Raw genomic sequence first — 55577 nt, 5'->3', positions numbered from 1 at the left:
ATTACAGCTAACGGTCACGGTTCTAGACAATCTTGCCGAACCGACAAGTACGGTTTTCCGAGTAGGCACGTACCGAGAGAAAAAATACATTTTGGTTTTCAAACTGGCGATATCGCTAAAGCAGTTGTCACCACGGGTAAAAAGATTGGTACTTATGTAGGAAAAGTGGCTATTCGTTCAACTGGTAGTTTCAATATTTATATTAAAAATGGATTGATTCAAGGAATATCACATAAGTTTTGTAAACGCATTCACGCAAAGGATGGTTATTCGTATGCAGTATAAAAGATTTGTTAATTGCTCAACTGTCCCTCTCGCTGTTTGTGCTGACGCACAAAATTACTCAAGGGACATTTCACAATTAACCCTCCATTCCTCCCATCACCAAACTGAGTACAGTTTTGGTGGGGGTCTCCTGGAGGAGGTTTAAATGAAGGCAAATTCCTATATTTAAAAAGCAAGTATTTAGGGGGTTGAATCAACAAAAGTCTCAAATCCCCGACTTGTTCCTTAATCATCTCAATAATTGGTGAATTAATGCTATAATCGAGCTATTTAGTTTTTCTATATCTGTTGTGCTTTGTAAGTTGACTAAGTAAGGAGGTTAAAGGAAACTTATGTTATTAGAGATCCGTCTCTTTTGATATTGTCATCATCTCACTTAGAAAATGAATAGAAGGGTTAATTGAATTTCCTTTGGTCTTGACAAATTTTTCTTTGTTTCCCATTATTAGTAGACTTGATCATGTTTTATGGTTCTATTTTTTCTCTGTTTAGTTGTTATAAATTGCAGATTTTTTAGTAGGGAGAATAACCTGCTTTCTTTATGTCAGCAGTTGACAGTGGTGGGTATTTTTTATTGACATTGGCGACTAGAAGTGGCGGGCTATACAGACAAAACCCTGGATTTTTCCTTAGTCCAGGGTATGACTAAGCTTGTTTAAGTATTGACGCTGTTTGTCTAGTAGGGATTTATAATCGCTGATAGTTTTTCATAAATTTCTTGCTCTCAAGTCAAGGAGAATAATGGAAATAGTGTGACAAATTATCAAATTTTTGAGATATTTAAAGATATTAATTTGATATTCACTAATTCAATAAATATAAATCAGGAGAAAAGAACTGTGAAATTAGAGTGGTTGCTACCCGGTACTTTTGGAAGTATACTCATGCTATCGTCGCCGAGTTTAGCCACAACCCTGGAATCTTGGCGATTTGACCCCAATCAAAACCTGTTAGAAATTAATACAAGTGGTGGTGTCCAACCACAAGCACAGCTAATTTTTAGTCCCACTCGCTTAGTAATTGATTTACCGGGTGTGAAATTGGGACGTTCTCAGTTAACCCAACCTGGTAGAGGAGTGCGGGAAATTCGCATTGGCCAGTTTGACGAACAAACAACACGGATAGTTTTAGAATTGAGTCCTGGTTATACCCTAGACCCTAATCAGGTAAAATTTGTTCCTAAACGTGCTAATCGTTGGGCTGTACAATTACCGAAATTAGAAAGGGAGTCTCTATCACCCCAGGGGGAAAATCCTGAAAATACTACTAATAATAATTACAATCTAGCTAATATCGTCCCCCAATCTAAACCTGACTTTTCACCAATAGCGAGTAGTAGTGGGGGAAAAACTCAGTTGGAGAATTTACAAATTACTGGTGACGGCTTTTTTGTTCGCACTAATGGCGGTAGTCCTCAAACGAGAATCATCAGAAGCCGTGATAAAACTACTATATTTCTTGATATCCTGGATACAACTTTATCACCAAATTTAACTCCAGGAAATTTAGCAGTTAATAAATACGGTGTTTCCCGTATTGAATTTACTCAATTGCGAACGACACCAACATCTGTGCGTATGACCTTGAGGGTAGAGGAAAATAGCCCTGACTGGCGAGTAACTTCCAGTAGCAGTGGTTTAGTTCTGCTTCCTAGCAGGGGAGTTGTGAGTTTACCTGAAAATGAGAATCTGCCGCCAAGTATAAATAATAACGGCAATAACGGCTCGACTGCAACCATTGAATCTGTAGAAATTGTTAATAATGGCACACAATTACTCATTAAGTCCGACCAAGCTGTATCTGCTACCACTGGTTGGGATAGAAAATCTGGTTTATTTCGCATTACCATTCCCAACGCTAAGTTAGCCCCGGAGGTCAAAGGTCCAACTTTTGAGACAAATAGTCCCATTCTCAAACTCCGTCTTCAACCCCAACCGCCAAATACTGTGGTGATTTTTATTCAACCTGCATTAGGTATTAGCTTTGGCGCGATTAATCCAGCCGGAGACAACCTGTTGGCTTTAAAACTGCAAGGATCTCGTCTGATTAGACCACCTCTGAGCTTACCACCTTTATCACCACCAAGGCAAGAACTACCTGACTTAAATTCAAAACAGCCAGAAATCAGACCTCAGACCCCAGTTCCCAAAGGAAAATTAGTAGTTATAATTGACCCCGGACATGGTGGTAAAGATTCAGGTGCGGTTGGTATCGGGGGAGTGCAGGAAAAGAATGTTATTTTACCTATTGGGAAAAGGATTGCTGAAGTTTTGGAACAAAACGGTATTCAAGTGATTATGACTAGGGATTCTGACTATTTTGTGACTTTACCGGGAAGGGTAACTATGGCCCAACGAGCTAAAGCTGATGTATTTGTGAGTATCCACGCTAATTCAGCAGGTGCGAATCGTCCAGAAGTTAACGGGTTAGAAACCTATTATTATGACAGTGGTCTAACATTAGCTCGCATTGTCCATAGTAAAATTCTGCAAAGTCTCAATGTTAAAGATAGGAATGTACGGAAAGCTAGATTTTATGTGCTTCGCAAAAACTCCATGCCGTCAATTTTAGTAGAAACTGGTTTCGTAACTGGTAGAGAAGATGTTGCTAATCTCAATAGTCCAGCTTATCAAAATCAAATGGCAGATGCGATCGCCCAAGGGATTCTTCAGTATTTAAGATCCAGATAAATAGTAATTTGCAACACTCACCACCAGATATGATCACCAATGCCAGAAAAATTGTCAGAAAAATAAATTTGCTCAAAAAATCCCAAAAATAAAATTATATGCTAAAATACTACGCCATTAGCCGTGTCTTATGGTAAAGCAACAATCTTGGACTTGAGCAAAGTCAAAGTTGAGGCGGTGATAGTGTGAAGATTAGCCCCTAAATTGAGATATTGAATCATGATAAATGCAAATCAGGAGAAAGGATTGTGAAACTACATTGGTTAATACCCAGCACTTTTGGCGCGGTTTTCATGCTATCTTCGCCTGCTTTGGCTGGAAAATTGGAATCTTGGCGGTTTGATCCTAATCAAAATCGGCTGGAAATTAATACATCTACTGCTGTCCAACCCCAAGCCCAACTGATTTTTGACCCGACTCGCTTGGTAATTGACTTACCAGGGACAGAATTTGGTCGTCCACAATTAATACAAGAAATTGGTGGCCAAATTCGCGCTATCCGCATTGGGCAATTTGACGCACAAACAACGCGCTTAGTTGTAGAACTTGCCCCTGGTTACACCTTCAACTCTGCGCAAATCAAATTTGTTCCCACAAATGGTAAACGCTGGATAGTAGAATTACCGAATCCAGAAGTTATTTCTGGGCATACTAGAGAACCATCAACACGCTCATCCTTAGATCAATCATCTCAATTATCTCAATTATCTCAATTATCTCAAGCTACACGCTCTCCCAACAGTATTTACAACGTAGTCACAAAAAATCCCGTTACCCCGTCTAAACAGGTAACTCAAATCGAGAAATTACAAGTCACAGGAGATGGTTTTTTTGTGGGCGTAGGGGCAAACTCCCCGTGGTTGTCCGGTAATGCCCAATTGCAAGTCAATCCCAGTCTTGATAATCGCTCTGTTAATATTGATATCCTTGGTGCGGTTTTATCACCAAATATGGGACAAAGTGACCTATTAATTAACCGCTATGGTGTCCGGCGCATCCAATTTAGCCAATTACCAAGTAGTCCGTCTGCTGTTCGCATGACCTTGCAGTTAGATAACACTAGTCGCAATTGGCGAGCAATAGCTAGTGGTAATAGCGGTTTTATCGTCATACCAGATCGTGTGACTAAGTTATCTAATAACTATCAATCCTCTACACCATCAGTTAGTGACTCCCCTGCGACTATTCAATCTGTAGAAATAGGTGCAAATGGCAGACAATTACTAATTCGAGCCGACCAAGCTATATCTGCTACTAGCAACTGGGATAAAAGCTCAGGTCTATTTTGGATCACTATTCCTAATGCTAAGTTAGCTAATCAGGTCCAAGGTCCTACTTTTAATACCAATAGCCCTATTCTCAAAGTCCGTCTTCAACCCCAAGCTCCCAATACCGTAGTTGTTCTTGTTCAACCTGCGTCTGGTGTTAGCTTTGGCGTACTGAATCAAGTCCCCTCTAGTTTGTTAGCACTACCATTACAAAGTACTCTCCGCCCTCAAGTCCCTGAGATTACACCTCCTGTCGCGCCTACACCACCATTAAATACCCCGGATTTGATCACGGATTTATCCCAAACCGTTAAAACACCTTTTGGCCAGCCACCTCTACCAGTCCCTAAAGGAAAGGTTTTAGTAGTTATTGATCCGGGACATGGTGGTAAGGATTCTGGCGCTCCTGGACTCGGTGGGTTACTAGAAAAGGATGTTGTTTTACCTATTAGCACAAAATTGGCTAGAATCTTAGAGCAAAATGGTGTGCAGGTGGTACTGACTAGAGATGCTGACTTTTTTGTGGAACTCCAAGGACGGGTAGATATAGCCAAGCGTGTCAATGCTACTGTGTTCGTCAGTATTCACGCTAATTCCGTGGACAATCGCCCTGATGTCAATGGCTTAGAAGTCTACTATTATGACAGTGGTTATGGTTTGGCAGAAACTGTTCGTCAAACTATTCTCCAAAATATTAGTACCTTGAATAATCGAGGAACTCGTAAAGCTAGGTTTTATGTGCTGAGAAAAAATTCTATGCCTGCTATTTTAGTGGAAACAGGTTATATGACTGGTCGAGAAGATAATCCCCGTCTAGGATCATCAGACTATCAAACTCTTATGGCTGAGGGCATAGCTCGTGGTGTTCTCAATTATTTAAAACAACGCTAATCATTGCTAATCATTGCTAATCATTCATTATTAGTTGTTTATAGCATTTCCCATCCTCATTAGGTACAGGAATCAGGAAGTTCACTGCAGATAATTTTTTACTTCAGTGGACTAGGAAATGGTATATTTTTTTCTCTTTACCACTAACAACTAACCACTGGTCACTAACCACTAACCACAATCTAAATTAATATTTGCTGTGTATTCATCTTCTATTTTTGATAGTCATTTTCATGCTTTCTCCCGTCAAGAACCTCAACGCGCTCCTATTGGGGTATTTGATAGCGGTGTCGGTGGACTAACCGTACTGCGACAACTGTATCAGCAACTTCCCAATGAATCAATTATTTATGTGGGGGACACAGCCCGTCTTCCTTATGGTATTCGTTCTCAAACAGAAATTCTGCAATTTGTCCGGGAGATCCTGCGCTGGATGCAGCAGCAACGGGTTAAAATGGCAATTATGGCTTGTAACACCAGTTCGGCTCTGGCATTAGATATTGTCCGTCAAGAATTTGATTTCCCCATTTTAGGTGTGATTTTACCAGGTGCAAAGGCTGCTGTTGAGCAAGGGCAGCGCATTGGTGTTATTGCTACCCCAGCAACGGCTAAAAGCAATGCCTATCGGCAAGCTATTTTAGAAATTAAATCTCATGTCCAAGTTTGGCAAGTGAGTTGTCCAGAGTTTGTCCCTCTAATTGAGCAAAATCGCATCCATGACCCTTATACTACTGAAATAGCCAAAACTTATTTAGAACCTTTACTCCACCAAGAAATAGATACTTTAGTTTATGGTTGTACCCATTATCCTCATTTATCACCAGTTTTGCGATCGCTCCTCCCCACCCAGGTCAAACTAATTGACCCAGCAGTTCATGTTGTCGTCGCTTGCTCCCAAGAGCTAGATATGTTAGGTATTAAAAATACTCATCCACCCCTGCCTACCCGCTTCGCTGTCAGCGGTTGTCCGCAACAATTTACTCAGTCTGGTTTGCAGTGGTTGGGCTATACTCCGATGGTGGAACAGGTATGCTTTGCGGATGCCGTTGTCTCTTAAAGACGGGATTCCCTTTCCTCACAGGGTCAGAATAGGGAAGCACAAACAAAATTCGTCTATTGTTTCCCTACCCTGTGCTGGTTTCTTTCACCGACTATTCACTGCTTCGGTAACGTTCGCGGTTAATCCCCTCTGCTGCTTATAATTATCTCGTCCAATACTAGAATTAAATGAATCGCTTTGATGCACATCTTTTTTGCCTGTTCGCTTTGCCAATGCTAATAACAGGTATACACTGAATAAGTATCCAGCAGCTAAAATAAATATCATCATAGGCATATTTCCGTAAATCATTGTTCCACCATCTTTGATTGCTAAGGAATATAAAATTGCATACGAAACTAGCAAAACTCCAGTCAACCAAGTGTATTCTTGATGAATGTAGTTAGCTATACCAGAACAACCAGCAGAAAACCCGAATTTCTCTGGCCAATCCATTTATTTTCTTTAAAATCAACTTTCCCAGACCATACATCCGACAGCAGCCAAACTGCTAAGTAGCAATCTGTAACCGCGCTCATCAGCAGTTTACCTAGCCTGTGTTATTGACCTCACACCAATTTTAATAGATATACGCCGTTACTCAACGTGGGCTGAATACGTTGAGTTAGTTCCATGATTGGAAAAGCATAATTCAACTCAAAAGGTATGCTTGTCGCACAAAGTCTAAATAGGAATAACTTCCATCTTCTCTTGAGCGACGAGTTATTTTAGACTCACAACGCTATTGCGTAAAATCATCAGAAAATGGTTTTACTTAGGAAGTGAATAATCTCAAAAATTTAATATCTCTAGGTTTTAGCGTAACACAACCACCTTGAATTTGAAGCTAACTTCTAGACTAAATTTTAAATTTTTTTACTGTTGACAAGTAACTTAGATTAATCTATACTAAGTGTTATTTTATTAACATTGTATCTTCGATGATGACGATCTTTTTCGGGGAATTAGCACAAATCGAGCATTTTAAAATAACTTATTATTATAACATAATTCCAATCCGATATATAAATAACTTAATAGATATTAAAAATCAGATTACTGGAGGAAAACTTTGCGGTGACACTGGGTTATCTTAAAATTAAAGGATATGTAAACTTTCGTAAACTAAGCCAGAGTCCGCCCATCCATGACCCCAGCCACCTCCCTGTTTACCCCTGTGGAAGCAGACCTGCAAATACTAGCAAATAACCTTAAACAGCTAGTTGGAAATCGCCACCCCATTCTTTATGCCGCAGCCGAACATTTATTCGGTGCTGGGGGTAAGCGCATCAGACCCGCCATAGTGCTGCTTATATCGCGGGCGACTATGTTAAATACAGATATCACAGCGCGTCACAGACGATTGGCAGAGATTACAGAAATGATCCACACAGCTAGTTTGGTACATGATGATGTAGTAGATGAGTCAAACGTCCGGCGTGGCGTACCGACCGTACATAGTTTGTTTGGTAATCGCATTGCTGTGCTGGCGGGGGATTTTCTTTTTGCTCAATCCTCTTGGTATTTAGCGAACCTGAACAATTTAGATGTTGTCAAACTACTTTCAGAAGTAATTATGGATTTAGCGGCTGGGGAAATCCAGCAAGGGCTAAATCGTTTTGATGCTAGTCTTTCTACAGAAACTTACCTGCAAAAGAGCTATTACAAAACAGCGTCATTAATTGCCAACAGTTCTAAAGCGGCTGGACTAATTAGTGAAACATCCCTAGAAACTGCCGAACACTTGTACAGTTATGGTCGTCATCTAGGTCTTTCCTTCCAGATAGTAGATGATATTCTTGATTTCACCAGTTCAACAGACACCCTGGGTAAACCAGCCGGTTCTGATCTCAAAAGTGGCAACCTCACAGCGCCAGCTTTATATGCCTTGGAGGAAAAACCCGACTTAGAGGCCTTAATTGCCAGGGAGTTTGCCCAGAGTGGGGATTTAGAGCAGGCATTGGCGCTAATTCATGATAGTCGGGGTATTGAGCGAGCTAGAGAATTAGCTGCTCACCACGCCAAATTAGCCAATGAGCATATCAGCATTTTAGAGCCATCAGAATCACGCCAAGCCTTAATGGATTTAACTGACTATGTACTGAGTCGGCTCTACTAAAAAATTGAGGGAGATCTAAGATTTGGGATGTTGGGTGTTAAATCTCCACGCTTCCGAGTTGATTTCCCATCTTTTTTGAGTTTTTTCGGGTATTTAAGCAATCTGGGGAGGAACTTTTCTTGAGTGTCTAAATCTTTGTAGTTGTTGCCCAATTAGGGTTTCCAGTTCAGAGCGCCGCACTTCGACGGTATGGGTGATAATTCCTGGTGTTTCCAGGAAAACTATGCTGTGTAATGGTTTGAGGGCTACTAATTGGAACAAAAGGTGGGTAACATACATGGAGGCTGGCATCACTTGAGGGTCACGCCCAGCATCCGAGATCAGGGAAACATCCTGTATGGTAGGGAAAGCGTAAATAACTTGCTTTTCTATTCCTGGATTTGCGCGATTGCTCAACGTAGTTAAAACCCAATCCTGCTCAGAATTTTCGAGGATAAAGTATTGGTAGTGTTTTAACCTTTGGGCAATAGCGACTAATACAGGAGCGATTGATACCATAAGTTGTGGTGTCATACCATCCTGGGGTGCATTGTCTATCAGCAATTGAATTTGTGCTTCTAAATCCATCATGAATTGTTAATGACTTTTGGGTAATGGCTAAAAAATGAGGAAAGAATATCCCAGAAAATTGAGATTTACGAGTTCAATATTTTTTGGCGGCCACACCCTCAATATAAATTGGTTTGGGTTCAAGAAAAAAACCATGAAGCTAATATCCAAAGTCTAACAAGTCGTGTCCAAAATATGTTAGGGTCGTTTTGAGAACTGGGACTATGAATTCAGCCGCAATCGCAACTACTCAGGGGAAAATTTCTATCCGCGTGGAGGTCATCTTTCAATTCCTATTTAGGGAACTTCAACAGTCAACTAGGGCTTCGGAGCAAAATTGTCATGATGTATCCGTGAGAATTACTAACGAAGTCCTGCGGGTTTGTAATGAAAGTAAACGCATTCAAACTTCGGGGTCTGTAGAAAGTTCAGCCATGAGCCTAGCTAAACATCGCTTACAACAGTGTATCCGATACTATCAGTTAGGTTCAAGTCGTGGCAGGGTAGAACTCCACAGTACACTGAGTGCAATTGTTTACCGTTATATTAATCCCCCTCACAAGCAATTAAGCTATCAAGGGCGGTTGACTATCATTGAAGATTTCCTTCAGAGTTTTTATTTGGAGGCTTTAAATGCCTTTAGAAGGGAGAACCAACTAGGTCCGACCTATCGCCCCCAGACTCTATTGGAATTGGGAGAATACATGGCATTTACCGAGAGATATGGTAAACGTCGGATTCCCCTACCTGGAAGACAGCAACAATTAATTATTCTCCGGGCGCAAACTTTCTCAAAACAGCAACCTCCAGAAACAAGTGTAGATATAGAACAGGCTTCTGAAGGTGGTGGTGGTGAGTCTGATAGTTGTTGGGAAGAGCCGGCTATCCACCAATTGCGTTCGGCTATGGCTTCCCAGCCCGAACCGGAAGAAGATACCCTGCGGTCTGTTGTCATTACAGAATTAATCAATTATTTACAGGAAAAAGAACAATCTGACTGTGTTGATTACTTTACTCTTCGTCTTCAGGATTTATCAGCACCAGAAATTGAGTCAATTTTGGGTTTAACATCTCGGCAGCGTGATTACTTACAGCAACGGTTTAAATATCATTTAATTCGGTTTGCCCTTTTACATCGCTGGGAATTGGTACATGAGTGGTTAGAAGTTTCTTTACCCACTAATTTGGGTTTAACTCCGATTCAATGGGAAACTTATTTAGCCCAGCTAGATGATAAACAAAGGTCTATCTTAGATTTGAAGCAGCAAGGAAAACCTGATGAGCAAATATCTAAGACTGTAGGCTTGTCCATGGCACAATTACAGAAACGTTGGTTTAAGATATTAGAACAAGCTTGGGAAATTCGTAACTCCTTAGTTTCCGGATCTAGTGCATCTACCCATGAATGGTGACTTGTGAATCCTCATAAAATTATCAACTTCCTTGGGCATTGAAAAATCATAACTTCAATACCTACAGGTGTAGTTTGTGAGAATGTGACGAAACTGATGGGGTAGTCATTCGTCTCAAGACGGTAGCCTTTTAACGGTGAACTGAGCTTGACAAGAAAAGCCCCAAACCTTTCAATTGGGAGAAATTCCTACTGTGCAAGAACGTTTTCAAGCTATTCTTAAGCGTCGTTTACAAGACCAAATAGTAAAAAATCCCCCGTTGTTCCCCTGGGAAACACAATTGGGAGAATATCCTGACTGTGTAGAAGAACAATCTCTGGGATTAGTTCCCGTTTGGGGGTGGAGAGTCCACCAGTCTAAACTAAATTTGCCTATTCCCTTGCCTGATCAAGTTTTCTGGCAATTGTTAGCAAAATGTCAAGTTTTATTGACATCTTCCATACCTCTGGGAGCTAAATTAGTTCAGGTGGTAGAAAGTATGTTCCCCACGGATACCCAGTCAATTAATGATTTGGCTGCGTTAGTCCTGAGAAGCTCTTATCGTTCGGCAGATACCTTGACAGTGCCTAATATTGAGAGCGATTATTTTGATTTACTACCACGTCAGCAAATGGCGTTGTCGTTAATGGCAGCTAAACAACTGCTGGAAAATTTAACTTTGCCGATTTCATTGAATCAGCCTTTGGTAGAAAGACAATGGCTGACTACTGTGGGGACTCTGAATATTCGGGTAGAATTACGTAATTCAGGTAAATTTACGAGTTTAACGGTTCACGGTAAATTACCAACATCGGGGATTTTGCAACTTGAGGGTAATAATAGTCAAGAATTTGTAAAATCTGAGGCTTGCGAAATGCCAGTTATAGAATTGCAAATTGATGGAAGTCAGCCAACCTATACTTTAGCAGTGGAGTTACCAGAATTAGACCACCTGCCTTTATTCTTGGCTATTCAGGTGAAAATATAGCTAAATTGCCATATTTAGGAATTAGATAAGAGGGATGGCAACTGATGTATGATAATCTTGATTAATTTTCTGGTTTTAACCCTTCATTCTCTTTTGAAACATCAATATAAAATTAAGGACGTATTTAAAACCTATAAGCTTAAGTAGGACACTTATATTTTTAGAGATTCCACTGAGTGACAAACTTGTCTGCGGTGAAATTTCTGATTCCTGTTCCCAATGAGGATGGGAAATGCTATAATTTGATGTGCAGTTAAATAAATTAAAAATATATAGGAATCAAGCAGGGTTCCTGAATTAGTTGGCGTGGGGAGGAAACTCCTAACAGAGAAGAAGAGTAAAAGTGTGTACTGAGTATTGTATGGCTAGGACACGCAGGTTATCAAAAATCACATAGGATTTCTATATTACATAGAATATTTAACTAGGATCAGATATGAATGGCTATCTAACTCGCTAAAAATTCAGCTTCCTAGTAATTTAGCTATTATTGTTATTGTTGAGTATTAACTGACCAGAACTTAAGTAGGGTGCAAACTACATGGGACAAGGTTTTTTACAAATTGCTTTAACGCTATGTATTATAGTATTTATTACTCCAAAACTAGGAAAATACATAGCCAGTGTTTTCTTGGGAGAAAGGACAATCCTTGATCCTGTAATGAAGCCCATAGAGGCAATAATTTATATTTTAGGAGGTGTGAGTAAAAAAAATGACATGAAAGGTTGGCAGTATATCCGCGCATTACTATACAGTAACTTAGTCATGGGTGGTATAGTTTATGTCCTACTCTCTTGTCAGAAAGTTTTACCTTGGAATCCCAATGAACTGGGGGGGATAAGATGGGATTTATTATTACATACCACAATTTCCTTCCTGACCAACACCGACCAACAACATTACGCACCGGAAAATACCTTTAGTTATTTTAGTGAAACATCGGCTTTAGGCTTTTTGATGTTTACTTCAGCGGCTAGTGGATTGGTAGTGGGAATTGCTTTTATCCGGGGGTTAACGGGGAGAAAACTGGGGAATTTTTATGTTGATTTTACCCAGACTATCACTAGGATCTTACTACCTTTATCAATAATTGGGGCGATCGCTCTAATCATCACAGGTGTACCCCAAACCCTAGCCGGAACGCTGGAGGTAGAAACCTTGGAAGGAAGAATTCAGTATATAGCTAGAGGTCCAGTAGCCTCTTGGGAGATTATCAAAATGTTAGGGGAAAATGGCGGTGGCTTTTTTGCTGCTAATTCCGCTCACCCTTTTGAAAATCCCAATGGTGCTTCTAATTTGATAGAAATTATCGCTATGCTGGCCATTCCCACATCTTTAATTTATACCTACGGAGTATTTGCTAACAACCTGAAACAAAGTTGGTTATTATATTGGATGGTGTTTATAATCTTTGTTGTTCTTATTGGCGTTACAGCCACAGGAGAATTACAAGGAAACCCACTAATTAACAACGCTTTGAGATTAGAATTACCAAATTTAGAAGGTAAAGAAGTCAGATTTGATTGGGCGCAGAGCGCATTATGGGCAATTACAACCACTGCTACCATGTCCGGTGCTGTGAATGCAATGCACGATTCTCTTATGCCCAATGGGACATTTTCTAGCTTATTCAACCTATTTTTACAAATAATTTGGGGTGGACAGGGAATAGGAACTGCTTATCTCTTCATTTATCTAATTCTCACAGTTTTTCTGACTGGTTTAATGGTAGGGCGCACTCCAGAAATTTTTGGGCGCAAAATTGAAAAACGGGAAATTGTTCTTGCTAGTGTGGTGCTATTAATTCACCCCATAATGGTTTTAATTCCTAGTGCAGTGGCTTTAGCTTATCCTATATCTCTATCAGGCATTAGTAACCCTGGTTTTCATGGTATTTCCCAAGTGGTTTATGAATACGCTTCAGCCGCAGCTAATAATGGTTCTGGTTTAGAGGGATTAAATGACGGTACATTATGGTGGAATTTAAGTACAACTATCAGTATTTTTGCGGGACGTTATATACCAATTATTGCGTTGTTGCTATTAGCTGATAGTATGTCTGAAAAACAAGCAAGTCCAGAAAGCCGGGGAACTTTGAGAACTGATTCTTTATTATTTACCAGTATTACTGCTGGTGTCACTTTAATCCTAGGGATCTTAACATTTTTCCCGGTTTTAGCTTTAGGTCCCATCGCTGAAGGTTTTAAACTCGCTGCTGGTAGTTAATATAGATAAGACAATATAGCATTTCCCATCTCAGTTAGGTACAGGGATAAGAAATTAACCGCAGATAAATCTGTACTTCTGTGAACTAGGAAATGCTATAAGAAGATGAAGATAATTTTCCCTCTTTATTTCTTGTTTCTTGTTTCTTCTTCCTGACTCGGTGACTCCTAAAAAATTAGTTATATATGAATTCAAACGGAACTAATTCTAATTCTAAAGCCTCCCGTCCTCGTTATCGCCGTCAAAAACACAGAAAAACGCGGGTAACGAACAAAGGCCTTTATATTCGAGCAATTAGGGATGCCTTTATGAAATTGCATCCTCAATATGCTATCAAAAATCCGGTGATGTTTTTGGTATGGGTAGGAACAATTATCACCTTTTTTGTGACGATTTATCCCCAATTATTTGGACCGATAAACCAAAAAAACCCCTATTTATTTAACGGGCTGTTAACGGGAATTTTGCTGTTTACAATTCTATTTAGTAACTTTGCTGAAGCTGTAGCGGAGGGAAGAGGGAAAGCCCAAGCTGATACTTTACGTTCAACGCAGTCAGCTACTAACGCCAAAAAGATTGGTGTTGACGGGACAATTATAGAAGTTCCGGCCACCAGTTTAAACCGGGGGGATACTATCCACGTCGTATCAGGTGATATTATACCTGCGGACGGTGAAGTAATCATGGGTGTCGCGTCTGTGGATGAATCAGCGATTACTGGCGAATCTGCCCCTGTTCTCAAAGAATCAGGCTCGGATGTTGCTAGTTCTGTTACGGGAGGTACACGCATTATATCCGATGAACTAATTATTCGTGTCACGGCCGAAGCCGGTAAAGGCTTTATTGATCGGATGATTGCTTTAGTAGAAGGAGCAGAGCGTACTAAAACGCCTAATGAAATTGCTTTAACAGTATTATTAGCGGTTCTGAGCTTGGTATTTCTATTTGTAGTGGCAACTCTTCCCGCCTTTGCTTACTATGTGAATAGTCCTGTTAGTGTACCGGTTCTCATTGCTCTTTTAGTAGCACTTATACCCACAACTATCGGCGGTTTACTGAGTACCATTGGTATTGCGGGTATGGATAGGGTAGCTCAATTTAACGTCATTGCTACCTCTGGAAGAGCCATAGAAGCCTGTGGAGATATAAGTACCCTAGTTCTTGACAAAACTGGGACAATCACTCTGGGAAACCGTTTAGCAGAGGAGTTTATTCCTATCAATGGCCACTCAGTCATAGAAATTGCTAATGTATCTTTGGCAGCTAGTATCTTTGATGATACTCCAGAAGGTAAATCTATTGTCCGACTGGCAGAAAAGTTAGGTGCAAATTTTGATTTAGACCGCAACCAAGCCCAAGGGATAGAATTTTCGGCCAAAACCCGCATGAGTGGTACTAATTTACCTGGTGGTAGGGAAGTACGGAAAGGTTCAGTGGAAGCAATTAAAGGCTTTATCCTGTCGCGTCATGGACGGAATACCCCAGAATTGGATGTTGCTTATGAGCAAGTTTCTCGTCAAGGTGGTACACCTCTAGCTGTTTGTCTTGATCATGAAATTTACGGTGTTATCTATCTCAAAGATATTGTTAAACCGGGTATCCGTGAACGATTTGACCAACTCCGACGCATGGGGGTACGAACAATCATGCTCACGGGAGATAATCGTATTACTGCTTCTGTAATTGCTCAAGAAGCGGGAGTAGATGAATTTATCGCTGAAGCTACTCCAGAAGATAAAATAACTGTGATTCAACGGGAACAGGCTGAGGGTAAAATAGTAGCGATGACGGGAGATGGAACTAATGACGCTCCCGCTTTAGCACAGGCTAATGTAGGTGTGGCCATGAATACGGGAACACAAGCAGCCAAAGAAGCTGCTAATATGGTAGATTTAGATTCTGATCCTACCAAATTAATTGATATTGTTAGTATTGGTAAGCAATTGTTAATTACTCGTGGAGCATTGACAACCTTTTCTATTGCTAATGATATTGCTAAATATTTTGCGATTATTCCCGTACTTTTCACTGCTGCTAAACTAGAAAGTCTGAATATTATGAAGTTAACTAGTGTTAATTCGGCTATTCTGTCCGCATTAATTTACAATGCTTTAATTATTCCGGCTTTGATTCCCCTAGCATTAAAAGGTGTTCAATTTCGACCTTTGACAGCTAATCAACTTCTGCAACGAAATATTTTAATTTATGGATTAGGTGGGGTAATTGCGCCATTTATTGCGATTAAATTAATAGATATGATGATTACATTTGTCGGTTTAGCTTAAATTAAATTAAATTATTAAATTAAGCGGTTAATTATTCTTGAGATCTTACTAAGTAGGTGAACGGAAAAAAACCGACATAAGTAACGAAAAGTAAAGTTGCCCAAAACCTCTTCCCAGTTAAGAGTTAAGAGTTAAGAGTTCCCTTGTCATAACGACATCTGATGAAACTGATACAATTTATGAGATTATCCAGATTTAAATACCAATTACCCATGATTATTTTTCTGGTGATGTGTTTAAATTTATTGATTGCCCCAGTGGTTTATGCTAATAGTGGCGGTAGTTTAGATAAAGTTTCTGCTTGGGCAATTGGTATTTTAGGTTTTACTACTTTAATGTTAGTAGTTTATTTGTTTATAGTGATTTTTCAGCCAGAACGCTTTTAATAATTTACAAATTAAAACAAGTTTCAATAAAATTAAAAATGAAATTATGTCTATTTTTAGAGAAATTTTCAGAGCGGTCAGAATTACTCTGGTGATTTGGTTATTAACAGCAATGATATATCCCCTGTTTATATTGCTGGTAGGCCAGTCAATTTTTCCGTTTTCAGCTAATGGTAGTATCATATCAAATGTCAATGCTCAACCCATTGGTTCAACTTTGATTGGTCAAGGATTTACCTCAGACCGTTATTTTCATGGTCGTCCTAGTGCTGTCAGATATAGCCAAGGTAAAAAAGCTCAACCTGCGGGTATTTCTGGAGGTAGCAATTTTGCTCCTACTAATCCTCAACTCAAGGAACGCATTCTTAAACAAGCGGAAGAATTACAAAATGAAAATAAACAAGCTGTAGCTGATTTGATTTATACATCAGGCTCAGGTTTAGATCCCCATATTTCTCTGAAAGCAGCACGAGAACAGATGGAAAGAGTGGCACAGGCACGGGGGATAAAGGAAGATGATATCATCCCGTTAATTACTAAGTATATTGATGGTAGATTTTTGGGTATCTTCGGTGAACCAGGGGTGAATATTTTACGCTTAAATTATGCCCTGGATTTACAAGAGATCAATCGTGAACAAAATTAGTTGTTGGTCAGTGGTCAATTAGTCATTTTCTTTTGACATGGGTAATGGTATGAATTACACTACTATTGATATCCATAAAAGTATTTGAGTCAATGCACCCGACTCGCGTTATCGGTTTAATGAGTGGTACATCTGTAGATGGTATAGATACCGCTTTAGTGGAAATTTCTGGTAGGGATTTGGATCTCAAGGTGGAGTTAATAGCAGGGGAAACATATCCCTATCCCCCGCAACTCAGAGAACAAATTCTAGAACTTGGTGCTGGTGCTGCTGTATCAATGGCAGAATTAGCTACCATAGATGATGCTATCTCTCGGACTTTTGCTGAAGCTGCTCAATTTATCCAAGTTGGTCATCAAGCAGCTACTTTGATCGGTTCTCATGGTCAAACTGTTTACCATCGTCCCCGTCGGGGAGCAGGAGAACTGGGTTATAGTTTCCAACTGGGACGGGGATCACTAATTGCCCATCTAACTGGTATTACTACTGTCAGTAATTTCCGATCTGCTGATATTGCAGCTAGTGGCCATGGTGCGCCCCTTGTTCCTAGAGTTGATGCCTATTTACTGGGTGATTCACGGGAAGAACGTTGTATACAAAATATCGGTGGTATCAGTAATGTAACTTACCTACCAGCAGTCAGTGATAATTGGTTGTCCCAAATTCGGGGTTGGGATACAGGTCCAGGTAATAGTCTATTGGATTTGGCTGTACAACATTTTACCAATGGTGCTAAAACTTATGATGAAAATGGTGATTGGGCAGCTAGTGGTACACCATGTTATCCATTGGTAGAAAAATGGCTCAGTCATGAGTATTTTCACTTGCCACCGCCTAAATCTACTGGACGTGAGTTATTTGGTGTCGCTTATTTACATCAGTGTTTAGAAGATGCTCAAGGCTATCAGTTCAGTACATGGCCTGCGGATTTTTTGGCAACCATTACAGAACTGACGGCGGTTTCTATTGTTCACAATTATGACACTTTTCTACCAAGAAGGCCACATCAGGTGTTATTATGTGGTGGTGGTAGTCGTAATATTTACTTAAAACGGCGGCTAGAGTTGTTATTGGGGAAAGTTCCAGTTTCTACTACGGACAAGCTGGGCATAAGCGCGTCCTTTAAGGAGGCGATCGCTTTTGCGGTTTTAGCATATTGGCGCAGTATCGGTATTCCTGGTAACTTACCTTCTGTGACAGGAGCATCTCAAGAGGTGCTGTTAGGAGAAATTCACGGTAATTATTGCTAATTATCCCTAATTTAAGGATATATCCCCGGATTTTTCTCTAGGCCATGCTAGAACCTGAGTCTAGACCCCACTGTTGTTTAAGCAGTTCTTGATAAGTTGCTTCACGCACCATCATTTGTCTATAGAGCTTAACTAAAAAGTCTTGAGCTTGTTCGTGGCTCATCTGTTGGACTTGTGTAGCAAAGGAGCAAATGCTAAATTGCTGTTCCAAGGACAGTTCAATTGGTTGATTCATAATGAACTCCAAAACAAACAACGTATAAAAACGACATTGACAACAGAATTGAAGAGTTAAGAGTCAGTAGTAAAAAGTAAAAGCCAGTTTTACTTTTTACTTAGGTTCTGTACTGCTTTTTTCTGCAATTTGCTATGTCACATAAACATCCGCAGAAGTGATTTCTAGATTTTGGTTAACATTTGTTTCTCTATATTAAGAAATATAACAAATGTTTGACAGTTTGCCCATCTTTTTAGATTTATTTCTAATCAGAGGTAACTAATTGGGTTTTCATCTAGATGCTGTAGACAGTTGACATGATATTTGCTGTTTATTTAGACATATTACCCGGTGGAATATGCCAGTTGGGGTAATTAGAAAAATTTAAACTCCTATGATATTTGGAGGGTAGAAATATTTTTAGCAAGTTATTGATGGGAAAAATGCTCAAATTGAACAAAATATTCAGTATATTTACTTTTTGTAGTGAGGGGGGAAGGAATAGGCAAGAGAAAATAGGCAAGATACTCTTAACTACTGACTCCTGACTACTATCACTGAATAATTAGAAAATCAGGTTTCTACAGAGACGAGAACGACGGTGATGTTGTCGTTTCCACCTTCTTCTTTTGCGGCTTCTACGAGAGATTCGGCTGCTATTTCTAGGGAAGGTGTGCCTTGAAGGTAACTGGCAATTTTATCGTCTACAAGTTCTTCTGTAAGTCCATCACTGCATAATAATAAGCGATCGCCATGTTCTAAATCTAGTTGTTGGACTGAAATCTGATTCAGGTCTTCTCTACCCAAACAACTGGATAAAACATGACGATAGGGATGAACCCTAGCTTCATCAGGAGTAATATCGCCTATTTTCAGTGCCTTGGCAATCCAGGTATGGTCTTCTGTAATTTGTTGTAATTGTGATTTCCGCAGACGGTAAAGACGGGAATCACCAACATGACCGCATACGGGAGATTCTCCGGGACGAATCACAACTACTACCGCTGTTGTTCCCATATCAGCACGTTCAGGATGATTTTGCTGATCCTGGACTATAGCTTGATTTGCAGTAGATAGGGCTTGTTGTAATAGTTTTGATGCTGATTCGGGGCATTGCCAATTTTGCTCCAAGTATGAACGAATTTCTTGAGTAGCGATACGACTAGCCTCTTCTCCTCCCGCATGACCACCCATACCGTCAGCGACGATAAAGAATCGCCCTGCGGGGTCAATATAGTAGGAATCTTGATTATAAGCACGAATAAGCCCCGGATCTGATAAACCGGTAGAGTCAAGTTTCATAGATTTTTCGTAAGCGACTAATTAATACATTCGATCATAACGGTCGAGACGCAAAAGCAACCGAATCAGCATGAATGAAACTGATGCTGCAATTAAACCAATCAGACTTGCTAACCATACATAATGGCTAACGAGGAGAATTGTAGCGGCAATTGTAAAACCACTGATAATCAGAGCATAGCTTATTCCCAGTTGAATATTGCTCTGTCGCCGTATCAGACGTTCTGTTTCTACGGAGCGAACTCGAAGCCGGATATCCCCACGTTCTATTTTATCTAGAGTATCTTCTAATCTCCGTGGTAATCCTAAAGCAGTGCTGCTAACTTGGACTGCTTGACGACTTAATTCATTCAAGAAGCTATTCCCCTCAGAACTACTGTTATCTGTCATAAGCTGCATTGCATAGGGCTGGGCAACTTCCATAAAATTAAACTCTGGATCTAGACCTTTACCGACTCCTTCCAGGGTGGAAAAGGCACGCATGACAAAGGTAAAAGTTGCTGGAAATCTAAATGGTTGATCATAGGCCAGTTCGTACAAATCTTCACTGATAGCTGCCACCGATTGGTTTTCAAAAGGCTTATCCATGAAGTTATCCAGCATATACTGGACAGAACGACGGACAGGTCCCATGTCCTCAACTGGGGCGAGCGCTCCTAAATCAACTAGGGATTTTACCACACGATCGCCATCTTTTTGGGCGATGCCAAATAAAGTTTCCATTAGTCCTTCCCGGACATTCGACTTAATTGTACCCATCATCCCGAAGTCGTAGAAAATCAAAGCCCCGTCGGGACTAACTGCCAGATTACCAGGATGGGGGTCAGCGTGAAAGAAGCCATTATTCAGAAGTTGATGCAAGTAAGCTTGTGCGCCATAACGAGCGATCGCTTTTCTGTCTACACCCGCAGCCTCCAAGGCCTCATACTGACTAACTTTAATTCCAGGTAAATACTCTAAAGTAATTACCCTAGAAGTAGCATAACGCCAATATACTCTCGGTACTTTTACCCAGTTATAAATGCGGAAATTGCGGCGAAAAGTATCGGCATTGCGACCTTCATTCAGATAATCAATTTCTTCCCAGAGAATGCGACAACATTCTTCATATATACCCATCCAATCTCTACCTCGTCCCCATTTGGGGTGGTTTTGAAAGTAACGGGCAATACCTTTAAGAATGTCTAAATCAATTTCAAATAGCTTTTTCAGTCCAGGCCTTTGCACCTTAACAACGACGGACTCACCAGTATATAGAGTAGCCTTGTGGACTTGACCCAAACTAGCAGCAGCCAGGGGAACAGGTTCAAAATCTTGGAAAAGTGAGGAAATTGGTTTACCCAACTCCTGTTCAATAATTCCTTCCACCTGTTCATAACTAAATGCTGGAACTTTGTCTTGTAACTTAGATAACTCTTCTACATATTCAGTCGAGAAAATATCAGCACGAGTAGAAAACAACTGTCCCACCTTAATAAAAGTCGGACCCAAATCCAAGAATGTAGTTCTAATCCAGATTGCTTGGGCTTTGCGTCTAGCTGCTTGCTTGGCTTCCGTCATACCACCGGGGTAACTCCAGGGCTTGCTATAGCGCCAAATTTTGAACATCAAGGTCAAGACAAAAGACCAAATATCCACAAAGCGGCGTTTGCTAGAGTATTCTTCCCGATTCCAACGGTATGCTTTGCCTGAGTAACCTTGTTCCATATTTTTCTTATACCGTCGGCTTGAGAGGGAGCAGGAGAAGCTGGGAGGGTAAGGGATCTGGGCGGTTGGGGCAGCTGGGAGGAATTTTCCCATTACCCATTACCTATTACCCATTACCCATTACCCATTACCTATTTTGCAGCATTGCGATACTTCTGCAATTCACTTCTTAATAGAGCGATTTCCGCCCTTAATTCGTCAATTTCGGTCTGTAGATCTAAAGAATCTGCACCAGATGAACTATTTGCCGGTTTTCCAGTTGCAGAGGATTCAGCAGCCCGATTAGCTCGTGCCATCACTTCTTCTGTAAACTGGCGTAGCTGCTCTTTAGCTTCAGCATCAAATTTGCCCAATTCACTCAAAGCATCAGTCAAGGCGACTTCTACACGCTCATTAATCACTTCGGCTACTGCTCTGCCCACGAAAAAGGCTTGCACAAGGGGATTACTCATAAATTTTTGTAAAGTTGCTCCGCAAAAAGATTATAACCTGCCTGGATGCTGTAATGTTTCCATTTGCAACTTTGCTGAGTTAGCGGAATACAACCACCTTGACATAAAAATCGGGATGACAGGATTCGAACCTGCGGCATCCTGCTCCCAAAGCAGGCGCGCTACCAAGCTGCGCTACATCCCGTAAATCTATCAAAACCAAGTTCTACATAACCTAAATTATGTTTTTTTGGTTCATCTGACTCATCATATCATAAAAAAGAATAAATGCAAACCCAATAATCTATAAAAAATCAGACTATGGAAAACATCCTGGGAGAAATCAGGCACAAACCAGGATTTTCCCGGAATTTTCACCAAATTTTAGATTTTAAATTACCGCGACTATTCCCCAATGCCTCATCCACACCAAATTACTGAGGATACCAAAACATTCCTTTGATACCTTCAGGATCGGACATAAAGCCCATAGTCTTATAGAAATCTACAACATGAGGGTCAGCAAAAAGAGTCACGTTACTAATTTCTTCATTCTTCAGTTTTTTGAGGACATATTTCATTAATGCCTTACCTAGTCCTCTACTTTGAAAATCAGGATGAACCACTACATCCCAAATGGTGGCATTAAAAGCATGGTCTGAGGTAGCACGGGCAAAACCAATCAAACGCTTCTTGTTTCCTCGTACTTGCCACATAGAGGCCACGAGGAAACTATGCTCAATAGCTTTTTTTACTTTTCTCAGAGGGCGACGTGACCAGCCAACTGCGTCACAGAGTTCTTCTAATTCATACAGGTCAATATCTCTTTCCGTACTGAAAATGATTTGATCCTTATCTAAACTAGAATTACTTTCAACGGCCGCTGTATGCTCGTTAACAGCAGCAGTTTTATTTGTCGCTAAAGATTCAGGAGTGCTAAACCAAGTTTTCCAAAAACCCATGCCAACGCAGTTCGGGTAGTATGACTGAAATTGGTTACCACTTTTTAAGAGTGTTGATTCACATTTAACATCGCTATGACCATAGCGAGTTATCGGGTGTTTCTTACCAATCACCTTTAACTTTAGCATTTTGTTTTCGTACTACTCTATAAAACTCGTCGAAAGTCCAAATTTTTCCCAAATTGATCTATGTTTCTGGTTTAAGTCATAAATTTCTTCAGCACTACTTTCATAAACATAAATAGACAAGTTTAAGCTGAGATTCAGCTAATCAATATCAAATTCAATGACACAAGAATAACAGGTAATTTAACTGATACACTGTAGAATTAGATAATTCAGCTAGTTCAAAATTTAATTTTTGTTTTGTTGAATTTTTGAATTATTCTTTTCCTGTTTGTATTTAGTTGTATTTATTCGCACCCAAAATCATGGGTACGATATTTAACTATGGCAACAATAGAAATCTTAGGTGTTCCACATACTTATGAGCTAACCGCTCCTACATCATGTCCCCATACTTTAGTATTTATCCACGGTTGGCTAAATAGCCGTGTATACTGGCAACCCGTAATTTCTCGTCTATCACTAGATTTACAGTGTTTATCTTACGATTTACGAGGGTTCGGTGAATCACAGTCCCAGGTAACATCAGATTCAGATATAGAACTGACTCCCACAGACTCTAGCATGATTACTTCTTCCTTGGATTCCTTATATTCTCCATTCGCTTATGCTCAAGATTTAGCCGTTCTTCTCAAACATCTGAATATTTCTAGTGCTTGGCTCATAGGTCATTCTTTGGGTGGTACTATTGCTCTGTGGACAGCGGCCCAATTACATGATTGTATTCAAGGTGTAATTTGTATTAATGCCGGTGGTGGAATTTATCTTAAAGAAGCATTTGAGCAATTCCGTGCCGCAGGACAGAAATTTTTACAAGTCCGTCCCCGTTGGCTTTCGCAAATGCCTTTAATTGATTTGTTATTTACTAAAGCTAGTGTATTGCGTCCTTTAGAGCGATATTGGGCGCGTCAAAGATTAATTGATTTTATTGTAGCTGATCCAGAAGCTGCTCTGGGAACTCTTTTTGCATCTACTACGGAACAAGAAATTAACTGTTTACCCCAGTTAGTATCGAAATTGAAGCAGCCAGTATATTTCTTAGCGGGTGCTGACGATAAAGTAATGGAACCGAAATATGTCCGCCATTTGGCCAGTTTTCATTGGCTTTTCCAGTATGTTGGTGATAATGTGATTGAAATTCCTGATTGTGGGCATTTGGCTATGTTAGAGCAACCGGAAGCCGTCGCTGAACATATTCAGTCAGTAGTTATTGGTCATTAGTTATTAGTCCTTATTAATATTAATTAATATTAAATTAATAGGTTGGAAATTAATTTTCGTATAACTTCATGACATGGTTCAGGGAGAGCCGGGAATGCACTCCTAATGTCATAGATGATCTATGACCACGGGAGAGGTGTTCAGCAGCAGCACAGCCAATCATGGCCGCGTTGTCAGTGCAAAATTTTAGGGGGGGGAAAAGAACCCGCAAGTTATGTTTATTGGCTGCTGCTTGTAAATGCTTTCTGAGTCCACTATTTGCTGCTACACCACCGCCTACCGTAATAGTGTCTAGTTTATAATTAAGAGCGCAGGCGATCGCTCTTTTCGTCAGCGATCGCGCTATAGTATCCTGGAAACTAGCCACTACATCCGCTATTGGTACTTCTTTACCCTCTTTTTCCAATTGTTGCACTAAACGTAATACTGCTGTCTTTAATCCGCTAAAGCTACAATCATAAAGATGATAACCCCCACCTGGTAAAGAAATTTTTCCCTCCGGTAATGTAAAGGCTTGGGGATCACCGATTTGTGATAGTTGATCAATTATTGGTCCGCCGGGATAACCCAATTTTAATAACCGCGCTACTTTATCAAAAGCTTCACCGGCTGCATCATCACGGGTTTCCCCCAGAGTTTCGTATATACCATAATCTTTGACATAAATCAAGCTTGTGTGACCCCCGGAAACAAGTAAGCTAAGAAAGGGAGGATTTAAACTTGGCTCAGTCAAATAAGTCGCACAGATGTGACCTTCCAGGTGATGTACTCCCAAAAAAGGCTTTTCATGTACCATGGCCAGGGTTTTGGCGGCTGTTAATCCCACCAGCAATGCCCCTACAAGTCCAGGCGCACAAGTGGCAGCTATACCATCAATCTGACTCCAATTTAGATGACTAGAGGCGATCGCTTGTTCTATTTCGTAATTCAGCGTTTCTAAATGCTGACGTGATGCTACCTCTGGGACTACGCCACCATATTGTTGATGAACAGGAATTTGTGAAGCAACAATACTACTACAGACCTGACGATTGTTAATTATTGCAACAGCAGTTTCATCACAACTGGTTTCAATGGCTAAAACGGTTGTCATAATTAATTAGGGAAGAGGGAACTCTTAACAGGGAACAGGTGACAGGTGACAGGTGACAGGGAACAGGTGACAGGTGACAGGTGACAGGGAACTCTTAACAGGTGACAGGTGACAGGTGACAGGGAACAGGTGACAGGGAACAGGAAACTGACCAATATATATTCTCTCTTGCCTCTTTCCTATATTTTGATTGAGAAGCTTTAACTTTTGTTGACTTAAACTTTACTCTATTCCCAGCCAAGAGTATGATAACTTCCTAGTTATCTAAAATAAAGACTGTACAAGCCGCTTCGTTTTGTACAAGGAACTTCTCGTTTTGTAACAAAAGGAAACAACTCCATGACACGATTGTTTGCTTTGCTTTTGGCGATGACCCTTTGGTTCAATTTTGCTCCTCCAGCGCAAGCACTAGGGGCTAACCTTGTACCTTGCAAAGACTCTCCCGCCTTTCAAGAGCTAGCACTAAATGCCCGCAATACCACCGCTGACCCCGAATCAGGTAAAAAGCGGTTTGAACGTTATTCTCAGGCTCTCTGTGGACCCGAAGGCTATCCCCACTTGATTGTAGATGGCAGCCTGAATCATGCTGGAGATTTCTTGATCCCCAGTATTCTTTTCCTCTACATTGCTGGTTGGATTGGTTGGGTAGGCCGTGCTTATTTACAAGCGATTAAAAACGGAGCGAATGCCGAACAAAAAGAAATCCAAATTGATTTGGGTATTGCTCTACCTATTATCACCTCTGGTTTTGCTTGGCCAGCAGCAGCAATTAAAGAATTGCTCTCCGGCGAGCTAACAGCTAAGGATTCAGAAATTACCGTTTCGCCACGTTAATTCACTTGTTTTCACTCACTTATTCTGGAGACTAAATTCATGGCTGAAAAAGGTAACGAAACTAACTACTTGATTACATTCATCTCCACTGCTCCTGTTGCGGCAACTATCTGGTTGACAATCACAGCAGGAATTTTAATTGAATTTAATCGCTTCTTCCCTGACCTACTTTTTCACCCCCTATAGGTTGAAAATACGGTTCAAAAAAGCTAATTTACTTAGCTTTTGCTGGTAGATTGTCTAATTGAGTGTCAAACCTAATTAGGTAAAAGTGTCCCTCGAATCAGCAATCTTTGCTAATGTATGAAACTCGTATATTATCCATTATTTATGGGTTTCATACTTTTCTAAATTAGAAAGTGGCAAAATTAATTTTTCTCAACTTGCTTATGGCAGTTTTCAGAAAAATTATTTCTAATAGAAAAAGCCACCTTTATCATTTGAAGGCCAGCAAACAACACAAGTAGTAAATTCATCACAAACTAACAAGAGTGATTCAAGGAATCTAAAAATACTTATGGCAATAGCAGCAGGACGTGATCCGCAAAAAGGCGATCTAGAAACCCCCATCAATTCCGCTCCTTTGGTGAAGTGGTTTATTAGCAACTTGCCGGCATACCGCGCTGGTTTGAATCCTTTTAGACGCGGTTTAGAAGTTGGTATGGCTCATGGTTACTTGCTATTTGGACCTTTTGACAAATTAGGTCCTTTACGTAACGCCCCCAACGCTAACTTAGCTGGTTTATTGGGCAGTGTTGGCTTAGTTGTGATTTTAACAGCTTGCCTATCCTTATATGCAAATAGCAATCCTGATAAAGCCCTTGCTAGTATTGCTGTACCTAATCCTCCAGTTGATGCTTTCAACTCCAAGGAAAGCTGGAATAATTTCGCCAGTGCTTTCTTAATTGGTGGTATCGGTGGTGCAGTAGTCGCTTTCTTCTTGACAGGTAATTCTGGTTTAATCCAAGGTTTATTGGGTTAATTTGATTTTTGGTAATGGGTAGTAGTTACTAATGTTACCCATTACCAATTACCCATTACCACATACTTATTCAAAAATAGCTTTCTCTATTTCCTTTAAAGCTTGCTCAAAATCGTCATTGATAATTTGTAAATCAAATTCATTAGCAGCGGCTATTTCTGCTTCAGCACGTTTGAGACGACGAGAAATTGCTTCCTCAGAATCTTGTCCCCGTCCACGAATCCGGTTTTCTAATTCTGAAAATGAAGGTGGTAAAATAAAAATGCTCAGGGCGCTAGGAAAGGCAGTTCTGATTTGCCTTGCCCCTTCTAATTCAATTTCTAATAGCACCAACTTACCCGACTGAATATGGTTAAGCACCGCTGCACGGGGTGTACCATAAAAGTTACCAGCAAATTCTGCCCATTCTAAAAATTCACCTTTAGTCACTAATTCTTGAAATTCTTGACGGGTAATAAAGTAATATTTTTGACAATTTATTTCTCCTGGACGTGGAGAACGAGTCGTGGCGGAGACTGAATAATATAATTCTGGATGACGCTGGAGAATTTCATTCATTAAAGTGCCTTTACCGACTCCGCTAGGACCTGTTAAAACAATTAGTTTGCCCAAGGTCGGACATTCTTGGGTATTTTTAGCATAATAGAAAGGTAAGACTGGCATTATCCGTGAAAAGAGTGAGTTAATAAATTAATAAGTGTACATGATTCCTTAGTCTTGTTTTAGCTGGTAAAACAACTAATTGCTATTTTGAATTTGGGACTTGAGATTTTTGCATATCTACAATATAAGCCTTTGCGGCTGCACCTTTGATCCGCACTGTTCAAATTAGCATCAAGACTAAAGAATTTGTAGCACTGGTGACAGAAAACCAGTCTAATCGAGATGGTACGGAGGATATGGTACAAATAGAGTTGGGTTGATAACTATTCCGGTGATTAATTATCTACAACATGATGATCACGGGAAATGACAAACCGGTTGGCTACGGTTTCAGGCTGAATTGCGGAGAGAATTACATGACTAGAATCGGTGATAATTACCGCCCTAGTGCGTCTTCCATAGGTAGCATCAACCAGTTGACCTCTATCCCTAGCATCGGTAATAATCCGTTTAATGGGAGCAGATTCTGGACTAACTATGGCCACGACTCTGTTAGCAGAGACGATATTACCAAACCCGATATTGATTAATTGAATTTCCATAAAAAAAATTTCAGCTAAACGAGAAATGAAAAGCTTGTAGTAAACTTATTCTCATGTTATCGCTAAAGAATGGGAGTTACAACGATTTAAACCTCGTTAAGTTGAGTTTTTTCATAGTTAATGCTTTTTTTGGCTGTATTATCAATCAAATCTACCAAAAATACTCCATAAGATATAGGCACAGTTATATTCATATAAGCTAGTGACCCTTTGGTTTGAATTTAAAATTATCTGGGTTTGGTAAATGATGTTTAAAAAATATCAAGCAGTGTAGGTACTCAAATGTACTGCATTTAATTTGTATAATTATAGCGGACATGATGCCCCCACAACAAGATTTAACTATGTTAGGACTGTATTAGGAATGTACAATTTAGCTGCGTCACAGCTTATTATGGATATATTGCTACATAAATAAATTATCAGTAGGCAAGAATAAGCTTGTAAGTGAAATTTTATGTAAGTCCTAAATTAGATTCAATCTGAGGAATCTCGAATCAAACCGTAAAAATGTCTGATACAGTGCAAGCTAACAAAGCTAACAAAAGTTTTGACAATATGATATTGGGTTTTCTTGCGTCAACCCAACATTTTATATTAATGAAAAAGAGTTTAATTAATGCTATATCAATAGCTAACGATTAGTAAATTATACTCTGCTACCCCTTTGCCATAATCCCCATAAATAAATAGCAATAATTGCCCCAATAACTGCTACTATTACCCCAGGAATACTTAAAGATGCAGATGTAATTTGTAAAGTTCCTGTGCGAATGAGAGTGAATAAAGTCCCACCAATAAAAGCACCAACAATACCTAATATCATCGTAGATATCATTCCTCCACCTTGATAACCAGGATAGACAGATTTAGCAATTACACCGGCTAATAGTCCCAAAATCATCCAAGTAATAATATTCATTGATTGCTTCCTAAAAAAATTCAACTCATGTCAAATTTATCAAAGCTTAATATTATTTATTTCTATCTAATGACATAATCTGTATCAGTCAAAAGGTATGTAATTAGGACTTATTGATAAATCATAATTACATACCAATTTTGATTAAATTTACTGCAAAAATTCAGCAAAATTAAATAGCGCGAGAGAATTTAGTTTCTCTATTTCTTGTATGAGTATCGAAGAGAACCGCAATATTTCTCACCAGCAATCTCCCAATATCAGTAATATGGATCTCATCAGTAAATACATTGACTAATCCATCATTTTCTAGGGGTTGTAATTCTTGGAGTTCGTAGCAGAAATATTTATTAAAATCAAGATGATATTTCTGTTCAATCTCTAGTTTATTGAGATGAAAATGAGACATTATTGACATAATTACATCCCGTCTAATAATGTCATCCTGGGTTAATTGAATACCTTTACTAATAGGAATTACACCCGCTGCGACTGCTTTGTAATAGTCCTTTAATTCCTTATGATTTTGAGCATAAGCATCTTCCAACATACTAATAGATGTAGCCCCAAAACCAAATAATTCAGTTTCCGCGTGGGTAGTATAACCTTGGAAATTACGTTTTAGTGTACCATGATTTTGAGCGATCGCTAATTCATTATTATTTTTGGCAAAATGATCCATCCCAATAAACAGATACTCATGATTAGTTAATTCCTCAATTGTCATTTTCAGGATATCTAACTTTTCTTCTGCTCCCGGTAATGCTGCTTGGGGAATCATTTTTTGTACAGGTTTAATCCAAGGTACATAAGCAAAATTAAAGACGACAATTCTATCAGCATCTAAAGCCATTGTCTTGTGTAATGTTTCCCGAAAAGTTGCCAAAGTTTGATAAGGTAAACCATAAATTAAGTCTACATTGACACTATCAAAATTAGCCTCCTTAATCCAACTCATGACATCAAAGAGTAGTGATTGTGGTTGAATTCGATTCACTGCTTTTTGCACTTCTGGGTGAAAATCTTGAATCCCGAAACTAATGCGATTAAAGCCAATATCTCTCAAAAATAAGATATATTCTCTGTTCACATAACGGGGATTAATTTCGATAGAAACTTCTGCATTTTCCGCAATTTGGAAATTACGAGTAATATTTTTCCAGAGAGATTCCACCTGTTCAAGTTCTAAATAATTTGGTGTTCCTCCACCCCAATGAATTTGTAAAACTTGTCTATTTTTATCAATTAAAGCTGAGGTATTTTTGATTTCCTGTTCTAAATGTTCCAGATACGGTATAGCCATATTCTTGTTATTAGTAATTACCGTATTACAACCACAGAAATAACAAGCACTTTGACAAAAAGGAATATGAAAATACAAAGATAGGGGAGTTTTTCTTTGATTAGAAGCGGTAATTGCAGTTTGGAAATTTTCCGCTGTGAAAGTATCAGTTAATTCTGTTGCTGGGGGATAACTTGTGTATCTAGGAGCGCGAGTATCATACTTTTGAATTAGATCAAAATCAAACTTAACACCAGGTAATAGAAAAACCATTATAGTCTCCAGTGAATTTGTGTGATGATTGGAAATAATCACAATTGATTTTCCCAATTTCGATTTAATGTTGTAATTTAGGATTTAGCTATTAACAAATAGAATATATTTATCCTATTTATTTGTGGTGAACATTATTTTTTTAATGAACCACTCCAGACACAGAGAAAATAGAGGAAGAGAATACATAAAATGTTTGCATCTTGTTGAGCATCTTTATATAATTCATCATGTTCAAAATTAATTGAGTGATGAATTATATCTTTGTCAATTATGCAGAGACTCAAATTAAACTATTGTAAGTGTCTTTACCAATAGTCTCTATTAAAATCTTTTCTAACTCTTGAAATATCTGCATATTTAATTTGAAAGCATAGTTAGCTTCTGCGACAATTTTGTCAGCACTTGTATCATCAATGGGGAGTTTATCTAATGCTTGACGATACTTTTCTTTAAAAGCCTGTTTGTCGGGAATTTGCTCAAAATTGTAAAAGGAAGTTCCTGTATATCCAGACAGTTTTAAGGCTGACTGAGCAATTTTTTGGAGCATTTGGCCACCGGAAAGATCACCCAAATAACGAGTATAGGAATGAGCTAATAATAGTGCGGGTTCATGGGTAGAAATTTGTTGAATACGCGCAATATAAGTTTGAGTAGCAGGTGAAGGTTTAATAGTTTCTTGCCATTGATTCCCATGATAAAATAACATATCTTGTTTGAGGGAAGATTGGCGATTTAGTTCGGGAAAATAAATTAAACTAATTACAGGATGTTGTTTATGTTTCTCAATTGCTGCTTCTAGTTCACTATAAACAAAATAGAAATTACTCAACAATTGAATAAAACAATTTTTGTCTACAACTCCTTTGATAAAGCATTTCATGAAACCGACATTTTCAGAATTTGTATGCGCTTGTTGCGTTCCCACACGCAGTTTCATTGCTAAATTATTACTCATTGTTTCTTCCCTCTTGTTGATGTCTGTAGTGTTCTTTTCCAAATTTTAGCGACTCGTTTATCAGTTCACAGCCGATATAATTACAGAAAATTGCTATTCTATATGAATAGAGTTATCAGCATAATTTCTCCAGCACAAATCTCCAGCATAAATGTCCAGCATAAATTACTATCAATAGTAATTTCGGCTATTTTTACCGCTCCTGAAATTATTTAACTATTATTCTTTGTATAACTATAAAAGTATTCATATTTATTTATAGTTTCCTAAATACATTTGTTTAGTAAATAGGTATTTAAACCATAAATAAATCCTAGATAATTCAGTATTTTTGTAAGAATTAGTTTCAATAATTTAACTGATGACTAATAACAAATATTCATGCTTATATAATTTTAAGGCAGACAATGGCAAAAGGAATACTTATGGTTAGGTCGTTGGATAAACCCCCAGTTGAGTTACCGAAATCGGGGGTAAAAACACCCGTTCAAGAAACACTATTAACACCCCGCTTTTATACCACTGATTTTGACACAGTGGCCAAAATGGATATTTCGGGGTATGAAACGGAATTAAGGGCTGTAATTGAGGAACTCAAAGCAGATTATAATCGTCATCACTTTATACGAGATGATGAATTTAAGCAAGGTTGGGATCACATTGTTGGTGAAAAACGACTGGCTTTTATTGACTTTTTAGAACGTTCTTGTACTTCCGAATTTTCCGGGTTTTTACTGTTTAAAGAATTATCCCGTCGTCTCAAGGAGAATAACCCCTTATTATCAGAAGCATTTGCTTATTTAGCACGAGACGAAGCCCGTCATGCGGGGTTTTTAAATAAGTCAATGGCTGATTTTAACCTTTCCCTTGACTTAAGTTATCTGACTAAAAATCGCACCTATACATTTTTCCCTATAGAGTGGGTTATTTACACGGTTTATCTATCGGAAAAAATAGGTTATTGGCGTTATATTTTAGTATATCGTCACATGGAAAAAAATCCCGAATACCAATTTTATCCTCTATTTCGGAAGTTTGAAAGTTGGTGTCAAGATGAGAATAGACACGGTGATTTTTTCAAAGCTTTGTTACGTTCTCAACCTCAATTATGGAATAATTGGAAATCTCGGTTATGGGTACGGTTTTTCTTAATAACCGTTTTTGCAACTCACACCATGACAGTATTTGAAAGAGGTAATTTCTATGAAATATTAGGTATTCATCCTCGTAAATACAATAATCAGGTAATTGAAGAAACTAACAAAACCGCAGCTAAAGCATTTCCGATTATTTTAAATACCAATCATCCCTATTTCTTCTGGTATTTAGAACAATGTGCATTGTATAATCAGAAAATAATTGATCTCAACAAAATCAACGATTGGGGAATTATCAAATATTTCCAAAAAATTCCCTTGGTCTTGATGATTTTTTGGTATATGTTCAAGATTTTTCTGATTAAACCCATAGACGCAGAAGCAACTCGTCAACAAGTTTGTTAGTTAGGGAAAGGGGAAAGTTGAATGACCAACAAGATTCTCAAATTCTCTAAGAATTTGGGGATCTAATCCTTATTTTTTACTCTTTAATTGAAATGGTGTATATTTCCCACCTAAAGCTTCAACAATAGCGCGGGTATTTGCAACCATCATTTTTATATAAGTATCACTATTACTACCTTTTACCCCAATGGAATCAGAATAAAGTGCAGTTGGTGCTAATTTTACCCCTGCTTCTTCCGCAACTGTTTTAATTAAAGCTGGGTTAATTGTTGTTTCTGCAAATATCGCTGGAACACCTATTTTTTTCACTGATTCTACTAATTTTCTCACCGTTTGGGCGCTTGGTTGTTCCTCCGTACTAATCCCGATTAAAGTTCCAGCAATTGTTATTTTATAAGCATTTCCATAATATTGAAAAGCATCATGAGTAGTAATTAATTTACGATTTTCTGGGGGAATAGTTTGGATTTGTTGTAAAATCCAAAGATGTAATTGTTGTAATTCATCAATTAACTTATCTGCATTTTCAGTCAACTTATTTTTATCTGCTGGTGACAAAGCAATTAAACTATTTTTAATAGCTTTCACCATCAATATAACATTTTCTGCACTACCCCAAACATGAGGATCTGGAACAATTTTCCCTTTACCTTTATCTAATTTTAAGGATTTGACAACTTCCCCCACAGCTAACTTTTGCGCTTTGTCTCCAGTCGCATTCATTAACTTAATAATTCCCGGTTCTAAATTGTAACCGTTGTACAAAATCAAATTAGCTTTTTCCAAAACTCGACTATCTGCGGGTACTGGTTCATACATATGAGGATCTGCACCAGGTTTCAAAATTCCCGTAATTTGTAATTTTTCTCCGCCAATTTCTTCAGCTAAATCTGCAATAATGGTACTCGTCGCTACAACCTGCGGCGGATTATTTCCTCCGTGTAAGGAGTTGGGAGTACAACCCATTACAGCCAAAGATACCAACATTCCCAGACAAAGGGGATTAAACCTAACTCCCAACCCCTTTTTTGTCCTAGAAAGGGAGTAAAAGTCATACATTGTATTAAGCATTAGTTTCATTTATCTCAGTGATTACTTCTAATTATAGATAATTATAGATATTCTCATATTTTTCTCATTTTTATAGTAAACTCAAAAAATAACTATTTTAATCAAAGTTATGCAAAACATTTCTGATTACCGAAAATCTAGTCTATCTACCAAAAATTCAGCAAATATACTTACACAGATCAACATCACCCATCTAAATGTAAATTATCGGACACAGGAAGCATTAAGAGATATTAACTGCACAATTAAACCAGGAAAAATCACAGGTATCTTTGGACCCAATGGTGCAGGTAAAAGCACATTAATGAAAGCTATTTTAGGGTTAGTTCCCATCACTAACGGTCAAGTTATATACCAAAATCAGCCCTTAACCCAGCAACTAGAGAAAATTGCTTATGTACCCCAACGTAGCCAAATTGACTGGAATTACCCCGCCACCGTATGGGATGTAGTCATGATGGGGCGTATTAAAAAAACAGGCTGGTTACGTAGTTTCTCTACAGTCAGCCGCCAAATAGCCACACAAGCATTAACAAAAGTGGGAATAGAAGCATTAAAAAATCGTCCCATTGGTGAACTTTCAGGAGGACAACAACAACGGGTATTTTTAGCCAGGGCTTTAACTCAAGAAGCCGAAATCTTCTGTTTTGATGAACCATTTGTAGGTATTGATCAAAAAACCCAAACTATCATATTTGAAGTCTTTCAAGAACTAGCAAAAGCCAATAAAATCGTCTTAGTAGTTAATCATGACTTAGGTGAATCTATTACCCATTTTGATGATTTAATCTTACTAAACTGTGAATTAATCGCCACCGGTTCACGCCAACAGGTGTTAACAGAAAATAACTTAAATCGGGCTTATAGTGGAAAAGTCATGTACTTTGCTGAAGCAGCATAATAATTAATAAATATCTTCTCTTCCCCTCTTCCTTTGCGTTCTTTGCGCCTTCGTGGTTCATTTTCATCTATGTTGCAAACACTAATTGAACCGTTGCAATATGGCTTTATGCAACGTTCCTTAATCATCGCCATACTAGTAGGATTATTGTGTGCTATAGTCGGTAGTTATTTAATGGTACAACGCCTAGCATTACTGGGAGATGCTATTAGTCATTCAGTATTACCAGGACTGGCTATAGCCTTCATGATTGGTGCTAATATCTTTGTTGGGGCGTTTATTGCGGGGGTTTTAAGTACCATGGCCATAGCCTTAATTAAAACCCGATCTCCCATTAAGGAAGATGCTGCTATGGGCATAGTTTTTTCTGCTTTTTTTGCTCTGGGAGTTACTTTAATTACAGTCATTCAAAAGGATAATAAAATTGATTTGAATCACTTTCTTTTTGGTAATATTTTAGGGGTAACTGTTGATGAAGTCAGGGATACAGCTATTATTGCAGCTATTGTTTTAATGGTAGTTTTCTTATTATATAAGGAACTGTTATTTTACACATTTGATCCTTTAGGAGCGCAAGCTGCTGGTTTACCAGTTAATCGTTTAAATTTTGGTTTAATGTTGTTAATTGCTTTGACAATTGTTGCCAGTATGAAAGCTGTGGGAGTAATATTAGTATTATCGCTTTTAATTACTCCTGGTGCAACTGCTTTTTTATTAGTCAAACGTTTACATCAAGTCATGATTTTAGGGGCGGTAATTGGGGTAATTTCTAGTATTAGCGGAATGTATCTTAGCTACTTTTATAATTTACCTTCTGGTCCGGCTATTGTATTAGTGGTTTCTGGTTTATTTACTTTGGCTTTATTGTTTAGTCCTCGACATGGGATTTTGATATCTATTATGAATAGGAAATAAAATTATCAAATTATCAAATTGGTAATTTTATTACATTTAATACTAGTTTATATTTACATAAATCCACGTAAGGTAACTTTTTTTGTGTAGTAGCGATCGCTAATTGCCGTTATTTTACTAAACTGGAAAAGTGTTCACAATTACCGTTATTATATTCTTGAGGTGTTAGATCAAGAGTGCAGCCACCCAGGGGAAAGAAAATGAATGAGATCCAAGGACAACTCCCGATTTTAACTGGAAACAGAGGAAGATACCAACTTCTTGGACGTTTAGGAGGAGGGAGTTTTGGGGACACTTTTTTAGCTATTGATTTAAATACGCTTACTCAGCGCTACTGTGTGATCAAGCGATTACGAATTGATAGTCATCATTCTCCTGAAATAGTTGCAGGGATTAAAAAAGCCTTTGAAAAGGAGGCTAAGGTTCTGGAAGATTTAGGAGATAGAAGCGGTAACATTCCCTGCTTATATGATTATTTTTCCTCAACTGTAACTGACCCCGAACTCAGTACCCCACAGGAGTTTAATTATTTGGTTCAACAATATATCGAAGGAGAGGATCTAAAAAAGGAACTGGAACAACAAGGACGTTTCTCAGAAGCCAAGGTTTTGGCCTTATTAAATAATATTTTACCTGTTTTAAAATTTATCCATAAAAATAACGTTATTCACCGGGATATTAAACCTAGTAATATTATGCACTCCAAAGAAGAAGATAACAAATTCTATTTAATTGACTTTGGAGCAGTTAAACAAGTGATAAAAGGTGATATTGACACCACAGAAACATCTATGGTCTTTGGAACTCCTGCTTATGCTCCCCTAGAACAAATCAGAGGGGAAAAGGTTGATTATTCCAGTGATTTATATGCTTTAGCTGCTTCTTGTGTGCAATTATTAACAGGTGAATTTCCAGACGATTCCCGCGATGTTAATAATCTTTGGAATTGGCAAAAATATCCCCATATTAGTGAACATTTAGGTAAGATACTAGAGCGTATGCTCCAAGAAGATCTTGATCATAGATTCCAGTCAGCACAGGAAGTAATGGAAGCTCTAAATAAAGGAGATGATCCTAGTGATAAAAATAATGGTGATGATCAAACGACAGAAATTATCTCTCCTCCCAAACCTCAATTTATTAAAGTTTTATTGATAACAGCAATTATTTTGACGACTACTGGGGTTTTAATAGCTATTTATCGCTATCAAAATCAAGACTCACAAGTAAATATTAAAACTATTCCTGGTCAACTATTTGAGGATAAACAATTTGGAATTGAGATCAAATATCCTCAAGATTGGAAGGCTGAAAAACAACAATATAGTCCGTTAACCGGGGGAACTATTGCCAAAATATTCCCTAATACTTCTAGTCTGAATCTCGAAGTAGGGCTATTTATCCGTATTGAAGATATACAAAAATCTCAGACTTTATCAGAGTATAATCAGGCTGCTATCGAACAAATTAAAAAATCCGTTAAAAACGTCCAAATTCTGGAACAGCAATCGAAAAAAATAGATAATCGAGAGGGATATCAAATAGTTTATACAGGTGAAGATCAAATTAATAACTTTAGGTTTAAAGCTATGGAAGTTTGGACTATCAGTAATTCAAAAGTTTATATTCTGACTTATCGAGCCGAAGAACAAGTCTATGACGTATTTCTTCAATATGTAGAACAAACCATGATTAAGTCTTTTCGTTTGAAGTCTTAAGTACTCCTTTACTTCTACAATCATCTCGTGGGGAGTTATTAGCGAGATTTTCGGCACAATAGTAATTTATCAGTTATGGGTAATTCATAAATTACCCACTACATCCACAACTTTGATCAGATTTGAAGATATTAGTATTAGTATAATATTTCTTGAATGAAAACCCATTGACAATAATTAAGGTTTTTTCTCAAAAAAAGCGCAAGCAGATTATATCTAAAAAGATTGTACAAAAAATAGTTGAGAATTGCAAGCCCTGAAATTAACTTTTTTCGTCAGCTTATTGAGAAAATTCTCAAGATTATTGAGAATATGGGCTAATATAGGGTACTAGTCCTTTTTTGCTGAAGAATGATTTAAATAACTTATTGGATATATTCATATGTATAATAATCCTTGATGATGGTGCGTTACGCTGTCGCTAACACACCCTACTTAATAAACACATTACACCTAAAAACCTAGATTTGTAGGTTGGGTTGAAGCATGAAACCCAACATGAGCGTTGGGTTGCGCTGTCGCTTAACCCGACCTACAAAAAATAGTCTATAAAGTAGGTTGGGTTGAAGCATGAAACCCAACATAAACGTCGGGTTGCGCTGTCGCTTAACCCGACCTACAAAAAATAGATAAAGCTGAATGGTTGGGTTGAAGCATGAAACTAGTTTTTTTAACGAACCACAGAGACACAGAGGACACAGAGGTAGGAAAATAAGAGATATTCACATTTCATTTAGGATTGCTATATAACCCATATCTACTAATTAAAGTTAAAATAAATGACTCGCTTTATACATGATCAATTTGCTAAACAATATCTAACAGAACTATTAACACCCTATGGACAAGTAGAAACCAGTAAAGACATCACCGCAGAAGTCAGACAAATTGACGTATTATTTATCCCCTCATCCCCACCCACCAACCTAGCAACACTAGGCGTATTAGGGAAAATGGCGGCTAATTATGCGGTATTTGAACCATTTCGCAATGCTGTGGGTAGAAGTGAAATCCGCAGTTGTATGGGTAAATTATTTGACATTCATGCCCAGGTTGAACGTCAAGCTAAACGCAATGACACGCGAATAAATGAATCCGAATTAGCTAATTTGTGGATTTTGACTCCTACAGTATCAGTAGAAATCCTCGATAGCTTTAATGCTAGTTTGGATGAGGAAAACTGGGGTCAGGGGATTTACCTTTTTGGTAAAGGATTTAAAACCGTCATTGTGAGTATTCATCAATTACCCAGTACACCCGAAACCCTGTTTTTGCGGATATTAGGTAAGGGAAAAGTACAAAGACAAGCGGTGGAAGAATTGGAAACACTGACAAATAATAGTCCGTTTCTAGCAGATGTCATAGAATTAGTACATAACCTAATTGCTGTGTTATCGGCACGTCAGCGTCAAGAACAAGATATTGATCAGGATGATCAGGAGTTAATTATGAAATTATCCCAAATGTATCAACAACAATTAGAAGAACTGAGAAAACAAGGACTCCAGGAAGGACGAGAAGAAGGAAGACAAGAAGGACAACAGGAAGGACTTAGGACTGGTGTAGAGAGGGAAAGACGCGCTATCATTGAGAGTATTCTACAAGTGCGTTTTGGTGAAGTTGATGCCGAATTGACAAGAATTATTAACCCCCTGATGGCTATGAGTAGAGAAGAATTTACTCCTTTACTTCTACAATCATCTCGTGAGGAGTTATTAGCAAGATTTTCGGCACAATAAGCTGTTACGCAGCTAGATCCAATAATCCTGATATTGTTATTTCTTGTGGTGCGGGCATCTTGCCCGCAAGAATTATACAAATTAAATGCAGTACATCTGAGTAATTTATGGGTAATTGATGAATTACCCACTACATCCACAACCTTGATCAGATTTGAAGATATTAGTATTAGTATAATATTTCTTGAAAACCCATTGACGATAATTAAGGTTTTTTCTTAAAAAAAGCCCAAGCAGATTCTATCTAAAAAAATCATACAAAAAATAGTTGAGAATTGCAAGCCCTGAAATTAACTTTTTTCGTTAACTTATTGAGAAAATTCTCAAGATTATTGAGAATATAGGCTAATATAGGGTACTAGTCCTTTTTTGCTGAAGAATGATTTAAATAACTTATTAGATATATTCAGATGTATAATAATCCTTGATGATGGTGCGTTACGCTGTCGCTAACACACCCTAGCTAAATGAAGCTCTTTCTCGCTAATTACAGCAGTTTCCGATATTATGAAGTACAGATATTAATAATAAAACTCTTGTGGTGCGGGCATCTTGCCCGCACAAGGTGTACCTCACTCAAAGCTACTTGCTGCATTAACGACGAATTTTCCTAGCTATACCAGGCCAATTTTGATCAGCTTTTTGAATATTTCCAGGAATGTCCTTTTCCCAGCGTTTTTGAGTGTCCAAATTAACATTTAAGTACAGCTTACCGGACACAATTTTCCAGGCATTAGGGTCAATAGGTGCAGTATATCCTCTACTGACAGCCCAAGCACAAAATCCTCCATATTGCGGAGCGTATTTTTCAGGATTTTTCATAAATAGGTTGCGGTTTTCGGCTGTGGAAAATCGCCAATTTACATCCTGCCATTTATAGGTGAAATTAGCATTACCTGGGGTTGCTTTTCCTTGTTGAAAATAGGCAACGGCATCAAAACCTTTTAAAACAAAGGAGTCTTGGATATTAAACACCTTACCAGCCAGCTTTAAAGGGGTATTAACCGGGGTATTTTGCCTTTGAATAGCATTTGGAGCAAAATTACCATGGTTGGTGGGTTGAAGGCTGGGAATAACGGTTGTAGTGGTTGCATGAGAACGATAACCGGAAGCTAACCCCACCATGAATATTGAGGATGTGATGAAAGCGATAAAATTCTGGTGATTCATAAACTGGTGATTCATAAAAATGTTTATTTGTTTTAGGACAATATCAGGTTCTTACCCCACCCTAACCCTCCCCTTATCAAGGGGAGGGGACTAGATTCCAGTTTCCTCAAGAGGGAATTTTTTGAACAGATGTTAAATAGAATGATGGAAAAGTGGTAAGAATTGTCTTGTTAGAAATTGTCATTAAGAAATTCTCGGCCATTTACCAATCCATTCTCCACCGCGAAAACGCCAACGGGGAAATAATAACCGCATAACTACCCAAGCAGATAAATAAACTGCTAACCAAACTAAGCCATAATGTTGAATAAATCTGGTTAAGTCAAATTCGGTTTTAGGAATATGAGGTAAACCGATATTGGCAATTATTAAAGCCAGAAATACCCCTTCTATAACTCCTGCATAAAGTTGAAATATTCCAGGCCAGTCATGGTCCCAGAGATATTTTTGCAGAAAATCATACAAAACATCCCAAGCAATGCCAAATAAACCTACATAAAACACAACCCAAAAGTAAACTAAGTTGGAAGCAATGCCTAAATATCCCCCATAAAAAAGCAGAGAAACTAACATTCCCACTGTTGCTAACAAAAAAATTCGTGTTTGCCAGCGTCCGAATAAAGTTGGAGTCATAATGATATGAGAAGTAGTGTAAATTAAGGTTTTTAGAAAAAATTCAGAAGAATTTAGGACTTACGCATGAGTCACGGAATAACGAACCACTGAGGCACAGAGAACACAGAGAAATGAGGGTTTGAGGAATATTTTCCGTAAGTCCTGGAATTCTGGAATTGAAAAATTAAGGCTTTTGATTCAATGCCCATTTTAGCCATTGCCAAAGGGAATAAATTCCCTGAATATAGCGGACTCCTGGAGCTTTTACAGCAGCCAAAGCCTCGATAGAACGATGGGCAGCATATTGTAGTCCTAAAAATGTGTCTACGGGGGCGTAGGGACCGCCTAAGGTGATAATTCCTGCCCCATATATGCGAGAACGATTATTTCGCAGTTTTTTGATTTCAAAGTTGTTTTCTACATGAAAACGTCCTTCTGGGTTAAAATCTAGGTCGTAATGCAGTATTAGGTCTTTTAAAAATGGACTTTCTAAAGGATCGGAAATCAATCCTGTACAGTCAATCACAAAATCAGCAATTAGGGTTTTTTGACCTTTGCTAGTGACTACATGAGTAACAACTTGACCTTGGGAATTACGTTCTAGTTTGGTGACTAAACCATAATGAATTTCATACCATTTCTGAGCTATTCCTTGACGAACAATGTCGCGCCATTTTTTGCGACTAGCTGTGGTTGTTCCCCCCCAAGCCTGTAATAATTCCCGTCGTCTTAACGGGTCAGCGGCTTCTAGCATTGTTCGCATATCACCGCCCCAAGTTCCTTTTGGCCAGTTAAAAGGTTGAAATTCCCAATCATTTTCTACGTAGCGTTTAGCTGGCTGAAATTCTTGACCTTTGCGGGGGTCTCGGTTTAAATGAATTACCTGAATATGTTTCATTTTTCGGGCTTCATACAGCCTTTCTAATATTTGTGAGGCTACAATTCCCGACCCACGAAGGACAATAGTACCGCCTTTTTTTTCTAATTGTTGGTAAATATGATCATGGGGTTCATAACCTTGAACTACTGTTTTATAATTTCCTGTTTCTTCGGGATATTCTTGACGATATTTTTCCAGGTCTGGTAGTAGTTTGATTGCGGGATAACCTGTGCAGAGATGGACATATTTAGCTAATAAAAATTGGTGATTTCCGTCTTCTTGGTTGGAAGTGGAATAGGCAATACAATAACGCCCGTCTTCCGTTTGTCGTAGACTACGAATACTGCCATATTCTAACATTTTACCCCAACTAATGCGATCGCTCTCCCGGTCCATGGACTCAAATACATCTCGTCCACGGGGGGTGTAGGTATCTGCATAAACAGGTTCAGCAAAAACTTGCCACAAAAATCCTAAAGCTGCACCAACTTGTCCAGAAAAGAAGGATCTCCAAGCATCTCTTAAAGCATATCCTGGCCAGCCCCAAATATTATCAGGACAGGAATCTGAACCGGAACGAATTCGTTTATGTCGGGGAATTTGACAATTTTTCAGTAGGCTTTCATAGCGTTTATAAGGTTTGTCTTGAACACTCAAAACTTTAATATTTTCCGGTTTAACTCCCGCAATTCTCAACATATCCACCCAAACAAAACTGCCCATTCCTCCCCCGCAGGCCACATATTCTGTTTCTCTGACTAAAATACCACTGCGACGAATAGCTTCTAGGGGAACCTTTTCTGCATTCCAAAAGTTGAAATTATAGGGAAAACCCGCTATTTGAATGGGTACAGCGTCGGGAGTTTGTTGTTCTAAAGCATCCGTATAAGGATTAAAAATGATGGATGATTGAGAATCTGGTAATTTCCGCACCCTAGATACGGGAATAATCTCCGATTGGGGGTTAAAAATTGTGGACTTACCTTCAAGTACAATGGTAATATTCTCATCCCCAGATCGAATGAGGATAACGGTAATGGTGTAGTTACCTATTCCCAGTCTATCCCCACTGATTAAAGTCCGACGTTGTTTAAGTAGTTTTTCACCGTTAACAAGAGTGCCATTGGCGCTCTTGTCTTCTATATAAAGCTGATTGTTTTCTAAGGTAATTTGAGCATGAAAGCGAGAAATTTGCTTATGAGAGTCTAATAAAACTATAGGAGACACCGTTTCACCATTGATAACCGCAGGAAGTTGACTCATATCCCTGCCGATAGCTACTGGTAGGTTAAAAACCTGTTCTTCCTGCTCCTGTGTCAGTTTATTTTCGGAAATCAGTTTGATTTGCATGGTTTTGATGCCCCCATTTACATCTTGAGATATTATTGATAATATTAATACATTAATATTCTGCTCCATTTCCATAGGAGTACTGAAAAACTTTAAAATAATTTTATGTTTTTATGTTTTTATTTCTTATTTGCTATTTTAAAGGTTAATCGCTACATATCTGGCTATCAAGGTGCGGTAAACTAACAAAAGCAGTTTTTCACCTCAGAACAATGACAGCAAATAGTCCCACGATTTTGGCTTTAGACTTTGATGGAGTGGTTTGCGATGGACTAATTGAGTATTTTGAGGTAGCATGGCGTACCTACTGTCAAATTTGGTCGCCGGTTGACGATACACTACCAGATGATTTAGCTTTGAGATTCTATCGCTTACGTCCTGTAATTGAAACCGGTTGGGAAATGCCTGTTTTAATTAAAGCTTTAATTGCAGGTTTTTCTGATGCTCAAATCCTGCAATCATGGACAACTATTACCGCCGAAATTTTAGTAGCAAATAACTTAGAAGCAAAAGCAGTTTCTACACAATTAGATAATTTGCGAGATGAATGGATTGAGAAAGATTTAGATGGTTGGTTAAGTCTACATAGATTTTATCCTGGTGTCATTGAAAGACTGAAAATAACTCTTGAGACTCAAGTTCAGTTATATATTGTCACTACTAAAGAAGGGCGATTTGTCAAGCAATTGTTACAACAAGAAGGAGTTAATTTACCATCAGAAAATATTTTTGGTAAAGAGGTAAAACGCCCAAAATATGCAACTTTACGAGAATTAATCAAGAAAGCAAATACCCAAACTGTTAATTTATGGTTTGTTGAAGATAGATTAAAAACTTTACAATTAGTGCAACAACAATCAGACTTAAATCATGTAAAACTTTTTCTCGCAGATTGGGGTTATAATACTTCATTAGAACGGGAAGCAGGAAAAAATGATTCCCGTATTCAACTAATATCACTTTCTCATTTTACTTACGATTTTGCAACCTGGTTGTAATTTAACCAATATCTAGAATATCTACATCCCCGACTTCTTAGACAAATCGGGGAGCTTATTAATAAGATTAATTACCTCTTGATAATTACTGATTCTTTTTTGTTTTTGAAATAAGTTAGCTGCTGTATTTAAATCGCTAATTGCTCCCTGTTTATCACCTAAAGCATTGCGAGTAATACCTCGATTTTGGTAAGCTTCAGGAAAGTTAGGATTCAGCTTTAATGCTTGGTTAAAATCTCTAATAGCTCCTGGGAAATCTCCCAAATCATGACGAGTAAATCCCCGATGATTATAAACACCCGCATAATTAGGATTTAGGCTGATTGCTTGATTATAATCTAAAATTGCTCCTTTTAAATCTCCCAGTTTATAGCGAGATATTCCTCGTTTATAGTAAACTTCAGCAAAATCAGGACGTAACTTCAAGGCTTGATTATATTCTGCAATTGCTTCTTTGATATCTCCTGATGTATGGCGGTTAATTCCTCTATGAAAATAGATGATAGCCTCTTTTTTATCAGCTTGTGCTAACAGTGATGATTTGATTCTAGTATCGGAAATACTTGCCAAATTCTTACCACTCACTTTTGGAGTATATAATATAATTCCGAATAGAAGGATTGTCATTGTTAATTTCCATTTTTTCATGACACCATTTTTCCAGTTATTAGCATACAGTTGTTAATTATATAGTATTTACATCTATTCGCACAACTACAAACACTATGCTTGATTTAACAAAAATATCGGGACAAATGCAAGGTTTCAGTCAACATTTGACTTCAGAAGTGGCCGCAAGTCATCAGCGGTTAGAATTAGCACAACAATTTTTTAAACAGGCTGTAGAGTGTCAACAGGAGTTAGTTGAACGTCAGGAAAAATGGCACAATCGGATTCTCTTTGCTAATGCTACACCAATTGAACCCCTAGAAACCTGTATTACTATTCCTGTTCCCCCGAAAATTCATACTGTCATTTCTACTGATGGTTCGCAAATTGCCCCTAATCATCACGAAATTGCGTATTGTTACTTACTCAATATCGGCAGGGTGGTTTTACACTATGGTCAAAATATTCACCCCATTCTCGATAGTCTACCGGAGATATTTTATCGCCCCGAAGATTTATATATCTCCCGTCAATGGGGAATTAGAGCGGAAGAATGGATGGGTTATCGGCGTACTGCTTCGGAGGCTACGGTATTAGCTGAACTGGCTTGTAGTGTGAAAACAGCAGCACCAACTTTAGCCATGGTTGATGGTTCGTTAATATACTGGTTTTTAGATCAGTTACCGATGGATGCCCGCGATCGCATTTTACCACCTATTTTAGAAGCCTGGCAAAAACTCCAACAAGCTCAAATACCCCTCATGGGTTATCTTAGTGCCTCTCGCAGCACGGAAGCCACTAACTTTTTACGGTTTTTGGCTTGTCCCTATCCTGTCCCCGATTGTATCACCTATTGCCCCAACCAACTAGAATACGTACCTTGTAAAAAATTTGATACTTTGCGCGATACAAGCATCATGACTAGCCAACTCCAACCTGGACAACGAGGACCATTATGGCGGAGTAATGCGCGAATTTTAGAATTGTATGACGACCAAATTATTTATTTTTGTTACGTCCATGTCGGTACAGAAATCGCCCGGATTGAAGTCCCTGCTTGGGTTGTCGCCAATCAAACTATGTTTGATCAAGCACTAGGACTAATGTTGGCACAAGTACAAAAAGGATACGGTTATCCTGTGGCTATTGCGGAAGCCCATAATCAGGCTGTAGTCAGAGGTGGTGACAGGACCCGTTTTTTTGCCCTTTTAGAACGACAAATGATCAAAGCTGGGATTAAAAATGTCGGTATTTCCTCTAAAGAAGCCAGAAAACGCGGTAGCATTGCTTAAAGTTATTTTAACATCGTTTTAATTGGGTTAATAAAACCACAATTTCATCTATTGCTGTTCTCACAATTTTACTAGGTTGTTCAGATTGGTTCACCATAATACTAAAAACTAAAGGCTCATAATTAGCTGAATTTACATATCCAGAAAGAGCAGAAACTCCTGTCATGGAACCGGTTTTTCCTTGGACAATTCCCACAGCAGCAGTATTAATCAAGCGATTTTTTAAGCTACCTGTCATACCTGCAATGGGTAAGGAAGCCCGAAAAATTTCTCTTTGAGGTGATTTATCAATTGCTTGTAAAACTCGTACTAAAGCCGCTGGAGTCGTTAAATTCTTGCGAGATAACCCAGAACCATCTACAATTACATAACTTTCTGGTTCAACTCCTAATTGAGTTAAGGTTTCTTTCATAACTTGTAATCCGATATCAGCCGTATTTTGATCTTTTTCTCTTGGTTTTTTAATAGCTAAACTTCTGAGTAGAGCCTCAGCATACAAATTATTGCTATTTACATTTGTCTCTATTAATAATTCAGACAAAGGTGGAGATTCTACTGCGGCTATTTCTTTGCCATTTTTATTTTTATTCAAATTACTAATTACAGTTTCTTGAACGGTAATTCCTGCTATGATTAAATTATGACGAAATTGTTTTAAAAAATTGCTAATTGGATCAAATACAGCTATAGCAGTAATTTCCGGTTGGGAATTTACCGCTAATTGTCCTTTTATCCTCAAAATCTGTCCTTTTAAATCGCGGTTAATTTCTACAAAACCGGGTTTATCTGCTTGAGTAGTAATGGTATTATTCTCAATTTTCCACTGATATGCTTCTGTAAGTTCAACCCATTTTAGTTGTAATGGTTGTCCGATATTTTGGGGTAAAAAACTTAATCCAGAAGCGTTATCATTTAATATTAAACTATTAACAGGAGCGCCATAATCAGCCTGTATATCTTCCCATTCCCAACTGGAATGAACTACTTCACCTTGAAAATAACTATCATCAGCAATTAACTGATTAATTTCTCTAATTCCCTGTTGATAAAGTTGTTTTGCTAATAATACTAATTGAGGGTTTTTAAAACTCGGATCTCCCCTACCCACTACACGCAAAATACCATTACCATCATCATAAATAGAGGTACGAATCCGAAAATCTGAACCTAATTTCTGTAATGCTACAGCAGTGGTAAATAGCTTAATATTAGAAGCGGGAATAAAATATTTCTGGCTATCTTGACTATAAAGAATCTTGTCTGATGATAATGTTTTAACTAAAATTCCCCAACGTCCTCGACTAAATTGAGGCCGATTGATAATAGTATTAATTGTTGATGATAATTGAGCGGGACAAAGGGATTTGCTAGTAGTAACTTCTGGAACTACTGTTTGTGCTGCAGCTACTTTCTGAATGCTACCAATTTGGATACTGATAAATAGAAATATCAAGCTAAAAAAGTATTTTTTTAACATATTACCAACTGTTTTGTCTGGCTAGATTTTTGAACTTTGTAAATTGAGGATCAAATAATAGTTTGATTGTTCCTGTTGGTCCATTCCGATGTTTAGCGATGATCACTTCGGCAATTCCTCTATCTGGAGTATCTGGTGAATAATATTCATCACGGTATAACATCATTACTATATCCGCATCTTGTTCGATTGATCCCGATTCTCTTAAATCAGATAACATTGGCCGTTTATTAGTTCTTGCTTCCACCCCCCGACTTAACTGTGATAAAGCAAGAACCGGTACAGATAATTCCCTCGCTAAACCTTTTAAAGAACGGGTAATTCTTGATAATTCTTGCACACGATTATCACCTGCTCCTTCCATTAATTGCAAGTAATCAATGACTATTAATCCTAAATTTCCATTTTGTTCTGCTTGCAGTCTTCGGGCTTGACTTCGTATTTGTGTAACTGTAATATTTGCCGTATCATCAATAAACATTGGTGTTTCTGAAAGCTTATCAATAGCACGGCTTAACGGTTCCCATTGCGTTTGACTAATGCGACCACTTCTTAAATAACTGCTTTCAATTCCTGCTTCACTAGCTAATAGTCTTTGTACTAGTTGTTCCTTGGACATTTCTAAACTAAAAACAGCCACCGGTAGTTTATAACCAGCAGCAATATTATGAGCAAGGTTAAGACAAAAGGCGGTATTGTGAACACAAATATCATTAGCGACAAAATTATGTGTTTTAGGAATTGTTAAATCATAAACTTGTTTGTTACCAACTGATTCAATGGAAATGATTTCATCCCAATATACATCACTATTTGCTAATTGCTGAAGTGGTAATTTGTCTAATGCAGTGGCTAAAATCCATAATCTTTCTCTTGTTAATGCCCGTTTACCGACATGAATATTGGTATAGCTTTTAATCCCAGATCGTTTTGCTAAACTACTCCAGGTTTCGCTACCTTTAGCTGCTGCTAATTGTTCCCAAATTTCTACAGGTATTAAGTCACGATTGGTTTGATATCTTTTTTGAGATATTGCTGCTGTAACTTTTGCTAATGCTGCTTCTTTGCCAAAAATGCCAATTTCTGCAATGAAGTTTTTGATAGATAAAGCATCAGTAATATCTAATTGCCATGCTGGTCTACGGGTATTATTATATTTCACAGACCGCTTTTTCAAAGCAGCAATAATACCAAATCTTAACAACAGATGTTGAATTTGTCTTGCTAGTCTTTCGCTGACTGTACAATAACCTAATTGTGATTGACCACTATTAAGCACAGTAGCCCAACCATCAGTGGCAAAAAGACGATTTAGAAACAATGATAATTGTGATTTTTCTAATTTAAAGACAATGTTTGGGATAGTTTGAGTATCAGCATCTTTACCCCATAAACCTAATTTTTCTAATCCAACACATAATGAAGGTGTCTGTTGTCCTGGGGAATCTTCCCTTGTTATTGACAAACCACCAAATTCAGTTACTGCTTCAGAAAAATCTGTTTGCAATAATGGGTTGCTGTTTGTAAATCTAGGAGTGCTATTAGTTAAACCACCATCACCAATTAAATAACCTAATAATTTGACTTCACACTCGCGGATAGTTTCTGTTCCAAACACATCTATTTTGCGAGGGATGGCAATCTTATTTCCTACTTGTAAATTTTCTAATCTTTGCCAACCTTTAATAGTTAAAAATGGGTGAGTAATTGTGGTTTCAATTGCCCGTCCTAAGCGAGTTGTGATGCGAAAAACTGGTTTAATTCCATCATCTACAAATGCAGATGGTTGGGTAAAGGTAAATTTCCAATCATCATTTAATGTTAATAATGAACCTTGCCGTTGCTGATATAATTCTTCAATTGTGGCAATTTGTCCATCTGCTAAGACGATTTCTGAATCATAACTGAGACATTTCCCCATTGACGGCCTCCCAGCTACGATAATTAAATCAGAACGCTGAAAACCGCTAGTCATAGCATCTAAATCATAAAAACCACAGGGTATTCCTGGTAAAGCAATACCTTGATGACGAGTTTCAATATCTTGGAAAGTATTAATTAATGTATCACCAATATGAACTAATCCTGATTGGGGTTTTTCTTGGGTGACATTAAAAACTTTTTGTTCGGCTTGATCTAGAACAATTGGTAATTCTGTTTCTGTTTCATAACCCAGATGTACAATTTCATTACCTGCTTTAATTAATTGTCGTCGCAGGTATTTTTCCATGACTAACCCTGCTAAAGCATCAATATTCACCGCTGAAACCGTGCGGTCTACTAGTGTGGCTAATTTATTTCTTCCACCAATTCTTGTTAGTTGATCATTGTCTGTTAACCAACTGGTGATGGAAAGCAAATCTGTGGGTTTTTGTTGCGTATGAAGACGCAAAGCGGCCTGATAGATTATTGTATGGGCGCTAATATAAAAGGCTTCGGGGACTAAGCGATCGCTCACTCGACCAATAGCCTCCGGATCTAGTAAAATACCCCCTAGAATCGCCTCCTCTGCTTCGATATTTTGTGGTGGTAGGCGATTACTACCATCACTTTGAAAACTCAGTTCTTCAGCCATTAGGTTTATTGGATTCTTATAGTTTGTATTTATACTTTAACTATACCAAAAGCTGTAATTCACCAAATTTTAGATTTTAAATTTTGGATTTTAAATTTTGGATTTTGGATTAAAGATTGAAAATTCATACCTAGTCTGAATCTGATTCCGCCGAATTTATGCGGGTATAAATCTAAAATCCAAAATTGACAAGCCCCCGGACTAATTACTGGAGTCCATCTAAAATCTAAAATCTAAAATCTAAAATCCAAAATCTAAAATTAAATTGAAATCCGTTAGTTAGAGACGACTTCAATATTAATTTCTGCTGTTACTTCAGAATAGAGCTTAATTTCCGCTTTATAAGTACCCAATTGGCTAATATCAGGAATGGTAATACCACGACGATCTATTTCTAGATTAGCCGCTTTTAAAATAGCATCTGCTACATCTTGGGTAGTAACAGTACCGAAAATAGCCTCATTTTCACCAACTTGCTTGGCAATTTTTAAGTTACCAACTGTTTCTAAAGCTGCTTTTTGTTCAGTTGCTTGTTGTTTGAGTTCTAATTGTCTTTGGCGTTCTTTTTCCCGTTTCCGTTCTACTTGTTTGAGAATACCCGGTGTCGCCCGATCTGCTAAACTCTGGGGAATCAGATAGTTACGAGCATAACCGGGAGCTACTTCTACTAAGTCGCCGATTTTTCCCAGTTTACTGACATCTTTTGTTAAAACCAATTGCACACGTTTCGCCATTGTTTTTCGCTTTTCTTTGTAATATCTTAGTTATTTGGATGTCATCAGTGTGGCTGACAAGATTGTAGCTTGATCCTCAGCGACTTTGAACATACCCACAGCCTTGATATTGTAGCGAAATTTGGGGAGCGATCGCAATACTAAATCCCATAAATAAAAATATTAAAAATTAAAAGGGAACTCTTAACTCTTAACTGGGAACAGTTTTAACTGTCTGGATATCCTCAATTTTCCAAATCCGACAAAGAAAAATGCAATTCATTTTCAGACACCATTAGCCAAAACCTGGCACTTTTTTATGGTAAAAATCCGCGAAACCCTTTGTTAATAAATGGTTTTAGGTTTATATGGCTAACGCCACGCTACGCTATCAGCAAACCCTATATACAATCTTAATATAGCTAAGTCTTGTGGTGCGGGCATCCTGCCCGCTATACCTGCCCGCTATCATTCTACAAATTAAATGCAGTACAGACTAAAAATTATCCTTCATGCCTCGAATCCGGGCAAAGGTTTGAACTTCTTCATGACTTTTCGCTGTTGCTTGTAAAGACGGTTTATCCCAACGCAAAAAAGGATTTGTGAGTTTTTCTATTCCCAAAAGTGATGGAACTGTGGCTTCATTGGCCTCCCGTTGAGTTTTAACATCCTGGTAGCGTTTTTGCAAATCCGCATTTTCCGGGTCTACAGTCACAGCAAACCGCAAATTGCTGAAAGTATATTCATGGGCGCACCAAACGCGAGTATCATCCGGTAAAGCCCGTAGTTTATTTAAAGATGCTACCATTTGCCCCGGTGTACCTTCAAATAAACGACCACAACCACCAGCAAACAATGTATCACCACAAAACAATTCCCCCGGCTCTCCTGGGCTTTCTGGCGGGAAATAGTAAGCAATATGAGCGCGGGTGTGGCCAGGAACAAACAACACCTCAGCAGTACGATTTCCAAATTGGACGCGATCACCGTTGTCTAAAAATACCTGCTGTCCCGGAATCCGGCCTCTATCTTCCGCACCTCCATAAACTGTCACTTGGGGAAATTTTTTCATCAATTGAGTATTTCCACTCACATGATCACCATGATGGTGAGTATTAAAAATTGCTACCAAATCAGCATTTAATTTTGTCAATTCGTCTAATACTGGTTGCGCTTCGGCCGGATCAACAACAGCCGCAATATTCTGTTGTGGATCATGCAGTAAAAATATATAATTGTCTGAAAGTACCGGCAGACGGATGATTTGCATTAGCTTTTCTTCCCCCGTTGGTGAATTTATTTATAATATGTCCTGTATTATTTTAACCCAACCTATTCGATAAATTCAATAAATTTGTATAACCGCTTCGGCTATCCATTACCCTGAGATGATTTATTTAGTACAATTGTTGAATGATGTCCTATTTTGTCCGGTTTTTCAGGAGCAGTTTTCGTTAATTTCTAATTTCTAATTTTCTTTTCCCTGTTCCCTGCTATAAATATAGTTTTTATATATTTGGATTTTTTTGTCAATCATCGGGGAGTCAAGTCAATGAAGATATTAGTGCTGAGTTGGGAATTTCCACCCAGGATAGTCGGGGGAATTGCTCGTCACGTTGCTGAGTTGTACCCGGAACTGATCAAGTTAGGCCATGACATTCACCTCATTACCCCTGAATTTGGTCAAGCAGCCCTTTATGAAGTCGTTGAGGGGATTCATATTCATCGTGTCCACGTGGCTGCTAGTAACGATTTTTTTCACTGGGTGGTGAATTTAAATGAGAGTATGGGCGCTTATGGTGGTAAGTTGTTGAGGGAAAAGGAGCCATTTGATTTGATTCATGCCCATGATTGGTTAGTTGGTGATGCTGCGATCGCTCTTAAGTATATCTTTAAAATTCCCTTAATTGCCACCATTCACGCCACGGAACATGGACGTTATAATGGTATTCACAATGATACCCAACGCTATATTCATAATAAAGAATATGCACTAGCTGAAAATGCTTGGCGGGTAATCGTTTGTAGTGAATATATGCGTCGAGAAATCGGGCGATCGCTTTCTGTTGCTAGTGATAAAATTGACGTAATATATAATGGTATTCGCCCAGAAAAGAAACGACATGACAAAGATTTTCATCCTCAAGATTTTCGGCGACAATTTGCCACGGATGATGAAAAAATTGTTTATTATCTTGGTCGCATGACCTACGAAAAAGGCGTACCTGTGTTACTTAATGCTGCTCCCAAGGTGCTTTGGGAAATGGGCGGTAATGTTAAATTTATCATAGTCGGCGGCGGTAATACTGAACATCTAAAACGTCAAGCTTGGGATTTAGGAATTTGGCACAAGTGTTACTTTACCGGGTTTCTCTCTGATGAATACTTAGATAGATTTCAAACTATCGCCGACTGTGCGGTTTTCCCCAGTCTTTATGAACCCTTTGGTATTGTGGCTTTAGAAAGTTTTGCCTCTCGCGTACCAGTGATAGTTTCCGATACTGGTGGTTTTCCTGAAGTAGTTCAACATACAAAAACGGGAATTACTACCTGGGTAAATGATCCTGACTCTGTAGCTTGGGGAATTTTAGAAGTTTTGAGAAACCCAGATTATTGTCAATGGTTGGTAAATAATGCCTATGCAGATTTAGAAAAACGATTTAGTTGGCCAAAATTAGGTCAGCAAACAGAAATGGTTTACAAAAGAACAGTCAAAGAACGAGGAGAAATTATCTGGTAGTGATAAAAAACGGTAATTGATGAAATCAGGGTTTCTCAACCCATGCAGGTGGGTTTTGTCTGTGTAGACGCGGTTGATAACTGCCCAAACTAACCAAACTAATATTAATTTAATATTAATTTAGACTACTGCATTCATCTTCTCTGAGGAGAATTAAAGACTACTCTGATTATTAGCCGTAAAAAAACAGTACAAACCCTGTACGCTGGGAATTTAGCTCCTCAAATGCGAGAGTTAGAAATGATTGCTGTTTGCTTGACAAGATTTGAATATGACAAAAGCATTCCCAAATATATCCAGGCATTTGCAGAATGCAAAAAACAGCTTGTTGAGGGTGGTAAACCAAATTATCGGCCGTCTGACAGCACAGTTAAAGCAGTTCCTCAAGGATATCATTGCTGATCACCAAACTCCTCCCCCTGAACCTATTTATCAATTACCTAAACTAGCCGGTCCTGTTCATAACTTAGGTGGTGGTGGTACTGATGTTGATGATGCCATTCAATGGATGATTAATCAAGTCAGGGGGGGTAGTAACAGCGATATTAAAGTTAATGTTTTAGTGATTCGGGCTGCTGGTAAGGATGATTACAATCAGTTAATTTATTCCATGAAAGGTGTCAAATATGTAGAAACTCTCATCATTCGTAACCGCCAAGAAGCAAACAGAACGGATATTTTTGATAAAGTCAGAAATGCTGGAGTAATTTTCTTTGCTGGAGGTGATCAATGTGAATATATTCGTCACTGGAAAAATACTAAATTAGAAGTTGCTATCAAGTCGGTTTATGATCAAGGTGGTGCTATTGGTGGTACAAGTGCCGGGGCAATGATTCAAAGTGAATATGTTTATGATTCTTGCGCTTGTGTGGATAGCATTGAAACTTACGAAGCCCTTGATGACCCTTACAGAAATATTACTTTTACCTATAACTTTTTTCAGTGGAAGCATTTGCGAGGGACTATTATTGATACCCATTTTAATGAACGCAAAAGAATGGGGAGAATTATGGTTTTTATTGCTCGGCAAATTCAAGATGGTGTATCTTCAACTGCTTTAGGGATAGCAATTAGTGAAGAAACTTCTTTATTGATTGATCAATATGGTATTGCTAAAGTTATGGGTAAAGGTGCAGCCTATTTTGTGTTAGGAGATCATCCCCCAGAAGTTTGTGAAAAAGGAACTCCTCTCACTTATCACGACTATAAAATTTGGAGAGTTCCCCAAGGTGACAGTTTCGATTTGAATAAACTACCGTCACGAGGTTATTATCTCAGAAGTGTCAAGCGGGGAAGATTTGACTCAGATCCTTATTAGATATCAAGTAAATTTAGGTGTGTAAGTTAAAACGCACCTAATTTCTATATTGTATAATGCAAGAGGTTTTCAGCGATTTTACAGCCAGTAGCTTTGAATGAGGTACACTTTGTGCGGGCAAGACTTGTACTGAGCAGTTCGACAAGCTCACTGTAACACTTGGTCGTTCGCGTAGCGTGGCGTTAGCCATAGTATGCCCGCACCACAAGAGTTTTATTATTAATATCTGTACTTTTTGTGCGGGCAAGATGCCCGCACCACAAGAGTTTTATTATTAATATCTGTACTTTGTGAATATCGGAAACTGCTGTATATTTTTTTAGATTTTTTTAGATTTTTTTAGATTTTTTACAGGGCTTGGTTTTTTCATGTCAACCTACGGAAGCTATGATTAATTTTTCAAAACTTAAAACTTGATCTAAAAATGATTATTTGTATCAAAACAATTATTGTATAATGGCACTT

The 55577-nt window shown here is 38.3% G+C and carries 46 protein-coding genes, 1 tRNA gene and 1 pseudogene; 25 read left to right on the top strand and 23 right to left on the bottom strand.

Annotation, left to right across the window (positions count from 1 at the left end; all coding sequences use genetic code 11):
• From H6F39_RS00705 to murI, 4 genes and pseudogenes are all read left to right on the top strand, one after another.
• Positions 1-285, top strand: a pseudogene (locus H6F39_RS00705) (HNH endonuclease); the annotation flags it as partial.
• Between the two features lie 839 nt (positions 286-1124).
• On the top strand, positions 1125-2975 hold the full coding sequence (locus H6F39_RS00700; RefSeq protein WP_137907987.1) for an N-acetylmuramoyl-L-alanine amidase: 1851 nt from the start codon (positions 1125-1127) through the stop codon (positions 2973-2975).
• Positions 2976-3223: 248 nt separating this feature from the next.
• Complete coding sequence (locus H6F39_RS00695) at positions 3224-5134, top strand: N-acetylmuramoyl-L-alanine amidase (protein ID WP_190396040.1); 1911 nt, start codon at positions 3224-3226, stop codon at positions 5132-5134.
• A 199-nt stretch (positions 5135-5333) separates the two neighbouring features.
• Positions 5334-6191 (top strand): glutamate racemase, encoded by an 858-nt coding sequence (murI, locus tag H6F39_RS00690; RefSeq protein WP_137907989.1) that lies wholly within the window; start codon positions 5334-5336, stop codon positions 6189-6191.
• Positions 6192-6278: 87 nt separating this feature from the next.
• On the opposite strand, the gene H6F39_RS00685 is transcribed toward murI, so the two are convergent.
• A complete protein-coding gene (locus H6F39_RS00685) occupies positions 6279-6485 on the bottom strand; it encodes a hypothetical protein (RefSeq protein ID WP_137908039.1) in 207 nt (68 codons plus the stop codon).
• Positions 6486-7320: 835 nt separating this feature from the next.
• On the opposite strand from H6F39_RS00685, the gene sds reads away from it, so the two are divergent.
• Positions 7321-8292, top strand: coding sequence for a solanesyl diphosphate synthase (gene sds, locus H6F39_RS00680; protein WP_137907990.1), 972 nt, complete (start codon positions 7321-7323; stop codon positions 8290-8292).
• A gap of 93 nt (positions 8293-8385) precedes the next feature.
• On the opposite strand, the gene H6F39_RS00675 is transcribed toward sds, so the two are convergent.
• On the bottom strand, positions 8386-8859 hold the full coding sequence (locus tag H6F39_RS00675) for a hypothetical protein (protein WP_190371412.1): 474 nt from the start codon (positions 8857-8859) through the stop codon (positions 8386-8388).
• Between the two features lie 206 nt (positions 8860-9065).
• Here H6F39_RS00675 and hetZ point away from each other — a divergent pair, with 206 nt between their 5' ends.
• From hetZ to H6F39_RS00640, 7 genes are all read left to right on the top strand, one after another.
• Positions 9066-10253, top strand: a complete 1188-nt coding sequence (gene hetZ, locus H6F39_RS00670) for a heterocyst differentiation protein HetZ (protein WP_137907991.1) — start codon at positions 9066-9068, stop codon at positions 10251-10253.
• Positions 10254-10446: 193 nt separating this feature from the next.
• Positions 10447-11220 carry a PatU gene (locus H6F39_RS00665; RefSeq protein WP_306420213.1) on the top strand — a complete coding sequence of 258 codons (774 nt, stop codon included), beginning with the start codon at positions 10447-10449 and terminating at the stop codon, positions 11218-11220.
• Between the two features lie 541 nt (positions 11221-11761).
• Complete coding sequence (gene kdpA, locus H6F39_RS00660; RefSeq protein WP_190396039.1) at positions 11762-13447, top strand: potassium-transporting ATPase subunit KdpA; 1686 nt, start codon at positions 11762-11764, stop codon at positions 13445-13447.
• Between the two features lie 185 nt (positions 13448-13632).
• Positions 13633-15732, top strand: coding sequence for a potassium-transporting ATPase subunit KdpB (kdpB, locus tag H6F39_RS00655; protein WP_137907994.1), 2100 nt, complete (start codon positions 13633-13635; stop codon positions 15730-15732).
• Positions 15733-15911: 179 nt separating this feature from the next.
• Positions 15912-16118 carry a potassium-transporting ATPase subunit F gene (locus tag H6F39_RS00650; protein ID WP_236097121.1) on the top strand — a complete coding sequence of 69 codons (207 nt, stop codon included), beginning with the start codon at positions 15912-15914 and terminating at the stop codon, positions 16116-16118.
• A gap of 46 nt (positions 16119-16164) precedes the next feature.
• Positions 16165-16764, top strand: a complete 600-nt coding sequence (gene kdpC / locus H6F39_RS00645; RefSeq protein ID WP_137907996.1) for a K(+)-transporting ATPase subunit C — start codon at positions 16165-16167, stop codon at positions 16762-16764.
• Positions 16765-16856: 92 nt separating this feature from the next.
• Entirely contained in the window at positions 16857-18014 is a 1158-nt protein-coding gene (locus tag H6F39_RS00640) for an anhydro-N-acetylmuramic acid kinase (RefSeq protein WP_137907997.1), read from the top strand.
• Positions 18015-18051: 37 nt separating this feature from the next.
• Here H6F39_RS00640 and H6F39_RS00635 read toward each other — a convergent pair whose 3' ends face one another.
• From H6F39_RS00635 to H6F39_RS00610, 6 genes are all read right to left on the bottom strand, one after another.
• The gene (locus tag H6F39_RS00635) at positions 18052-18249 is read right to left on the bottom strand and encodes an NblA/ycf18 family protein (RefSeq protein WP_028083489.1); all 198 of its coding nucleotides are present in this window, start codon (positions 18247-18249) and stop codon (positions 18052-18054) included.
• Between the two features lie 555 nt (positions 18250-18804).
• Complete coding sequence (locus H6F39_RS00630; protein WP_137907998.1) at positions 18805-19533, bottom strand: Stp1/IreP family PP2C-type Ser/Thr phosphatase; 729 nt, start codon at positions 19531-19533, stop codon at positions 18805-18807.
• A 21-nt stretch (positions 19534-19554) separates the two neighbouring features.
• Positions 19555-21240 carry an AarF/ABC1/UbiB kinase family protein gene (locus H6F39_RS00625; RefSeq protein WP_137907999.1) on the bottom strand — a complete coding sequence of 562 codons (1686 nt, stop codon included), beginning with the start codon at positions 21238-21240 and terminating at the stop codon, positions 19555-19557.
• A 131-nt stretch (positions 21241-21371) separates the two neighbouring features.
• Complete coding sequence (locus H6F39_RS00620; protein ID WP_137908000.1) at positions 21372-21692, bottom strand: DUF6825 family protein; 321 nt, start codon at positions 21690-21692, stop codon at positions 21372-21374.
• Between the two features lie 110 nt (positions 21693-21802).
• Positions 21803-21876 (bottom strand) — tRNA-Pro (locus H6F39_RS00615).
• Between the two features lie 229 nt (positions 21877-22105).
• Positions 22106-22633 (bottom strand): GNAT family N-acetyltransferase, encoded by a 528-nt coding sequence (locus H6F39_RS00610; RefSeq protein ID WP_137908041.1) that lies wholly within the window; start codon positions 22631-22633, stop codon positions 22106-22108.
• Positions 22634-23083: 450 nt separating this feature from the next.
• Between H6F39_RS00610 and H6F39_RS00605 the strand changes: the two genes are divergently transcribed.
• Positions 23084-23980 (top strand): alpha/beta fold hydrolase, encoded by an 897-nt coding sequence (locus H6F39_RS00605; RefSeq protein WP_137908001.1) that lies wholly within the window; start codon positions 23084-23086, stop codon positions 23978-23980.
• Positions 23981-24029: 49 nt separating this feature from the next.
• Here the strand turns inward: H6F39_RS00605 and tsaD are convergent, their stop codons facing one another.
• Entirely contained in the window at positions 24030-25073 is a 1044-nt protein-coding gene (gene tsaD, locus H6F39_RS00600) for a tRNA (adenosine(37)-N6)-threonylcarbamoyltransferase complex transferase subunit TsaD (protein WP_137908002.1), read from the bottom strand.
• Positions 25074-25412: 339 nt separating this feature from the next.
• On the opposite strand from tsaD, the gene H6F39_RS00595 reads away from it, so the two are divergent.
• The 3 genes from H6F39_RS00595 (at position 25413) to H6F39_RS00585 (ending at position 26889) form a co-directional block, all read left to right on the top strand.
• Positions 25413-25907, top strand: coding sequence for a Photosystem I reaction center subunit III (locus tag H6F39_RS00595; protein WP_137908003.1), 495 nt, complete (start codon positions 25413-25415; stop codon positions 25905-25907).
• Positions 25908-25946: 39 nt separating this feature from the next.
• Positions 25947-26093, top strand: a complete 147-nt coding sequence (gene psaJ / locus H6F39_RS00590) for a photosystem I reaction center subunit IX (protein ID WP_015079100.1) — start codon at positions 25947-25949, stop codon at positions 26091-26093.
• 331 nt (positions 26094-26424) lie between these two features.
• Entirely contained in the window at positions 26425-26889 is a 465-nt protein-coding gene (locus H6F39_RS00585) for a photosystem I reaction center subunit XI (protein WP_028083754.1), read from the top strand.
• A gap of 66 nt (positions 26890-26955) precedes the next feature.
• Here the strand turns inward: H6F39_RS00585 and gmk are convergent, their stop codons facing one another.
• From gmk to H6F39_RS00560, 5 genes are all read right to left on the bottom strand, one after another.
• A complete protein-coding gene (gene gmk, locus H6F39_RS00580; protein WP_137908005.1) occupies positions 26956-27552 on the bottom strand; it encodes a guanylate kinase in 597 nt (198 codons plus the stop codon).
• Between the two features lie 275 nt (positions 27553-27827).
• The gene (gene remA / locus H6F39_RS00575; RefSeq protein ID WP_015080662.1) at positions 27828-28094 is read right to left on the bottom strand and encodes an extracellular matrix/biofilm regulator RemA; all 267 of its coding nucleotides are present in this window, start codon (positions 28092-28094) and stop codon (positions 27828-27830) included.
• Positions 28095-28743: 649 nt separating this feature from the next.
• Entirely contained in the window at positions 28744-29016 is a 273-nt protein-coding gene (locus H6F39_RS00570) for a GlsB/YeaQ/YmgE family stress response membrane protein (RefSeq protein WP_028083755.1), read from the bottom strand.
• 172 nt (positions 29017-29188) lie between these two features.
• Entirely contained in the window at positions 29189-30571 is a 1383-nt protein-coding gene (hemN, locus tag H6F39_RS00565) for an oxygen-independent coproporphyrinogen III oxidase (RefSeq protein WP_190396038.1), read from the bottom strand.
• A gap of 283 nt (positions 30572-30854) precedes the next feature.
• Positions 30855-31529 carry a heme oxygenase (biliverdin-producing) gene (locus H6F39_RS00560; RefSeq protein ID WP_190396037.1) on the bottom strand — a complete coding sequence of 225 codons (675 nt, stop codon included), beginning with the start codon at positions 31527-31529 and terminating at the stop codon, positions 30855-30857.
• Between the two features lie 425 nt (positions 31530-31954).
• Here H6F39_RS00560 and acsF point away from each other — a divergent pair, with 425 nt between their 5' ends.
• Entirely contained in the window at positions 31955-33031 is a 1077-nt protein-coding gene (gene acsF / locus H6F39_RS00555) for a magnesium-protoporphyrin IX monomethyl ester (oxidative) cyclase (RefSeq protein WP_137908008.1), read from the top strand.
• Positions 33032-33100: 69 nt separating this feature from the next.
• Here acsF and H6F39_RS00550 read toward each other — a convergent pair whose 3' ends face one another.
• A complete protein-coding gene (locus H6F39_RS00550; protein ID WP_370539354.1) occupies positions 33101-34018 on the bottom strand; it encodes a metal ABC transporter substrate-binding protein in 918 nt (305 codons plus the stop codon).
• Between the two features lie 193 nt (positions 34019-34211).
• Here H6F39_RS00550 and H6F39_RS00545 point away from each other — a divergent pair, with 193 nt between their 5' ends.
• The 4 genes from H6F39_RS00545 (at position 34212) to H6F39_RS00530 (ending at position 39375) form a co-directional block, all read left to right on the top strand.
• On the top strand, positions 34212-35003 hold the full coding sequence (locus tag H6F39_RS00545) for a metal ABC transporter ATP-binding protein (RefSeq protein WP_137908010.1): 792 nt from the start codon (positions 34212-34214) through the stop codon (positions 35001-35003).
• 69 nt (positions 35004-35072) lie between these two features.
• Complete coding sequence (locus H6F39_RS00540) at positions 35073-35918, top strand: metal ABC transporter permease (protein WP_190392175.1); 846 nt, start codon at positions 35073-35075, stop codon at positions 35916-35918.
• A gap of 200 nt (positions 35919-36118) precedes the next feature.
• Positions 36119-37636, top strand: coding sequence for a serine/threonine-protein kinase (locus H6F39_RS00535; protein ID WP_190396036.1), 1518 nt, complete (start codon positions 36119-36121; stop codon positions 37634-37636).
• 779 nt (positions 37637-38415) lie between these two features.
• Positions 38416-39375 carry a hypothetical protein gene (locus H6F39_RS00530; protein ID WP_190396035.1) on the top strand — a complete coding sequence of 320 codons (960 nt, stop codon included), beginning with the start codon at positions 38416-38418 and terminating at the stop codon, positions 39373-39375.
• A gap of 594 nt (positions 39376-39969) precedes the next feature.
• Here H6F39_RS00530 and H6F39_RS00525 read toward each other — a convergent pair.
• The 3 genes from H6F39_RS00525 to H6F39_RS00515 form a co-directional block, all read right to left on the bottom strand.
• Positions 39970-40545 (bottom strand): YHS domain-containing (seleno)protein, encoded by a 576-nt coding sequence (locus H6F39_RS00525; RefSeq protein WP_190371410.1) that lies wholly within the window; start codon positions 40543-40545, stop codon positions 39970-39972.
• A gap of 183 nt (positions 40546-40728) precedes the next feature.
• On the bottom strand, positions 40729-41178 hold the full coding sequence (locus tag H6F39_RS00520) for a hypothetical protein (protein ID WP_190371398.1): 450 nt from the start codon (positions 41176-41178) through the stop codon (positions 40729-40731).
• 166 nt (positions 41179-41344) lie between these two features.
• Positions 41345-43390, bottom strand: coding sequence for an FHA domain-containing protein (locus H6F39_RS00515; RefSeq protein ID WP_190371397.1), 2046 nt, complete (start codon positions 43388-43390; stop codon positions 41345-41347).
• Positions 43391-43602: 212 nt separating this feature from the next.
• Between H6F39_RS00515 and H6F39_RS00510 the strand changes: the two genes are divergently transcribed.
• Positions 43603-44388: an HAD family hydrolase gene (locus H6F39_RS00510; RefSeq protein WP_137908017.1), complete on the top strand. Its 786-nt coding sequence runs from the start codon at positions 43603-43605 to the stop codon at positions 44386-44388.
• Positions 44389-44409: 21 nt separating this feature from the next.
• Here the strand turns inward: H6F39_RS00510 and H6F39_RS00505 are convergent, their stop codons facing one another.
• The gene (locus H6F39_RS00505; protein WP_242025902.1) at positions 44410-45015 is read right to left on the bottom strand and encodes a tetratricopeptide repeat protein; all 606 of its coding nucleotides are present in this window, start codon (positions 45013-45015) and stop codon (positions 44410-44412) included.
• A 98-nt stretch (positions 45016-45113) separates the two neighbouring features.
• Here H6F39_RS00505 and H6F39_RS00500 point away from each other — a divergent pair, with 98 nt between their 5' ends.
• Complete coding sequence (locus H6F39_RS00500; RefSeq protein ID WP_190396034.1) at positions 45114-46289, top strand: DNA double-strand break repair nuclease NurA; 1176 nt, start codon at positions 45114-45116, stop codon at positions 46287-46289.
• Between the two features lie 7 nt (positions 46290-46296).
• Here H6F39_RS00500 and dacB read toward each other — a convergent pair whose 3' ends face one another.
• The 4 genes from dacB to gloB form a co-directional block, all read right to left on the bottom strand.
• Positions 46297-47766: a D-alanyl-D-alanine carboxypeptidase/D-alanyl-D-alanine-endopeptidase gene (gene dacB, locus H6F39_RS00495; protein WP_137908020.1), complete on the bottom strand. Its 1470-nt coding sequence runs from the start codon at positions 47764-47766 to the stop codon at positions 46297-46299.
• A gap of 1 nt (position 47767) precedes the next feature.
• Positions 47768-50341: a replicative DNA helicase gene (dnaB, locus tag H6F39_RS00490; RefSeq protein WP_190396033.1), complete on the bottom strand. Its 2574-nt coding sequence runs from the start codon at positions 50339-50341 to the stop codon at positions 47768-47770.
• A 275-nt stretch (positions 50342-50616) separates the two neighbouring features.
• Positions 50617-51075: a 50S ribosomal protein L9 gene (gene rplI / locus H6F39_RS00485; protein ID WP_137908022.1), complete on the bottom strand. Its 459-nt coding sequence runs from the start codon at positions 51073-51075 to the stop codon at positions 50617-50619.
• A 475-nt stretch (positions 51076-51550) separates the two neighbouring features.
• Complete coding sequence (gloB, locus tag H6F39_RS00480; protein ID WP_137908023.1) at positions 51551-52324, bottom strand: hydroxyacylglutathione hydrolase; 774 nt, start codon at positions 52322-52324, stop codon at positions 51551-51553.
• A gap of 282 nt (positions 52325-52606) precedes the next feature.
• On the opposite strand from gloB, the gene H6F39_RS00475 reads away from it, so the two are divergent.
• Together H6F39_RS00475 and H6F39_RS00470 are read left to right on the top strand one after the other, a co-directional pair.
• The gene (locus tag H6F39_RS00475) at positions 52607-53794 is read left to right on the top strand and encodes a glycosyltransferase family 4 protein (RefSeq protein WP_137908024.1); all 1188 of its coding nucleotides are present in this window, start codon (positions 52607-52609) and stop codon (positions 53792-53794) included.
• A gap of 271 nt (positions 53795-54065) precedes the next feature.
• Positions 54066-55112, top strand: a complete 1047-nt coding sequence (locus H6F39_RS00470) for a cyanophycinase (protein WP_190396032.1) — start codon at positions 54066-54068, stop codon at positions 55110-55112.
• Positions 55113-55577 lie beyond the last annotated feature (465 nt).

Origin of the sequence: Dolichospermum sp. FACHB-1250, from assembly GCF_014696335.1 — a bacterium.
Classification (GTDB): domain Bacteria; phylum Cyanobacteriota; class Cyanobacteriia; order Cyanobacteriales; family Nostocaceae; genus Dolichospermum; species Dolichospermum planctonicum.
This window is presented reverse-complemented; position numbering and strand designations above follow the sequence as displayed.

Coding starts and splice junctions, on each gene's coding strand:
- H6F39_RS00685 (WP_137908039.1), bottom strand. CDS start 6,485: ATGATTTACGGAAATATGCCTATGATGATATTTATTTTAGCTGCTGGA.
- sds (WP_137907990.1), top strand. CDS start 7,321: ATGACCCCAGCCACCTCCCTGTTTACCCCTGTGGAAGCAGACCTGCAA.
- H6F39_RS00675 (WP_190371412.1), bottom strand. CDS start 8,859: ATGGATTTAGAAGCACAAATTCAATTGCTGATAGACAATGCACCCCAG.
- hetZ (WP_137907991.1), top strand. CDS start 9,066: ATGAATTCAGCCGCAATCGCAACTACTCAGGGGAAAATTTCTATCCGC.
- kdpA (WP_190396039.1), top strand. CDS start 11,762: ATGGGACAAGGTTTTTTACAAATTGCTTTAACGCTATGTATTATAGTA.
- kdpB (WP_137907994.1), top strand. CDS start 13,633: ATGAATTCAAACGGAACTAATTCTAATTCTAAAGCCTCCCGTCCTCGT.
- H6F39_RS00650 (WP_236097121.1), top strand. CDS start 15,912: ATGAGATTATCCAGATTTAAATACCAATTACCCATGATTATTTTTCTG.
- kdpC (WP_137907996.1), top strand. CDS start 16,165: ATGTCTATTTTTAGAGAAATTTTCAGAGCGGTCAGAATTACTCTGGTG.
- H6F39_RS00640 (WP_137907997.1), top strand. CDS start 16,857: ATGCACCCGACTCGCGTTATCGGTTTAATGAGTGGTACATCTGTAGAT.
- H6F39_RS00635 (WP_028083489.1), bottom strand. CDS start 18,249: ATGAATCAACCAATTGAACTGTCCTTGGAACAGCAATTTAGCATTTGC.
- H6F39_RS00630 (WP_137907998.1), bottom strand. CDS start 19,533: ATGAAACTTGACTCTACCGGTTTATCAGATCCGGGGCTTATTCGTGCT.
- H6F39_RS00625 (WP_137907999.1), bottom strand. CDS start 21,240: ATGGAACAAGGTTACTCAGGCAAAGCATACCGTTGGAATCGGGAAGAA.
- H6F39_RS00620 (WP_137908000.1), bottom strand. CDS start 21,692: ATGAGTAATCCCCTTGTGCAAGCCTTTTTCGTGGGCAGAGCAGTAGCC.
- H6F39_RS00610 (WP_137908041.1), bottom strand. CDS start 22,633: ATGGGTTTTTGGAAAACTTGGTTTAGCACTCCTGAATCTTTAGCGACA.
- H6F39_RS00605 (WP_137908001.1), top strand. CDS start 23,084: ATGGCAACAATAGAAATCTTAGGTGTTCCACATACTTATGAGCTAACC.
- tsaD (WP_137908002.1), bottom strand. CDS start 25,073: ATGACAACCGTTTTAGCCATTGAAACCAGTTGTGATGAAACTGCTGTT.
- H6F39_RS00595 (WP_137908003.1), top strand. CDS start 25,413: ATGACACGATTGTTTGCTTTGCTTTTGGCGATGACCCTTTGGTTCAAT.
- psaJ (WP_015079100.1), top strand. CDS start 25,947: ATGGCTGAAAAAGGTAACGAAACTAACTACTTGATTACATTCATCTCC.
- H6F39_RS00585 (WP_028083754.1), top strand. CDS start 26,425: ATGGCAATAGCAGCAGGACGTGATCCGCAAAAAGGCGATCTAGAAACC.
- gmk (WP_137908005.1), bottom strand. CDS start 27,552: ATGCCAGTCTTACCTTTCTATTATGCTAAAAATACCCAAGAATGTCCG.
- remA (WP_015080662.1), bottom strand. CDS start 28,094: ATGGAAATTCAATTAATCAATATCGGGTTTGGTAATATCGTCTCTGCT.
- H6F39_RS00570 (WP_028083755.1), bottom strand. CDS start 29,016: ATGAATATTATTACTTGGATGATTTTGGGACTATTAGCCGGTGTAATT.
- hemN (WP_190396038.1), bottom strand. CDS start 30,571: ATGGTTTTTCTATTACCTGGTGTTAAGTTTGATTTTGATCTAATTCAA.
- H6F39_RS00560 (WP_190396037.1), bottom strand. CDS start 31,529: ATGAGTAATAATTTAGCAATGAAACTGCGTGTGGGAACGCAACAAGCG.
- acsF (WP_137908008.1), top strand. CDS start 31,955: ATGGTTAGGTCGTTGGATAAACCCCCAGTTGAGTTACCGAAATCGGGG.
- H6F39_RS00550 (WP_370539354.1), bottom strand. CDS start 34,018: ATGTTGGTATCTTTGGCTGTAATGGGTTGTACTCCCAACTCCTTACAC.
- H6F39_RS00545 (WP_137908010.1), top strand. CDS start 34,212: ATGCAAAACATTTCTGATTACCGAAAATCTAGTCTATCTACCAAAAAT.
- H6F39_RS00540 (WP_190392175.1), top strand. CDS start 35,073: ATGTTGCAAACACTAATTGAACCGTTGCAATATGGCTTTATGCAACGT.
- H6F39_RS00535 (WP_190396036.1), top strand. CDS start 36,119: ATGAATGAGATCCAAGGACAACTCCCGATTTTAACTGGAAACAGAGGA.
- H6F39_RS00530 (WP_190396035.1), top strand. CDS start 38,416: ATGACTCGCTTTATACATGATCAATTTGCTAAACAATATCTAACAGAA.
- H6F39_RS00525 (WP_190371410.1), bottom strand. CDS start 40,545: ATGAATCACCAGAATTTTATCGCTTTCATCACATCCTCAATATTCATG.
- H6F39_RS00520 (WP_190371398.1), bottom strand. CDS start 41,178: ATGACTCCAACTTTATTCGGACGCTGGCAAACACGAATTTTTTTGTTA.
- H6F39_RS00515 (WP_190371397.1), bottom strand. CDS start 43,390: ATGCAAATCAAACTGATTTCCGAAAATAAACTGACACAGGAGCAGGAA.
- H6F39_RS00510 (WP_137908017.1), top strand. CDS start 43,603: ATGACAGCAAATAGTCCCACGATTTTGGCTTTAGACTTTGATGGAGTG.
- H6F39_RS00505 (WP_242025902.1), bottom strand. CDS start 45,015: ATGACAATCCTTCTATTCGGAATTATATTATATACTCCAAAAGTGAGT.
- H6F39_RS00500 (WP_190396034.1), top strand. CDS start 45,114: ATGCTTGATTTAACAAAAATATCGGGACAAATGCAAGGTTTCAGTCAA.
- dacB (WP_137908020.1), bottom strand. CDS start 47,766: ATGTTAAAAAAATACTTTTTTAGCTTGATATTTCTATTTATCAGTATC.
- dnaB (WP_190396033.1), bottom strand. CDS start 50,341: ATGGCTGAAGAACTGAGTTTTCAAAGTGATGGTAGTAATCGCCTACCA.
- rplI (WP_137908022.1), bottom strand. CDS start 51,075: ATGGCGAAACGTGTGCAATTGGTTTTAACAAAAGATGTCAGTAAACTG.
- gloB (WP_137908023.1), bottom strand. CDS start 52,324: ATGCAAATCATCCGTCTGCCGGTACTTTCAGACAATTATATATTTTTA.
- H6F39_RS00475 (WP_137908024.1), top strand. CDS start 52,607: ATGAAGATATTAGTGCTGAGTTGGGAATTTCCACCCAGGATAGTCGGG.
- H6F39_RS00470 (WP_190396032.1), top strand. CDS start 54,066: ATGACAAAAGCATTCCCAAATATATCCAGGCATTTGCAGAATGCAAAA.